The organism is Algoriphagus oliviformis (assembly GCF_017254915.1).
In the GTDB taxonomy this organism is placed as follows: domain Bacteria; phylum Bacteroidota; class Bacteroidia; order Cytophagales; family Cyclobacteriaceae; genus Algoriphagus; species Algoriphagus oliviformis.
Genome location: NZ_JAFKCT010000003.1, coordinates 57,672 through 113,536, shown reverse-complemented (window position 1 = coordinate 113,536; position 55,865 = coordinate 57,672). Strand labels below are relative to the sequence as shown.

The 55,865-nt window shown below is 52.5% G+C and carries 53 protein-coding genes (1 of these 53 only partly in view); 19 read left to right on the top strand and 34 right to left on the bottom strand.

Annotated features, from left to right (window positions below; all coding sequences use genetic code 11):
* From J0A68_RS08705 to J0A68_RS08695, 3 genes are all read right to left on the bottom strand, one after another.
* A protein-coding gene (locus J0A68_RS08705) for a DUF2911 domain-containing protein (protein ID WP_206577820.1) crosses the window boundary here: on the bottom strand, positions 1-318 show its 5' portion. It extends 279 nt beyond the left edge of the window; only the first 318 of its 597 coding nucleotides appear in the window; it begins with the start codon at positions 316-318; its stop codon lies beyond the left edge, outside the window.
* A 79-nt stretch (positions 319-397) separates the two neighbouring features.
* Positions 398-1,312, bottom strand: coding sequence for a hypothetical protein (locus J0A68_RS08700; RefSeq protein WP_206577819.1), 915 nt, complete (start codon positions 1,310-1,312; stop codon positions 398-400).
* Positions 1,313-1,387: 75 nt separating this feature from the next.
* Complete coding sequence (locus tag J0A68_RS08695) at positions 1,388-2,212, bottom strand: sugar phosphate isomerase/epimerase family protein (RefSeq protein ID WP_206577818.1); 825 nt, start codon at positions 2,210-2,212, stop codon at positions 1,388-1,390.
* A gap of 154 nt (positions 2,213-2,366) precedes the next feature.
* Here J0A68_RS08695 and J0A68_RS08690 point away from each other — a divergent pair, with 154 nt between their 5' ends.
* Together J0A68_RS08690 and J0A68_RS08685 are read left to right on the top strand one after the other, a co-directional pair.
* Positions 2,367-3,356, top strand: a complete 990-nt coding sequence (locus J0A68_RS08690) for an NHL repeat-containing protein (RefSeq protein ID WP_236021427.1) — start codon at positions 2,367-2,369, stop codon at positions 3,354-3,356.
* A 99-nt stretch (positions 3,357-3,455) separates the two neighbouring features.
* A complete protein-coding gene (locus J0A68_RS08685; RefSeq protein ID WP_206577816.1) occupies positions 3,456-3,836 on the top strand; it encodes a VOC family protein in 381 nt (126 codons plus the stop codon).
* A gap of 58 nt (positions 3,837-3,894) precedes the next feature.
* Here the strand turns inward: J0A68_RS08685 and J0A68_RS08680 are convergent, their stop codons facing one another.
* The 8 genes from J0A68_RS08680 to J0A68_RS08645 all read right to left on the bottom strand — a co-directional run bounded on the left by J0A68_RS08680 (position 3,895) and on the right by J0A68_RS08645 (position 11,837).
* A complete protein-coding gene (locus J0A68_RS08680; RefSeq protein WP_206577815.1) occupies positions 3,895-4,209 on the bottom strand; it encodes a type II toxin-antitoxin system RelE/ParE family toxin in 315 nt (104 codons plus the stop codon).
* Entirely contained in the window at positions 4,181-4,399 is a 219-nt protein-coding gene (locus J0A68_RS08675) for a hypothetical protein (RefSeq protein ID WP_206577814.1), read from the bottom strand. The genes J0A68_RS08680 and J0A68_RS08675 overlap by 29 nt, the downstream gene beginning before the upstream one ends.
* A gap of 45 nt (positions 4,400-4,444) precedes the next feature.
* The gene (locus tag J0A68_RS08670) at positions 4,445-5,005 is read right to left on the bottom strand and encodes a LutC/YkgG family protein (RefSeq protein ID WP_206577813.1); all 561 of its coding nucleotides are present in this window, start codon (positions 5,003-5,005) and stop codon (positions 4,445-4,447) included.
* Positions 5,002-6,360: a lactate utilization protein B gene (locus tag J0A68_RS08665; protein ID WP_206577812.1), complete on the bottom strand. Its 1,359-nt coding sequence runs from the start codon at positions 6,358-6,360 to the stop codon at positions 5,002-5,004. Before J0A68_RS08665 ends, J0A68_RS08670 begins: the two co-directional genes overlap by 4 nt.
* Positions 6,357-7,115, bottom strand: a complete 759-nt coding sequence (locus J0A68_RS08660) for a (Fe-S)-binding protein (RefSeq protein WP_206577811.1) — start codon at positions 7,113-7,115, stop codon at positions 6,357-6,359. Before J0A68_RS08660 ends, J0A68_RS08665 begins: the two co-directional genes overlap by 4 nt.
* Positions 7,116-7,130: 15 nt before the next feature.
* Positions 7,131-8,459, bottom strand: coding sequence for an FGGY-family carbohydrate kinase (locus J0A68_RS08655; protein WP_206577810.1), 1,329 nt, complete (start codon positions 8,457-8,459; stop codon positions 7,131-7,133).
* Between the two features lie 169 nt (positions 8,460-8,628).
* Positions 8,629-9,666 carry a GntR family transcriptional regulator gene (locus J0A68_RS08650; protein WP_206577809.1) on the bottom strand — a complete coding sequence of 346 codons (1,038 nt, stop codon included), beginning with the start codon at positions 9,664-9,666 and terminating at the stop codon, positions 8,629-8,631.
* Between the two features lie 50 nt (positions 9,667-9,716).
* A complete protein-coding gene (locus tag J0A68_RS08645; protein WP_206577808.1) occupies positions 9,717-11,837 on the bottom strand; it encodes a bifunctional aldolase/short-chain dehydrogenase in 2,121 nt (706 codons plus the stop codon).
* Positions 11,838-12,105: 268 nt separating this feature from the next.
* Here J0A68_RS08645 and J0A68_RS08640 point away from each other — a divergent pair, with 268 nt between their 5' ends.
* The 4 genes from J0A68_RS08640 to J0A68_RS08625 all read left to right on the top strand — a co-directional run bounded on the left by J0A68_RS08640 (position 12,106) and on the right by J0A68_RS08625 (position 16,289).
* Positions 12,106-13,509 carry a purine-cytosine permease family protein gene (locus tag J0A68_RS08640; RefSeq protein ID WP_206577807.1) on the top strand — a complete coding sequence of 468 codons (1,404 nt, stop codon included), beginning with the start codon at positions 12,106-12,108 and terminating at the stop codon, positions 13,507-13,509.
* Positions 13,506-13,682 (top strand): hypothetical protein, encoded by a 177-nt coding sequence (locus J0A68_RS08635; RefSeq protein ID WP_206577806.1) that lies wholly within the window; start codon positions 13,506-13,508, stop codon positions 13,680-13,682. The genes J0A68_RS08640 and J0A68_RS08635 overlap by 4 nt, the downstream gene beginning before the upstream one ends.
* Positions 13,683-13,922: 240 nt before the next feature.
* Positions 13,923-15,170 (top strand): sugar isomerase, encoded by a 1,248-nt coding sequence (locus J0A68_RS08630; protein ID WP_206577805.1) that lies wholly within the window; start codon positions 13,923-13,925, stop codon positions 15,168-15,170.
* A 102-nt stretch (positions 15,171-15,272) separates the two neighbouring features.
* Positions 15,273-16,289, top strand: a complete 1,017-nt coding sequence (locus tag J0A68_RS08625; protein WP_206577804.1) for an SMP-30/gluconolactonase/LRE family protein — start codon at positions 15,273-15,275, stop codon at positions 16,287-16,289.
* Positions 16,290-16,343: 54 nt separating this feature from the next.
* Here the strand turns inward: J0A68_RS08625 and J0A68_RS08620 are convergent, their stop codons facing one another.
* Positions 16,344-17,663 carry a Gfo/Idh/MocA family protein gene (locus J0A68_RS08620; protein ID WP_206577803.1) on the bottom strand — a complete coding sequence of 440 codons (1,320 nt, stop codon included), beginning with the start codon at positions 17,661-17,663 and terminating at the stop codon, positions 16,344-16,346.
* Between the two features lie 509 nt (positions 17,664-18,172).
* Between J0A68_RS08620 and J0A68_RS08615 the strand changes: the two genes are divergently transcribed.
* Positions 18,173-19,627: an arylsulfatase gene (locus J0A68_RS08615; RefSeq protein ID WP_206577802.1), complete on the top strand. Its 1,455-nt coding sequence runs from the start codon at positions 18,173-18,175 to the stop codon at positions 19,625-19,627.
* A gap of 70 nt (positions 19,628-19,697) precedes the next feature.
* On the opposite strand, the gene J0A68_RS08610 is transcribed toward J0A68_RS08615, so the two are convergent.
* The gene (locus tag J0A68_RS08610; RefSeq protein WP_236021426.1) at positions 19,698-20,297 is read right to left on the bottom strand and encodes a GNAT family N-acetyltransferase; all 600 of its coding nucleotides are present in this window, start codon (positions 20,295-20,297) and stop codon (positions 19,698-19,700) included.
* A 135-nt stretch (positions 20,298-20,432) separates the two neighbouring features.
* On the opposite strand from J0A68_RS08610, the gene J0A68_RS08605 reads away from it, so the two are divergent.
* Positions 20,433-20,795, top strand: a complete 363-nt coding sequence (locus J0A68_RS08605; protein WP_206577800.1) for a transmembrane 220 family protein — start codon at positions 20,433-20,435, stop codon at positions 20,793-20,795.
* Between the two features lie 30 nt (positions 20,796-20,825).
* The gene (locus J0A68_RS08600; RefSeq protein ID WP_206577799.1) at positions 20,826-21,575 is read left to right on the top strand and encodes an NIPSNAP family protein; all 750 of its coding nucleotides are present in this window, start codon (positions 20,826-20,828) and stop codon (positions 21,573-21,575) included.
* Between the two features lie 58 nt (positions 21,576-21,633).
* Here J0A68_RS08600 and J0A68_RS08595 read toward each other — a convergent pair whose 3' ends face one another.
* The 6 genes from J0A68_RS08595 to cysS all read right to left on the bottom strand — a co-directional run bounded on the left by J0A68_RS08595 (position 21,634) and on the right by cysS (position 31,219).
* Positions 21,634-22,770, bottom strand: coding sequence for an FAD-dependent monooxygenase (locus J0A68_RS08595; RefSeq protein ID WP_206577798.1), 1,137 nt, complete (start codon positions 22,768-22,770; stop codon positions 21,634-21,636).
* A 97-nt stretch (positions 22,771-22,867) separates the two neighbouring features.
* Positions 22,868-26,311 (bottom strand): ThuA domain-containing protein, encoded by a 3,444-nt coding sequence (locus tag J0A68_RS08590; RefSeq protein ID WP_206577797.1) that lies wholly within the window; start codon positions 26,309-26,311, stop codon positions 22,868-22,870.
* Between the two features lie 105 nt (positions 26,312-26,416).
* On the bottom strand, positions 26,417-27,565 hold the full coding sequence (galK, locus tag J0A68_RS08585; RefSeq protein WP_206577796.1) for a galactokinase: 1,149 nt from the start codon (positions 27,563-27,565) through the stop codon (positions 26,417-26,419).
* 92 nt (positions 27,566-27,657) lie between these two features.
* The gene (locus J0A68_RS08580; RefSeq protein WP_206577795.1) at positions 27,658-28,680 is read right to left on the bottom strand and encodes a LacI family DNA-binding transcriptional regulator; all 1,023 of its coding nucleotides are present in this window, start codon (positions 28,678-28,680) and stop codon (positions 27,658-27,660) included.
* 75 nt (positions 28,681-28,755) lie between these two features.
* Complete coding sequence (locus J0A68_RS08575; RefSeq protein WP_206577794.1) at positions 28,756-29,736, bottom strand: M28 family peptidase; 981 nt, start codon at positions 29,734-29,736, stop codon at positions 28,756-28,758.
* A complete protein-coding gene (gene cysS / locus J0A68_RS08570; RefSeq protein ID WP_206577793.1) occupies positions 29,726-31,219 on the bottom strand; it encodes a cysteine--tRNA ligase in 1,494 nt (497 codons plus the stop codon). Before cysS ends, J0A68_RS08575 begins: the two co-directional genes overlap by 11 nt.
* Before the next feature lie 661 nt (positions 31,220-31,880).
* Here cysS and J0A68_RS08565 point away from each other — a divergent pair.
* The 3 genes from J0A68_RS08565 to J0A68_RS08555 all read left to right on the top strand — a co-directional run bounded on the left by J0A68_RS08565 (position 31,881) and on the right by J0A68_RS08555 (position 34,086).
* A complete protein-coding gene (locus J0A68_RS08565; RefSeq protein WP_206577792.1) occupies positions 31,881-33,389 on the top strand; it encodes a family 43 glycosylhydrolase in 1,509 nt (502 codons plus the stop codon).
* Between the two features lie 77 nt (positions 33,390-33,466).
* Positions 33,467-33,649 carry a type II toxin-antitoxin system HicA family toxin gene (locus J0A68_RS08560; protein WP_206577791.1) on the top strand — a complete coding sequence of 61 codons (183 nt, stop codon included), beginning with the start codon at positions 33,467-33,469 and terminating at the stop codon, positions 33,647-33,649.
* A gap of 50 nt (positions 33,650-33,699) precedes the next feature.
* Positions 33,700-34,086, top strand: coding sequence for a helix-turn-helix domain-containing protein (locus J0A68_RS08555; RefSeq protein ID WP_206577790.1), 387 nt, complete (start codon positions 33,700-33,702; stop codon positions 34,084-34,086).
* A 61-nt stretch (positions 34,087-34,147) separates the two neighbouring features.
* Here the strand turns inward: J0A68_RS08555 and J0A68_RS08550 are convergent, their stop codons facing one another.
* Together J0A68_RS08550 and nudK are read right to left on the bottom strand one after the other, a co-directional pair.
* Positions 34,148-34,624 carry a hypothetical protein gene (locus J0A68_RS08550; RefSeq protein ID WP_206577789.1) on the bottom strand — a complete coding sequence of 159 codons (477 nt, stop codon included), beginning with the start codon at positions 34,622-34,624 and terminating at the stop codon, positions 34,148-34,150.
* A 121-nt stretch (positions 34,625-34,745) separates the two neighbouring features.
* Positions 34,746-35,324: a GDP-mannose pyrophosphatase NudK gene (nudK, locus tag J0A68_RS08545; protein WP_206577788.1), complete on the bottom strand. Its 579-nt coding sequence runs from the start codon at positions 35,322-35,324 to the stop codon at positions 34,746-34,748.
* A gap of 496 nt (positions 35,325-35,820) precedes the next feature.
* Here nudK and J0A68_RS08540 point away from each other — a divergent pair, with 496 nt between their 5' ends.
* Positions 35,821-37,698, top strand: a complete 1,878-nt coding sequence (locus J0A68_RS08540) for a hypothetical protein (protein WP_206577787.1) — start codon at positions 35,821-35,823, stop codon at positions 37,696-37,698.
* Between the two features lie 17 nt (positions 37,699-37,715).
* Here the strand turns inward: J0A68_RS08540 and J0A68_RS08535 are convergent, their stop codons facing one another.
* From J0A68_RS08535 to J0A68_RS08520, 4 genes are all read right to left on the bottom strand, one after another.
* On the bottom strand, positions 37,716-38,048 hold the full coding sequence (locus tag J0A68_RS08535) for a type II toxin-antitoxin system RelE/ParE family toxin (RefSeq protein ID WP_206577786.1): 333 nt from the start codon (positions 38,046-38,048) through the stop codon (positions 37,716-37,718).
* Complete coding sequence (locus tag J0A68_RS08530; protein ID WP_206577785.1) at positions 38,038-38,256, bottom strand: hypothetical protein; 219 nt, start codon at positions 38,254-38,256, stop codon at positions 38,038-38,040. Before J0A68_RS08530 ends, J0A68_RS08535 begins: the two co-directional genes overlap by 11 nt.
* 156 nt (positions 38,257-38,412) lie before the next feature.
* Complete coding sequence (gene purH / locus J0A68_RS08525) at positions 38,413-39,939, bottom strand: bifunctional phosphoribosylaminoimidazolecarboxamide formyltransferase/IMP cyclohydrolase (RefSeq protein ID WP_206577784.1); 1,527 nt, start codon at positions 39,937-39,939, stop codon at positions 38,413-38,415.
* Between the two features lie 186 nt (positions 39,940-40,125).
* Positions 40,126-41,322, bottom strand: a complete 1,197-nt coding sequence (locus tag J0A68_RS08520) for an MFS transporter (RefSeq protein WP_206577783.1) — start codon at positions 41,320-41,322, stop codon at positions 40,126-40,128.
* Positions 41,323-41,499: 177 nt separating this feature from the next.
* On the opposite strand from J0A68_RS08520, the gene J0A68_RS08515 reads away from it, so the two are divergent.
* Together J0A68_RS08515 and J0A68_RS08510 are read left to right on the top strand one after the other, a co-directional pair.
* Positions 41,500-41,856: a hypothetical protein gene (locus J0A68_RS08515; RefSeq protein ID WP_206577782.1), complete on the top strand. Its 357-nt coding sequence runs from the start codon at positions 41,500-41,502 to the stop codon at positions 41,854-41,856.
* Positions 41,857-41,895: 39 nt separating this feature from the next.
* Complete coding sequence (locus J0A68_RS08510; RefSeq protein WP_206577781.1) at positions 41,896-42,150, top strand: hypothetical protein; 255 nt, start codon at positions 41,896-41,898, stop codon at positions 42,148-42,150.
* Positions 42,151-42,181: 31 nt separating this feature from the next.
* On the opposite strand, the gene J0A68_RS08505 is transcribed toward J0A68_RS08510, so the two are convergent.
* The 3 genes from J0A68_RS08505 to J0A68_RS08495 form a co-directional block, all read right to left on the bottom strand.
* Positions 42,182-43,309 (bottom strand): carboxylate--amine ligase, encoded by a 1,128-nt coding sequence (locus J0A68_RS08505; RefSeq protein ID WP_206577780.1) that lies wholly within the window; start codon positions 43,307-43,309, stop codon positions 42,182-42,184.
* Between the two features lie 56 nt (positions 43,310-43,365).
* Positions 43,366-44,031, bottom strand: coding sequence for a DUF8692 domain-containing protein (locus J0A68_RS08500; RefSeq protein WP_206577779.1), 666 nt, complete (start codon positions 44,029-44,031; stop codon positions 43,366-43,368).
* Between the two features lie 304 nt (positions 44,032-44,335).
* Entirely contained in the window at positions 44,336-45,037 is a 702-nt protein-coding gene (locus J0A68_RS08495; protein ID WP_206577778.1) for a hypothetical protein, read from the bottom strand.
* Between the two features lie 233 nt (positions 45,038-45,270).
* On the opposite strand from J0A68_RS08495, the gene murI reads away from it, so the two are divergent.
* From murI to J0A68_RS08480, 3 genes are all read left to right on the top strand, one after another.
* Entirely contained in the window at positions 45,271-46,101 is an 831-nt protein-coding gene (murI, locus tag J0A68_RS08490; RefSeq protein WP_206577777.1) for a glutamate racemase, read from the top strand.
* Positions 46,102-46,221: 120 nt separating this feature from the next.
* Positions 46,222-48,294: a S9 family peptidase gene (locus J0A68_RS08485; RefSeq protein ID WP_206577776.1), complete on the top strand. Its 2,073-nt coding sequence runs from the start codon at positions 46,222-46,224 to the stop codon at positions 48,292-48,294.
* A 327-nt stretch (positions 48,295-48,621) separates the two neighbouring features.
* Positions 48,622-49,080: a COG2426 family protein gene (locus J0A68_RS08480; protein ID WP_206577775.1), complete on the top strand. Its 459-nt coding sequence runs from the start codon at positions 48,622-48,624 to the stop codon at positions 49,078-49,080.
* A gap of 13 nt (positions 49,081-49,093) precedes the next feature.
* Here the strand turns inward: J0A68_RS08480 and J0A68_RS08475 are convergent, their stop codons facing one another.
* From J0A68_RS08475 to J0A68_RS08465, 3 genes are all read right to left on the bottom strand, one after another.
* Positions 49,094-49,387: a type II toxin-antitoxin system RelE/ParE family toxin gene (locus tag J0A68_RS08475; protein WP_206577774.1), complete on the bottom strand. Its 294-nt coding sequence runs from the start codon at positions 49,385-49,387 to the stop codon at positions 49,094-49,096.
* Complete coding sequence (locus tag J0A68_RS08470) at positions 49,372-49,599, bottom strand: hypothetical protein (protein WP_206577773.1); 228 nt, start codon at positions 49,597-49,599, stop codon at positions 49,372-49,374. Before J0A68_RS08470 ends, J0A68_RS08475 begins: the two co-directional genes overlap by 16 nt.
* Positions 49,600-50,213: 614 nt before the next feature.
* Positions 50,214-51,047 (bottom strand): sugar phosphate isomerase/epimerase family protein, encoded by an 834-nt coding sequence (locus tag J0A68_RS08465; protein WP_206577772.1) that lies wholly within the window; start codon positions 51,045-51,047, stop codon positions 50,214-50,216.
* 419 nt (positions 51,048-51,466) lie between these two features.
* On the opposite strand from J0A68_RS08465, the gene greB reads away from it, so the two are divergent.
* A complete protein-coding gene (greB, locus tag J0A68_RS08460) occupies positions 51,467-51,940 on the top strand; it encodes a transcription elongation factor GreB (RefSeq protein WP_206577771.1) in 474 nt (157 codons plus the stop codon).
* A 547-nt stretch (positions 51,941-52,487) separates the two neighbouring features.
* Here greB and J0A68_RS08455 read toward each other — a convergent pair.
* The 3 genes from J0A68_RS08455 to J0A68_RS08445 form a co-directional block, all read right to left on the bottom strand.
* Entirely contained in the window at positions 52,488-53,669 is a 1,182-nt protein-coding gene (locus J0A68_RS08455) for an alpha/beta hydrolase-fold protein (protein WP_236021424.1), read from the bottom strand.
* A gap of 22 nt (positions 53,670-53,691) precedes the next feature.
* Positions 53,692-54,039: a hypothetical protein gene (locus J0A68_RS08450; RefSeq protein WP_206577770.1), complete on the bottom strand. Its 348-nt coding sequence runs from the start codon at positions 54,037-54,039 to the stop codon at positions 53,692-53,694.
* A 1,226-nt stretch (positions 54,040-55,265) separates the two neighbouring features.
* A complete protein-coding gene (locus J0A68_RS08445) occupies positions 55,266-55,793 on the bottom strand; it encodes a hypothetical protein (protein WP_206577769.1) in 528 nt (175 codons plus the stop codon).
* Positions 55,794-55,865 lie beyond the last annotated feature (72 nt).

The window sequence follows — 55,865 nt, the reverse complement described above, 5'->3', positions numbered from 1 at the left end:
GGCTGCGGGGGTGATGAAGATGGAGTACTTGCCTGCGGGCAGGTTTTTGCCGCCGACGCTCACTCCGGTGCTAAACTCGATGATGGTCTGGGCGTTGGCGCCCGCTCTCCAGGTTTCGCCGTACTTGTGGAGCTCGCCGAAGATTTTGCGCCCCTTCACGCCCGGAGAGGAGTAGCTCACGCTGATTTTGGTGAAGCCCACATTTTGGGAGACAAAAGCCGCAGGGCTGGCAGCAGGAGTCTGCAGCTGGGCCATGGCGGCAAAGGTGGAAGCGAAGATCAGCGCAAAGGCCAACAAGAGGGATTTGGTGTTTTTCATGGGGTTGTGTTTAAAATTGGATTGGACGGGAAAGCTACTAAAAAACTGCTTAAGGCTTAGCGACGGGTCAAGGATTGGCTCAGGGCAATTTTTCCAACTCTCCGGTCAGGACGTTGAGCACCTCCATCCCTCGGATTTGTTGTTGGCGTGCCCGCTGCCCGAGCAGGGTCAGCCTTCCCTCCTCGTCCCTGGATTCCCGAAATTTTGCCGCTCTGAAGGAAGAGGCAAGGCTCGCTTCTTTGATTTTTTCGTTTAGCAGGTCTTCCCTGACGAAGTAGGCATTGTTGCCTGCCTCGTTGCAGGCCACCAGTCGGTAGCCTTTTTTTCTCGCAAGCCAGTCCAGCGCCGGGAGGGATGCGCCATAGAATAGGTTGCTAAAGTGGGCGCGGGTGCGGTAGAAGTCCGCGGCGTAGGGCACGGTCACGGCTTTTTCGCTTCCAAAGACGGCATTGTATTCCATAATGAGGATGGAGGGATTCAGTACCGTAAGATCCATGGCCTCCAGGATGTGGTAGTCATTGCCGTCCAGATCGATGTGGAGCAATCCCAGATCCCGAAATCCCGTCTTTTCCATCAGTCCGTTGATGTTGTCACGGTCTATGAAAATAGCCTGGCAGTCCAGGGCATGTTTCCAATACCAGGGCCTCCGGCGCAGGGAATCCATATTTGCCTCCGAGCCGTCCATGACAAAGCCCGACCAGTTGCTGTGCATCATCAAAAAGCGGGTGTTGGACTCCAGGTAGTTTTCCACCCCAAACTCGACAAAGGTTTTGTTGTCGATCCGAATATTATTGACCAAAAACTGGATGATTCCATCGTCGCCAAACTGGCTGAAGATCTTAAACTCGTAATCGTTGATCCGGTCGGAATTCATCAGCTTTTGCTGATTGGAGAGCAGAGCACCCAGCGCCAGCAGCTGCGTTTCGCTTTCGACCAAGACAGTCTTCTTGTTCCCGAAAATCGCGGATGCGGTTCGTTTCAATAGTTTTTTCATGTAAGGAATTCGCGGGTTTCAGACGAAACCCGCGGTGCTTGTGCGAGCGGGTTCTAGTGTGGTTTGGGTGAGAGATTATTTGAGCTGGCTTTTGATAAAAGCCACGCTCTGCGGGATCTGCTCCACCGAGCGGCTGCTCTCGTCCTCGATCACCAGGTATTTGGTGCCCTGCTTTTTCGCTTCCTGGATCAGTCCGGCGATATCGATGTCCCCGGTGCCCAGGACGACGTTGGTCTCCACGTCCCCGTGACCGTCAGCAGAGCCGGGCGTGCCTTTTTTGCGGTCTTTCAGGTGCAGCTGGGGGAATTTGCCGGGATATTTCTTCATGAGAGCCAGAGGATCGCCTCCCCCCATCTTCACCCAATAGACGTCCATGTTGAACTGGAAATCCCTGGCATTTTCCAGCATGTAGTCCATGGGTGTGCCGGAGCCGGAGCTGGCAAACTCGTAGCCGTGGGGATGGTAGGTCAGCGTGATGCCCTCCTTGGCCATCATGGCGCCAGTCTTGTTAAAAAGTTCGGTAGCGGCTTTCACATCCTCCAGGGAGATAGGTCCCTCGGTATGGGGGATCCAGTAGCAGGTGGCGTATTTGGCGCCGTATTTCTTGGCTTCGGCGATGATGCCGGCAGGGTCGGATTTCAGCTTGTTGTAGTCGGCGCCTACACCGACGATGCGGAGCTTGTTGTCCGTGAGCAGCTTGGCGTATTCGGCCTCGGACATGCCATATCCTCCGCCTCCCTCCAGTGCGGAGATGCCCCACTCGGAGATGAGCTGGTGGTATTTGACGGGGTCCACCTTCATCTCATTGCGCAGTGAATAGAGCTGAAGGGCGATTTCCTGGGCCTTGAGTCCCAGGGGAGACAGCAGCATCAGGGCAAAAAACAGGGTTTTGATTTTCATGACAGATAGGTTTTTGGGACTTGGTCTAAGCTATGGATTTTTGGAGTTTAAGGAAAGATGTTAGGGGCATTTTCCCTAAATTGTCTGTCCAGCATTTTATTGTATGAATTCAAGAAGAAAATTTATCCAGACCACTTCCTTATTAGGATTAGCTATGAGCATTAAACCCGATTTTTCCCTTTTGGCTGCGCAAGACCAGATTCTCGGTCACGGCGATTTCAAATACAAAGTAGACGCCAAGTGGGGAAACCTGGATCCGAACAAAGTGCCCGTGGTCAACTGCCATGAGATGGTGATGGACCGGAAGGGTCGCATGATCATGCTGACCGACGAGGCCAAAAACAACGTGATCATTTATGATCAATCGGGAAAGCTTTTGGCGACTTGGACGCTGGGACTGGATCGTGCACACGGACTTTCCTTGGTGGATGAGGGCGATGCCGAATACCTTTGGGTGGTCGACAACGGAGGAAAGGTGATCAAGACATCTCTCGACGGGAAAGTGGTTGCGGAGATCGCCTCTCCGTTGAGCACGGGGATCTATGAGGAAAAAATGGCCTGGGTACCTACCGAAACGGCCGTCGCACCAAACGGCGACCTCTACATTGCCGATGGCTACGGCTCCCAGTTTTTCCTGCAGTACGACAAGGATGGCAATTTCATCCGAAAGTTTGGGGGCAGGGGTAACCAAGACGCACAGTTTAGCACCGCACACGGGATAGCCATCGACCAGCGTGGAGGCAAAGCACCTACGCTGCTGTGCACCTCCAGAGGACACAATTCTTTCAAGCGCTTTACCATGGATGGGGAGTACATCGAGACGATCTTCCTGCCAGGGGCGTATGTATGCCGTCCGGTCATCCACGGGGAAAATCTCTACGCCGGCGTCTGCTGGTCTCGATTGCGCTATCTGGAGCAGACTGACAATTCAGGTTTTGTGACCATCTTGGACAAAAGCAACAAGGTAGTGTCCAACCCAGGCGGCACGGCGCCGGAGTACCGAAATGGCGAGCTGCAGCTGATGGTCCAAAAGGAACCGGTGTTTAAGCATTGCCACGACGTCTGCATCGATCAGGACGAAAACATCTACGTCTGCCAGTGGAACGCGGGAAAAAGCTATCCGATCAAGCTGACGAGGGTTTGAGTTAGTACGAAGTAGCTAGTATCAAGTATCAAGAGGATCGGTGGTAAGCGCAACCTCAAATTTCAAATCTCGAATTTCAAATCTCTAATAACCAAAGCTATGAAAAAAGTAACCGTCGGATGGTTTGAGATACCGGTCAAGGACATGGGCCGGGCCATCGCTTTCTATGAAAAAGTGTTTGACTGCAAGCTGAGCAAGCAGGTCATGGGGGATTTTGAGATGGGCTGGTTTCCCTGGCCAGATGATGGTAAGGGGGCCGGGGGAAGCTTGGTCTATCACAAGGACTTTTACGAGACCAGCGGGCATGCAGGAACTTTGATCTACTTTTCCTCCGAAGACTGCAAAGTGGAATTGGGAAGGGTGGAAGAGGCCGGCGGAACGGTACAAATACCCAAGCGTCTCATCGCTCCCGATATTGGATACATGGGCGTGTTTTTGGACTGCGAGGGCAACCGCGTCGCTATCCACTCACGCAGCTGAGCTTGCGCTCGGAGAGCCGGTCGGGTATAAAAACCTGACCGGTTTTTCTTTGGCTAAATCATCTGTTTTTCCAGATTTTGGGATCCAAACTGGTGTGCAACACTGCCCTCACGTTGACCTTGGCTTCTTTTTCGTCGACCGTGAAGTGAACCAGGAACGGGAAATTAGCCATAGGAAAGCATCGGACATTTTTGTAGCGAAGCTGAAAAAAAGGGTTTTTCCTCAGGGTTCTCAATTGCAAACGCAGTTCTTCCGAGAATCGAAGCCCCAATCCCGGTACTTTTTGCTCAAAGTAGAAGGCAGCTTCTTCGATATCATTTGCAGCATCCTTACTGATGACCAGCTCAAACAGTTTTCCTTCTGAGCTTTCCATCCAATTCGTCAAAAAAAGTGTCCATGGCGACGTCGTCGTTGGGATTGGATTTTTTTATTCTCTCCAAAACAAGCTCTTGCTGGTTTTTTGGGACGTTGGTGACCAAGTCGTGGCTTAGGCCCAGTTCATCCATCAATTCCAAAAAAAAGGTCAGCTTTTCTTCCGGTATTTGGACGGTAACTTCTCTCATTGTCAAAGGATTTGTCTCAAATTAACCAAAAATCCCGCAAAAAAATCAAACCAACACCACCCTCAGACTTTTAGCGCCATGGGCGCCTACTACCAGGCTTTGCTCGATGTCGGCGGTCTTGGACGGTCCAGCAATGAATACCCCGAAACCGGAGCTCGCATCACCGATGCGGGCATAGCCTTGATGCATGGTCGCCACGAGGCTGTTTCGGTCCAGCACGATAACCAGATGCTCGGTAATAAAGGGCAGCACACGAAGGCCCAGTTCGGCATCTTCCAGCCAGATTGCCCCGTTTTCAGCCACGCCAAACTGCCCGTCCAAGATCGCCAGATCGAGATCGTTCAGTTCGTGGGCGTCCGCGGGCAGGTACAAGTTGGAGGCATCTGGAAAACTAGCCGAGCGTGAAATAATCTTGGAATGCTTTTCCGCGGCCAGCCAGGATTCAAACTCGGCCTTGTCCATGACTTCGCCCTTGTTGCCCTGGATGGACTGGACAAAGGTCGCTTCCACTTCACCGGGGATGCCAAAGTCGGGTATCTCGGGAAGGGGCTTGGATTCCAAAGCGATCCCTTGGATGGCGGAAAGGATGTTTTCTCGGCTGCTCATGATCGGTTCTTTTGGTACCACTGCTGAAAGGATTCCTTGGGGGCTTCGGGCAGGTCCCGGCTTTTTCCCCAAGCGTTGATCGGATGGTAGATCAGGCTGTCGGGCAGGACTTTGAGGGCCTTGCGCATCAGGCCTCCGGAGATCTTGTAGGCCAGGGGGCTTTTGAAAATGCCCGCCGCGATCCACATGGACAGGCCTTTGCCGAGCTCTCCGTGGGTTTTGGTGATCTCTTGGCGCCATTCGTAGAGCTGCTCGTGGATATTGATTTTCACGGGGCAGACGTCCGAGCAGCTGCCGCAGAGCGTGGAGGCAAAAGGCAGCGTGCTGTGTTTTTTCATATCCAAACCCGGAGACAGGATCGACCCGATCGGTCCGGGCACGGTGCTGCCGTAGCTGTAGCCGCCACTTCGTCGGTAGATCGGGCAGGTGTTCATGCAGGCACCGCAGCGGATGCATTTGAGGGAGTTTTTGAATTTTTCCCTAGCCAGCTGTGCCGTACGCCCGTTGTCCACGAGGACGATGTGGAGCTCCTTGCCGGGAGCTGGGCTGCGAAAGTGTGAGTTGTAGTTGGTGACGGGCTGTCCGGTAGCGGATCTCGCCAAGAGCCGGAGGAAAATCCCGAGGTCTTTTCTGCGGGGCAGGATCTTTTCGATTCCCATACAGGCCACGTGTACGTCGGCCAGGTGCACGCCCATGTCGGCGTTGCCTTCGTTGGTGCAGACGACAAACTCACCCGTCTCGGCAATGCCGAAATTGACCCCTGTGAGGGCCACTTTGGCTCCGAGAAACTTTTCCCTGAGATGAAGTCTGGCGGCGTGGGTGAGGTAGGTGGGGTCTTCGTTGCCCTTTTCAGTCTGGAGTTTTTCGTGGAAAAGCTCGGAAATCTCCCTCTTTTTAAGATGTATAGCGGGAAGCACGATATGGCTGGGCGGTTGGTGCAGGAGCTGCACGATGCGCTCTCCCAGGTCGGTGTCGACGACTTCCACGCCGTTCTTTTCCAAGAAAGGATTCAGATGGCACTCCTCGGTCAGGATGGATTTGCTCTTGACGATAGCCGTGCAGTGATGCTTTTGCAAGATGTCCAGCACGATGCGGTTGTGCTCATCCCCGTCCTTTGCCCAGTGGACATGGATGCCGTTTTTTATGGCATTTTGCTCAAACTGCTCCAGGTAGGAACCCAGATTGGCCAGTACGTTGTCCTTGATCTGTGAGGCCAGATTGCGGAGATTTTCCCACTCGGGGATAGTTTTGCTGATGCGGTCGCGCTTGTCGCGGACAAACCAGAGCGTCTCATCGTGCCACTTGGCCTTGGCCTGGTTTTTCAGGAATTCGGCTGCGTTTTGGGGATGGCTCATGCGATCGCTTGGTTTAGGATCTCGGCAATGTGCAAAAACTTCAAAGGTTGCTTGTTTCGGGTGGCGATGCCCTGCAGGTGCATGATGCAGGACATGTCGCCTCCGGTAAGTATCTCGGTCTGATGGGCGAGGTGGTCTTCGAGTCGGTCTTTGCCCATCCGAACGGAAATGGCCTCTTCCGTGACCGCGAAGGTTCCTCCAAATCCGCAGCATTCATCTGTGCGGCTGAGCTCCACCCATTCCAGTCCTTCCAGGTTTTCGAGCAGTTTCCGGGCCTTGTTGAATGGGGTCTGGTTCAGTTCCGAAGCACAGGCCAGACGCAGTCCCCTATGCCCATGGCAGGAGGAGTGAAAACCCACCCGGTGGGGAAATTTGCCTTCAAGCTTGTCGATTTTGAGCACGTCGGTGATGAACTCGGTGAGCTCGTACACCTTGTGGTGAAGTTCCGCCTGTTCTTTTTCCAAACCCGCTATGGCAGGGGAGTGCTCTTTGACATGCAGGACGCAGCTGCCCGAGGGGGCGACTACGTAGTCAAAATCCTTGAAGAGTTCGATGAAATGGCGGGTTGCGCCGTGGGTGTCCCGCTCGTAGCCTGAATTGGCCAAGGGCTGCCCGCAGCAGGTTTGGCCAAGGGGATAGGAGACCTCGCAGCCCAGTTTTTCGAGCAGTTGGAGGCTTGCCACGCCCACTTGGGGGTAAAACTGGTCAACGTAGCAAGGAATAAACAGCCCAATTTTTGGAGAATTGGAAATCATGGCAGAAAGTTAAGGTCAGGATTCCATATTCACCAACATCGCCGCACCCAATGCGGACCCGTTGGGAAAATCGCTGGGGACAATCTCCATCCCCGGCAGCTTTTTGCGAAGCATCTCCAGGAAGATGTCGTTGGCGTTGAAGCCCCCGTCCACATACAGCTTGCTGACCGGAGCGTCGTCCAAAACCAGGCGCAGCGACGCCACCTGTATGTCCGTGAGCTCATGGATAAAGGTGTAGTAGGCCTCCGTAAACTCCGGGAAACTGCCCCAGTCGTTTGTTTCGGCTTTTTCCAGTCCGTAGTCCTGGGGCTTTAGGTACTTGAAGCCTATGCGTTTTGTGGCGCTGGCGTTGACTTTTTCGTACAGAGATTCGTCAAACCTCAGCTTTTTGTAAGTTCCGAGGGGAAGCTGCCAAAAAGCGTACATCTCCTCGACCTGATGCTTGTGCTCCTCGCCGATAAACAGGCGGGAGATCTTGATCGGTTGACCGCTGATGCTGAGGAATTGGAGACAGTCTTGGTTGAGCTGGGACTCGGTGAGAGCCGTTTTGTTGAAGGGGTTGATGCTGATCGCCCAGGTGCCGGTGGAGAGCAGCGCAAAGGGTTTCTTTTCCTGCTTGAGATAGGGGAGTAGTGCTCCCGAGGAGTCATGAACCCCGATGCCGCAGGGAATGGAGCCCAGCTCAGGTTTGGTTTTCAGCAAGGCATCGCCCGGCAAGATCGGAGGCAAAAGGGCTTCGATGCCTTCGTTTTTCACCCAGTCGTGGTAGTCCATCTTTGTGAAGTCCCAAAGACCGGTGTGGCAGCCTATGCTGGTGTAGTCGGAGACCATTTTCCCAGTGAAAACCAGACTCAGAAACTGCGGGAGGTGGAGGCAATGGCGGACATTTTTGAAAAACTCCGGCTTGGCGTGCTTCAGAAAGTAGATCTGCAGGCCGGAGTTCAACATGGCCAAGGGAGGAGAGGAAGTCTGCTGGCAAAAGGCCATTTTTCCTCCGTTTTCCGAGTAAAATTTTTCCAAAAGCTCCTCCGGAAAGGGCTTGAGGTAGTCGTAAAGCGGAGTGACCGGCTCGCCAGCCTCATCGGTGTGGACAAAAGACGCACCGTGGCCGGAGAAGTTGAGCTTCTTGATTTCAAACTTTTCGGATTTGAGCGCCTCGGTGAAGGTCTCCAGCATCCATTTTCTCAGGGGAAGAATCGGCTCGCTCGGAAAGCCGTCTTCGTCGGGAATGGCATCCAAGCGCGTGTAGGCGTTGTGGACTTCCCTGAGATTTTCGTCAAAAAGAAAGAATTTCTTGTTGGTCTTCCCGATATCAAAGACAGCGGTAACGGGGATTTTTTGCATTTACGATTTAAGAAGTACGACTTTCGAAGTACGATTTAAGAGGTACGATTTACGAGGGCAAGAGTACTGTCTCGCGCCTTAGCTGATTCAGGATGTTTTCTTTTTTGCTCCAGAACCCAGCCCAATTTTCCAATTAAGAATTTCAAATCTCAAATTTCGAATCTCAAATTCAGAGTGACTTTCTGAGGGTCATCCGGAAAGGGTTCTTGATCGGTATCCGGTCTTCGGTGCCTAGGATCTGCTTGGCGATGGTCTTGCCCATGCTTTGGAAGTCGGTCGAAATGGTCGTGATGCCCTCGGCGAGGATTTCCTTCAGCGGCGTGTCGTTGTAGGAGATGACGCCGATGTCCCGGCCCAGCTTCAGCAGCTGCTCCCGGGATTTTTTCACGATGTTTACCAGATCCGACTCTGCCAGCACGATGTGGCAATCCCCCTCGTCCAGCGGCTCGTCGTCGTCCACGCCATCCACGATGAGGTTTTTGAAATCGTGGAAGAAGCAAAAACGCTTGAAGCCGTCCATGATTTCGACGGGGTAGAGGTCGCCCTTTGGAAATACCAGGATCAGACGCTGGTATTTTCTCAGGTGGGAGATCCCGGATTCGAGCACTTCAAAGATGTCCTTGGCAAAATCCTGATATACGCCTGGAAACTCATTTTCATGGTCTTTGACCGCACGGTCGATGATCAGCAGCTTGTCTTTTGGGATTCGCTTGATCAGGTCGTAGCCCGTCTCGGGATGTCCGGCATTGTCGAAGAAGTGCGGGGCCAACACGTAGTAGTTGTAGTTGCCTAGGTTGGTTTCCAGCAGGTCTTCGAGCAGGTTTCTGTTGTAGTGATGGATCTGTAGATCCACCGCTGCCTGCGAGCCGAGTGTCTCGATGATGGAGTAGTAGATGATCTTCTTATACGAACTCAGCTTGTTGAAAAGCAGCAATACCTTTGACTTGTGCCCCATGTTGGTGGAGGAGATGTAAAAGCCCTTGCCGCGGACCGAGGTGATGATACCCCGGTCCCGCAGCTCGTTGTAGGCCTTTTCCACCGTATCCCTGGAAAGCAAGAAGTCAAAACTGGTCTCGTTGATAGAAGGTATCCGGTCTCCGATTTTGAGCTTTCCCTTCTCTATGTCCTCCAGGATCAAATTGACTACCTGGAGGTACTTCGGCGTGCGCGATTCCACGGCGATTTTTTCTGATTTGTCAAGAAGCATAGGTTATTGGGTTATTGGGTTAGGGCAAATAGGGTAATCGGCAATCGAAACTATCGAGGGAAGGCAGGCGCTAAGCCGCCGTCCACGTTAAGCATATTTCCGGTGGTCTTGGTGAGCAGTCCCCCGACGAAGGCAAAAGCCGCGTCGGCGATGTCGCTTACCTTGACGCTTTCCTTGAGCAAGGTTCTATTGGCATAGTACTGAGGGAGGTCCTTCACGTCGATACCATAGGCTTTGGCGCGGTTTTCGGCCCATCCGCCTTCCCAGATGTTGGAGTTTTCGATCACCGCATCTGGGTTTACCACGTTGACGCGGATCTTGTCCTCGGCCAGCTCCGCTGCCATCAGTCTGGACATGTGAAGCTGAGCTGCCTTTGCCGTGCCATAAGCTACGTTTTTTGGACCGGCAACCAAAGCGTTTTTACTTACAACGTTCACAATGTCACCGCCTAAGCCTTGCTGTTTCATCAAGGAAACACCGGCCTTGGAAACGTGGTATTGGCCCATGACAAGGATGTCGTTCAGACGATCCCAGTCTTGCTGGGAGTGGTCTTCAAATCCTTTGGAAATGGAGATCCCGGCATTGTTTACCACGATGTCGATGCCGCCAAACTTCAGGCAGGTAGCCTGGATCGCAGAGGCGAGACTTTCCGTGTTGGTCACGTCCAGCTGGGCGCCCAGGACGACGTCTTTGCCGTATTTTTTCTCAAACTCAGCCACTGCGCTGTCGAGGCGAGACTGGTCGATGTCAGTCAATACCACGCAGGCGCCTTCCTGCACGTATCGCTCCGCGATGCCTTTGCCGATGCCCCCGGCACTGCCCGTGATCAGGGCGATTTTGCGGGAAAGAGGCTTTTCCTTTGGCATACGCTGCAGTTTGGCTTCTTCGAGGAGCCAATACTCGATGTCAAATGCCTCCTGAAGTGGAAGGGAAACGTATTCGGATACCGCTTCGGCTCCGCGCATCACGTTGATGGCGTTGATGTAGAATTCGGAAGCGACACGGCTGGTCTGCTTGTCTTTTGCGTAGCTGAACATGCCCACGCCCGGCCAGAGGATCACGACGGGATTGGGGTCGCGCATGGCAGGGCTGTTGGGGTGCTTGTGTTTTTCGTAGTAGTCGGCGTACATCTCACGATAGGCCTGGAATGCCGCGCCGATGGATTCTTTCAATGCGCCTACGTCGCTGAGATCCGCATCTGCGGCCAAGTCGAGCACAAGTGGGCTGATCTTGGTGCGCAGGAAGTGGTCAGGGCAGGAGGTGCCCATAGGAGCCAATTTCTCCAGGTCGTGGCTGTTAATAAACTGAAGGACGGTGTCGCTGTCGTTGAAGGTGCCGACCATTCTTTTTTCTGAGGAAGCCAAGCCTCTGAGGATAGGGGCGAGCTTTGCCGCTTGTGCTTTTCTCTGCTCGGGTGCCAAAGAGGAAACTTTCTCCCCTCCGAAAACTGGGCGCTTTTTGCCATAGTTTTCCACCAGGTAGGCTGAGGCAGTCTCGATGACTTCGAGGCTGTTCATATAGCACTCGTAGGCGGTGTCTCCCCAGGTGAAAAGTCCGTGTCCGCCGAGCATGATGCCGCGGATGCCGGGGTTGTTGTCGAGGGCTTCTTTGAGCTGGAGTCCCAGGTCAAAGCCAGGACGCTGCCAAGGCACCCAAGCGATGGCCCCTTTCCAGAGCTCTTGGGTGATTTTCTCCCCATCTTTGGAAGCGGCGATGGCGATGGCCGCATCCGGGTGCAGGTGGTCGATGTGCTTGAAAGGCAAAAATCCGTGCAGCGGCGTGTCGATGGAAGGAGCCTTGGAAGCCAAGTCGTAGATGCAGTGGTTGAAGAGCTCTACCATCTCGTCTTCAAACTCGATGCCTCGGTAGATCCCCTTCAGGGAACGGAGCTTGTCCACGTAGAGGCCCGCCAGCCCGGAGCGGGTCATGGTACCGATGTCCCCGCCGGAACCTTTGATCCACATGACTTCCACGGGTTCTTTGGTCAGAGGGTCTAGTTCGGTGGTTTTGCAGGAAGTATTTCCACCTCCGTAGTTGGTGATCCTCAGATCCGCGCCGAGCATATTGGATCGATAGATCAACAGGTCGACTTCATTGCCTTCCAGCTTGGCGGCTTTTGCCTCATCCCAGAGGTAGCTCACGTATTTGAAACTCATAATCGGTATGTTCATTTGGTTTAAACAGTTCAGGTAGTGATATGTGAATTTCCCAGAAATCAGCCCAATAGGTGTCCTGTGGTGTCTTGAGTACTATTGATATCTCGGTTTTTCGATTGAGTAGGGAAAAAAGGATTCTGGCTTTGGTCAGCGCATCCTCCAATTTTGTCTTGAAATTAACAGTTTTCAAAATAATCAGGGGACAAATGGCTAGGTTTCATTCGGACAGAGCAGGATAGGGCAGGAAAGCCTGTTTCTTTAATTCACTGAAAAATCAACCTAGATGAGCAATCGATTCTTCAAGAAAATTGTAGGTGGCACCAACGAGTTTGAAAGGACTCCAGTCCCCGAGCAAAGCCTCAAAGGTAGCCGCAGCTTTCTCGGCATGTATGCCGGGGAGCACACTGCCGGGACTGAGTTTGTGATCGGGCCGCTGTTTGTCGCGCATGGCGTGAGTGCGGGAGATCTGGTCTTTGGCTTGCTGATCGGCAATCTTCTGGCGGTGTTGAGCTGGGCGCTGATCACGGCTCCCATTGCCACGGCCAAGCGAATGACGCTTTATTATCAATTGGAGCGCATCGCGGGCAAAAACGTGGTCCGCTGGTACAATCTGGTCAACGCCCTGATGTTCTGTTTTTTGGCGGGTTCGATGATCGCCGTATCGGCGACTGCCGTGGGGATACCTTTTGACCTGGAGATGCCGACGCTGACCGACTGGTTTCCCCGGACGGCAGGCTGGGTGGTGACCGTGCTCCTGCTGGGGGCGGTCGTCACGCTGGTGGCGATACAGGGCTATTCCCAGGTGTCCAAGTTTGCCAACGTGATGTCGCCTTGGATGATCCTGATCTTCTTTTCCGCGGCTATCGTAGGGCTTTCCCAGCTGGGAGTAGGCTCTGCCGAAAGCCTCGTGTCAGTGGCACAGGAGGTGATCTGGAATGGCGTGCCCCTTCCCGGAATGTCCAGATTTTCGGTGTGGCATGTGATCTTTTTCGCTTGGTTTTGCAATATGGCCATGCATATAGGAATGTCCGACCTCACGATCCTCCGCTACGCCAGGTCATGGAAAGCTGGCTTCGCGGTGTTTGGCGGTGTGTACTTGGGACATTTTGTTGCTTGGATTGCATCAGGGATCCTTTATGCGGTTTTCCTGCAGGCCAACAGCGGTTCACAGGAGTTTGCACCGGGGCCGATCGCCTATCAGACCCTGGGCATCGCCGGGGCTATTTGCGTGGTGATCGCAGGCTGGACCACCGCCAATCCTACGATCTATCGGGCGGGCTTGGCTTTGCAGGGCATTTTTCCCAAAGTCGCCACCTGGAAAATCACCGCCGTGGTGGGGGGGATTACTTCCTTGGCCGCCTGCTTTCCGGCTTTGGTGATGAAGCTCCTGGACTTTGTGGCGCTGTATGGATTGCTGCTGATGCCGATGGGGGCGGTGATCTTTGCCGATTTCTATTTCTCGCAGAAAATGGGATTTCGATCCGAAGGGGCTTTAAGCTCCAAGTCTGAATTTAGCCTACCCGCACTGATGAGCTGGGTACTGACTTTGGCCTTTTGTCTTGGGCTGAACCTCTTCTACGGTGTGGAAATCTTCTTCCTTGGCCTTCCGGGTTGGTTTGTCGCCGTGGCCATCTTCGTGGCCCTTTCCAAAGTAAAATATCCTGTCTCCAAATCCCTTGCCGCATGAAACCTCTCTTGAAAATCATATCCTTTGCCGGTTTGCTTTTGTCCATCGGGCCGCCTATCCTGCTCTTTGCCGGAAAAATGGAAATGGACTCCATGAAACTCTGGATGGGTATCGGGATGGTTGCCTGGATGAGCACCGCACCCTTCTGGATCAACAAGCCCAGTGGGCAGTGAGCAGTTGGCCGTGTTCGGGCGTCTCGTCACCGCGAGGAGGCACGACGAAGCGGTCTTTTGGAAATTAGGGAGTAGTGAGTAGTTAAAAAAACTTCGGGTGAGCCTGAGCCAACTCCCCCTCTAGTCCCAAATTCGATTTTGGAAAACAAACCTCCCGAAAGGGGGCGGGGGATGTTGCACAAAGGCAAAGTCAAAATCCTCTCCGAATAACAGTCATTGAGAATCAATTAAAAATAACACATGTCGTATTCCCAAGAATTTCATAATAAGTCCCTTTCACTCCTGGCAGATCAATTCGGTGAAAGTGGGATATCCATAGCAGACTTGATTTCAAAAGTTTCCGCCTTCCAGATCGCCGTTCCCAGCTGGGCCTTGGGCGCAGGAGGCACGCGCTTTGGCCGTTTTTCCATAGGAGGCGAACCCAGAAACCTGGAGGAAAAGCTGGATGATATCGGTCTCCTGGCCCGCCTGACCAAGAAAACCGATGCCGTCTCCCTGCACATTCCCTGGGATATCCCCCAGGATGCCGAGGCAATCAAGCAAAAAGCGGCAAGCCTGGGGATCGCCTTTGACGCGATGAACAGCAATACTTTCCAAGATTACGGGCAGGCCCTCAGCTATAAGATGGGTTCCCTGAGCAACGCCGACGCATCCGTTCGCCAGCAGGCCGTGGAGCACAACCTTCAGGTGATCGAGATCGGGAAAAGCTTGGGCAGCAAAGACCTCACCGTGTGGCTGGCTGACGGAAGCAATTTTCCCGGGCAGGCACACTTTCGCAAAGCGCTGCAGGGAACGCAGGAATCCTTGCAGGCCATCTACGCAGGCATGCCTGCCGACTGGAAGCTGCTGCTGGAGTACAAGCCCTACGAACCCAATTTTTACCATACCGTGATTCCCGATTGGGGTACCTCGGCCATGCTTTGCAGACAAGTCGGAGACCGCGCCAAAGTGCTGGTGGATCTCGGCCATCACCTGCCCAATACGAATATCGAGCAGATCGTGGCTACGCTGATGCATCAGGAGATGCTGGCGGGCTTCCACTTCAATGACAGCAAGTATGGTGATGACGACCTGAGCACGGGCAGCATCAAGCCCTACCAGCTTTTCCTGATTTTCTGCGAATTGATCGGGGGAGCTGAAGAACAGGCCCAGGCCTGGGAGTCCATCTCCTGGATGATCGATGCCAGCCATAATACGAAGGATCCCATCGAGGACCTGATCCAGGCGCTGGAGTCCATTGCCCAGGCCTATGCCAAGGCGCTGCTCGTGGACCGTGCCAAGCTAGGCCAATGCCAGAGGGAAGGCGACGTGGTGGGTGCGCAGGAGGTTTTGCAGGCGGCTTTTCTGACCGATGTCCGGTCCTTGGTGCGCGAGGCACGCGTCCAGAGTGGGGGAGAGGCTGATCCGCTGGCTTTCTACAGAAGCGAAAAAATCCGGGAAAAGCTGATCGCCAAGCGCGGGAAAGACGCGACGGCGAGTGGGCTGTGACTTTCTTGGGATAGGATCAGCTTCGCCAATTCAGGCAAAATTGTGAAGTATGGGGATGTGGAGGCAAAATCCTATCTTACTTTTTCCTAAACCCAAAATGCCATGAACTATCGCCACTGCTTGACTGTGCTGGCTTTCGCGGCTTGCGCAAGTCCGAAAGTACAGGAAGAAACCACCGCCCAATTCCAAACCATCGGCTCCGTAGAGCGCCTGGATTCGGCGATCAATGTCCTGATTCCGGCCGATGCCCGGATCGAGGTCTTGGCATCCGGATTTGAATGGGCAGAGGGACCACTGTGGCTGGAGAGTCAGCAGGCCTTGATTTTTACCGACGTGCCTACCAACAAGGTCTGGAAATGGACAGAAAAGGACAGCCTCTCGCTGTACCTGAGTCCTTCGGGCTATTTGGGAGATAGGACGGACAAAAACGAGCCGGGCGCCAATGGCTTGGCCTTGGATGCGTCGGGCAATCTCGTTCTTTGCCAGCACGGGGAGCGGCAAGTCGGGAAGATGCTTTCCTCCATCGATTCTCCCAAGTCCGAGTTTGAAGCGCTGGCGACCGGCTACGAAGGCAAGCGATTCAACAGTCCCAATGACCTGGTGTATAATTCCTGGGGGCAGCTCTTTTTCACCGATCCGCCCTATGGCATGGATCCCTGGGACGAAAAGGAACTCGACTTCCAGGGTGTGTATCGCTTGGATGCGGACGGCACGGTGTCGCTATTGGTGGATTCGCTCTCGCGGCCCAACGGCATCGGGTTGAGTCCCGACCAAAAGACGCTGTACATTGCCCAGTCCGACCCCGCCAAGGCGCGGTATTACGCTTTTGAACTGGATGAAAAGGGAAATGTCCTGTCCGGAAAAGTCCTGCTCGATGTGACTCCCTTGCAGAGCGAAAGTAGAAAAGGCCTGCCTGATGGATTGAAAGTCCATTCATCCGGGCATTTGTTTGCCACCGGTCCGGGGGGCGTCTTGGTGATCAGCCCGGAGGGAAAGCTGCTGGGGTCGGTCATGACGGAAAACGGCACGGCAAACTGCGGCTTCGATACCGGTGAGAAATACCTCTACATGACGGCCGACGGCTATCTGATGCGGATCAGGCTGAATGCAGCAGGATGAGTGCGGGATGGGGCGTTTTCGACCTTCCTCAATGACTTAGATCCCAATCTTTGCTTAGACTTTCGGCAGTGTCCAGGGTTTTCTGTAATCCGGCCAAACCAGCGCATTGGCCGCTTTATTTCCCACAAACTCCCTTTTTGAATCATCCCATATCAACTCCTCCGCGCCTACCCGGGCAGCAATGTTGGGAATGTGGGCGTGAAGTGCGGCAATCCTGCCCGCTTCCGGCGGGCAGACGGTTTGGTTCCGCGTTTTGATGCAGTCCACAAAGTTGGCCACGTGCAGGTTGTGGGACTCTTTGGTTCCTTCTAGCTTTTTGGCTTCGCACTTGGGAGACTTGGGGCTGTCGCTCCACTCGGGATAGACCTCGTAGCCGCTTCGGTTGACGACCAGGGTGCCTTTGTCGCCGACATAGGCGATGCCATAGGGTTTTCCATAGGGGCCGGTTTGGAGTCCGCCATTCATGTCGTAGTTGATGAGGAAGTCTTTTTTTGGGAAAAGCACGTTCATCGTGTCAAAGGTGTCGCGATCCCGGTTTTCCGTGTTCACGTTGCGCGCGTAGGTCAAGACCCGCGAGGGCGCTGATGGATTCTCCTCTGCCCACACAGCCATGTCCAGGAGATGGACTCCCCAATCGGACATGAGGCCTCCTCCATAGTCCCAAAAATGCCGCCAGCTGCCGTGAAAGCGATTGGGGTTGAAATCCCGCAAAGGCGCTGGTCCCAGCCAGAAGTCATAGTCCACGCCCGCTGGGATCGCCGCATTTGACTGTTTTTCGTTTCCCAGGCCATAGTTGAAGTTGGACCAGATGTTGACTTTTCGGATTTTGCCCAGATGGCCGCTTTTGACTAGGTCTTTTGATTCAATAAAAGCTTGTCCGGACCGCTGCTGCTGGCCCACCTGGACGACTCGATCGTAGCGTTTGGCTGCGCTGGCGATCAGGTCGCATTCCCCGATGCTGTTTGCCATAGGTTTTTCCACATAGACGTCCTTGCCGGCTTGGCAGGCGGCGACTGCGATCAGGCAGTGCCAATGGTCTGGGGTGCCGATGATCACCGCGTCGATGTCTTTGCGCTCCAATACTTTCCTGAAGTCGTTGAATCCCTCCGGTCTTGTGCCTGTTGCCGTTTCCACTTCCTTTAGTTTTTCGTCCAGTACGTTTTGGTCCACGTCACAGAGGGCGACACAGCGCACCTCGGGTAGTGCCAGGTGGTGTCGGAGTATTCCAAAGCCCATGTTTCGGCAGCCGATGAGCGCGACGCGTAGTTGGTCGCTTGGGGAGATTTTGGTTCTGGCGACGGCAATGCCGGGGCTGAGCCAAAGTCCGCCAAGTAGCAGGGAGGAGGATTTCAGGAAGTTTCTGCGGTCAGTCATGGTTGTTTTGGGGTTGTGGGATACAAAATAGCGAAAAAGTCCTCTCAGGCGATATTGATTGTCTGAGTGGTTCAGCAAAGTGTTAATAATGTGTGGAAATATCCAGTTTATACAGTGGAAAAATAGTGGAGAAGTAATTGGGGTATTTTTTGGAATCGTCCTGATAATCAGCCAACTTTAATATTACCAAGTAAGAGATAAAAGGCCGGCAGTAAGATGTCGGGCGATAGTTTGAAAGTCTGAAATCGGGTACAAAGGGGCACTTACCAACGGGTAGCTGTCTGAGACGGGCAACCGCAGAAGTACAGAAACAGATTGGCCCCAAAAGGGACATCCGAACGCAATGTAAGTAGGAGGCTGATGACGATTCGCTACCAACTCGGGCAACTGGGGGATAGTCGTATAAACTGTAGCTTGGATTGAGTTGGAGGCTATGGTTTCCAGTTCATTAAACGGGAAGGTTTCGCAAGAAATTCTTCCCGTTTCTGTTTTTAGGCGTATTTTCGGAAATGAAAACTCTTTCCCTCCCCGGCATCCTGCTTTTTGCCGCCGCCTGTTTTTTCTCCTGCACTACCAAAGACTCCGACGATCAAGTCGCCCAAAACCGTCCCAACGTGATCTTTATCCTTGCCGATGATCTGGGCTATGGGGATCTGGGCTTTCTCGGACAGCAGTATATCGAGACGCCCAACATCGATCGGCTCGCCAAAGAGGGGATGTTTTTCACCCGACACTATTCTGGTTCGCCGGTTTGCGCGCCTTCGCGATCTACGCTTTTGACCGGTTTGCATACCGGCCACACGCCCATCCGCGGCAATTCGGAGGTGCAGCCCGAGGGACAGCTTCCCTTGACGGATTCGCTGCAGACCCTCAGCAAAATCTTCCAACAGGCAGGCTATGCCACCGGGGCGTTTGGCAAGTGGGGCCTTGGCATGAACCAGACCACTGGAGAACCCGTGAACCAAGGCTTTGACGATTTCTACGGCTATCTCTGCCAGCGCTATGCACACCGCTATTATCCCGCCTACCTCTGGGAAAACGGGCAGAAGGTAGACCTGCCAGGGAATGACTGGACACAGAAAACCACCTACGCCCCAGACCTGATCCAGGCCAAAACGCTGGAGTTTATCGAGGAGAATAAGGCAAATCCTTTTTTCCTCTTCATGCCCATCGTGATGCCGCACGCCGAGCTGGCTGCACCGGATGATGAGCTTTTTGTAAAATACAAGGAGAAGTTTGGCGAGGAAAAACCGCATGTGGCACCTCAAGGAGGCGATTATGGCCCCGACATGAGGATATCTGCTTACCAGTCGGAGGCCCATCCCCACGCGGCATTTGCGGCGATGGTGGAACGCACCGACCGATTTGTGGGAGAGGTTGTCGCCAAATTGGAAGCGTTGGGCCTGGCGGAAAATACCCTGATCGTATTCACCTCAGACAATGGCGCCCATCGCGAGGGAGGGGCGGATCCTGACTTTTTTGACTCCAACGGCCCCTTTAGAGGCTACAAACGAGATCTCTACGAGGGCGGTATCCACGTGCCGATGATCGTGAAGTGGCCTTCGAAAGTAAAGGCTGGAAGCAGCTCTGACCACGTCTCCGCATTTTGGGATTGGCTGCCGACCTTCGGCGAGATCCTGGGAGAGGAGAAGGTAGCCGGAATAGACGGAGTATCCCTTCTTCCCAGCTTGCTTGGCGAGCAGTCCCAAACCCGGCACGAGTACCTTTATTGGGAGTTCCATGAGCTAGGAGGCCGGCAAGCCGTGCTTCAGGGCAATTGGAAGCTGGTCAAATACCAAGTGAAAGATTCCACTAAAACGACGCTGGAGCTGTTTGACCTGGCCAGCGATCCAGGGGAGCAGCAGGATCTAGCCGCGCAGAACCCGGAAAAAACCAAGGAGCTTGCGGCTTTGCTGGAGCAGTCCCACTTTCCCAATCCGGTTTTCAGCCTTTTTGACCAATAAAAAACGGGAGCCATCGGCTCCCGTTCCCTTACCCAATCAATTTACTTATTACCCTATAAGTAGAATGAAATTATTTCTTCTTCGAGTCCAAACTGTCCTTGTCTGACCTGCTTTTTTGATTTTTCCAGTTGAGGGCCACGATCGCCCAGTCTTCCGTGCTGTCGCTGAACTCATGGATGACCTCAAATCCCACCCGCTGGTGGGCCTTGATCGAGCGGATGTTGGAGACGGCGATCTCGGTGATGGCAAAATCAAACCTGTCCGAAAAGTAGGCGCTATAGGCCTCGTACATCCTGTCAAAAATCCCCTGACCCCGGTAGTTTTTTCCTACACAGATCTGGCCGATGACCAGGTACTGGGACGTGGACACCGGCTGCCCGGCATAGGATAGGCTTTCAAACTGGCCAAACATCGGCACAAGCACCGGCACCAGGTCCTTGGAGGCTTTGGTCATCGCCAAGATGTAGCCCACCACCGCCTCCCCGTCCTTGGCGATGAGATGCGGGGCAATTGCGTTCATTTCCGCCAGCTGTCCTAGGCTGTGGTTGACCGTCACAAAGCCCTGCTCGGCCTTTTCCGATTCGGAGATGCTTTGGGGCAGGTTTTCTTTTTGGAGGCGCAGGATGCCGAGCAGTTCGGCTTCGGTTTCGGCGGGTCTGAATAGGATCATGGTCAAAAATTTTGCGAATCTAGCCCAAATCCCGGCTTTTTCCGACCGTTTTTACCCGATGAAAGCTTTTGATCGACGGCAGGAGGATTCAGGCCGAATTTTCTTAGTTTTAAAGCCGTCAACCCAAAAAAACACATGAATTTCAACAAGTACTACTTCGGGATCTGGTTCTTCCTCTTCGCTCTTTTCGCCTACTGGCAGTTTAACGATCCCGACCCGGAGGTCTGGGTCAGCATCTACGGTGTGGCCATGGTTTTTTGCCTGTTTGGATTTAGGGGGATTTTCCCGAAGATCCCGCTCACGCTGGTTCTTGTTCTTTGCCTGCTGGGTGCCATTTACTTCTTTCCTGGAGGGGTAGGAGACTGGATCTCCCAGGAGTGGGCCCAGAAAGATCTGACCATGAAAACTCCCGAAATGGAGGAAAACCGCGAAACCTTCGGCCTTTTGATCATCGCATTGGCCCTGAGTCCAGCCCTCTACAAGGCCTGGAAAAAATAAAACTTGACCCATAACAAACCCATTGACCTGATGAAAAAAGCCGTTCTCTTTTTCCTTGCCATGACCATAGGCCTAGGGGCCTTTGCCCAGCTGTCCAAGACATCCCAGTCCAAGTACTTTGAGATCCGGAAGTACTACGCGCATCCCGGCAAGCTGCCCGATCTGCTCAAGCGTTTTGAAAACCATACCATGTCTTTGTTTGAAAAGGCGGGGATGGAAAACATCATCTACCTGCTGCCGGTGGACAATACGGACAATTCCATGACCTATATTTTGGGGTACCCGGATGCGGAGGCGAGGGACAGGATGTGGAAGTCCTTTTCCGATGACCCCGAGTGGAAGAAAGTTTATGAGGAGTCCCACGTAAACGGCCCTTTGGTGGCCAAGGTAGAGTCAACCTTTATGACCTTGGCACCTGAGCTCAACGACCGGGAAATAGCGACGGGAAGCGGGATTTTCCAAATGCGGACCTACCATTGCTTTCCGGGAAAAATCGAAAATATCCAGGCCAGATTTCGTGACTATACGCGCGACCTCTTTGCCAAGCAGGGGCTGAAAAGCTATCCCTATTGGCTGACTGCCGAGAAGGACGGGGGCCAATCCAAGCTGGTGTATCTCCTGGGGCATGACTCCGAGGAGTCTTTCAACGCGGCTTTTGACCGATTCCGAGCCGATCCTGACTGGATCAAAGCACGCGACGCCTCTGAGGAGTCCGGCAAGATCGTGGAGAAAGTGGACGCGGTATTTTTCAAGGCCCTGCCTTTTTCACCGATGAAGTAGCAAGGCGTTTCTGTTTGGCCAATCCAAAAATCAAGGCGGACAGCAATGTCCGCCTTTTTTAGTCCAGGTCGACGTGGTAAAGCTTCTGCAGCTGGCTTTCGTTGACTGAGGCGGGCATAGTGCGAAAAGCCAGATTTCTCAGCCAAACACCAATTGGATTTTCCAGTTGGGCGATTTTGCCGAGGGTGCGGGACTGGATCACAATCTGGCGGGTGCGGGGAAGCCGTCTTTTTTCAAAAGCCAGGAAGGCTTCCGGTATATCGGCGTTTTTGTCCAGGCAGGCCATCAAGATCGCGGCGTCTTCCAGCGCCATGCAGGCACCTTGGCCCATATTGGGAGTAGTCGCGTGGGCGGCATCGCCTACCAATAGGATGTCGCCAAAGGCAAAGCGGGACAGGGGTGCCAGATCGGCAATGTCGTTCCAGACGATGGGAGAGGTAGTGGCCTGCAATAGCTCTGGGATGGGCTGATGAAAGTCCCCAAAAATCTGCATCAGCTCTTCCTTTTTGAAATCCTTCATTTCCGAGTCCGCATGCGGAGCGTTGACACAGGCAAACCAATACACTTGGTTTTGCTGTAGGGGGACTATGCCAAATCGCCCTTTTCTCCCCCAGGACTCGGAGGTTTCCTGTATCCTGAGCTGGGTGTTGTCCGCGATTCCTCGCCAGCAAGTGTATCCGGCAAAGCGTGGAAGCGAGTTGGGGAGCAACTGCCGACGGATGGGCGAGTGGATTCCCTCTGCCACGATCAGATGCTTGGCGGAGAGGCTGCTGCCATCTTCGAAAAAAACGGTGTATTCCTCGGCTTTTTTGTCAAAGCGAACGGATCTTTTGCCGCACAGCACCCGCTTTTCGTCCAGAAAGGAAAGCAATGCCGAGTGGAGGTCAGCCCGATGTATGGTGAAGTTGCCGTACTCGGGATTGTGTGCGTGGGTCTTGCTGATCAGCTTGCCGCTTTGGTCGTAGATGCTGAAGTCCCTGAGCCGATTTCCCTTTGGAGTGACGGCATCGGCTACGCCAATTTTGGAGAGGGCCTTCATGGCATTGGCGGCCAGGGCAATCCCTGCGCCCACGGGCCGGATGGCATCGGCAGCTTCCGCCACGAGGACATCCTTCCCGATTTTCCGCAAAGCGATAGCGGTGGCCAGTCCGGCGATTCCCCCGCCGAGGATCAAAAATTCAGAATCTGCCTTCATTCGGTGTGTAATTGTCGAAGACGAAGATAATAGGAAGCAAAACAAAACGGCCATCCCGTTTTTTCAGGATGGCCGTTTGGGAAAATTTGACTCGGTTTTACTTCGGGTCGAAGGTGATGCCCATCACGATGAAGGTGCCGAGATCGGCTCCTTTGGCATCGCTGACAAAATAGAGCTTGTGCTTTTTGCCGTCGGTGTTGCCGGTGATCGGGATCTGTGCCTGATGCATGAGGATAGGCATGCCCGGCGCGCTGAATCCCTCGCTTGGCTGCTGGAAGCCGGAGGCCACCACAGGGCCGGTAGGGCTGTCGAGACGGATCTCGAAGGATACCGGTACCTTGAGCGGCTCCTGGGATGCGGTCATCAGGGTGACCGCGCCAATGCCAGTCAGGTCGATCGCCGGCAGGGAGAAGGAGCCTTGGGTAGAAGGCACCATGAGCAGATGCCTGCCGTCAAAGACCATCTTGGTGAAGACGTCAAACTCTCCCGCTTGAGCCAGGTCCACGGCATTGGGTGACAGTACCAAAGAAGAGGCTCCGGTGAGCGGCTTGATGTTTTCCCCGCCCTTGTCGGTGTAGGTTGCAGAGATGATCAGCGCACCAGTCGGGGAAGCGGTCTTGCCCAAGGTAGCATCCAGCGAACCCTTGGCCGGAAGGCTAGGCTTGGCTTCTTCCCTCAGGGAAAGGATATAGGTCACCAGTGCATTGGCATCGGCGGATTTTAGGTCTGGGTTAGCTGGCATGGCCGTTTCTCCCCATACTCCTCCGCCACCGTTTTTGATTTTGTTGAGCAGGTAGTCGCGGTCTCTTTCACGGTATTTTTTGGCGACTTCGGTATAGGCTGGGCCTATCGAAGCTTCGCTTTCCTTGTGGCAGGTCTTGCAGGTCAGGGACTGCACGAGGGACTTGCCGGTCATGGCTTCGGACATGATCTTGTGTCCCATGTCTGCCTCAGCGAGATCCACTCCGGAGACATAGTCTGCCGATACATAGAGCGTGGACAGGTCAGATGAGGCGGAAGGGTCGTCCGGATCGGATACCGCTACGGAGTAGTTGACCTTTTTGCCAGGGAAGTAGAAGGACTGGTTGCCATCGATGGAGATGGTCACTTCTGGGGTGGTATTGCCAGAGTACACGGTGACTGGAGTGCTTGTGCCTGTGAGGCCGGAGGGATCGGTGGCGGTCAACTTGACCTCATGATCACCCACCGTGCTGAAAGTATGGGTCAAAGTAGGCTCGGTGGTGGATTTGGTCTCGCCATTGCCCAGGTCCCAAGTGTAGGAAAGTGCGTCTTTCTCCGGGTCGCTGGCTGCGGCCTTGTAGGTGACGGTGAGGGGATTGGAGCCGGAGGTTTTGTCCGCCTTCAGGTCGGTCACCACCGGTGCCCGGTTGCCGCCGTTGTAGTCGATTCGGAAGAGACCGGAGTCCGGGTTTTTGGTAAACCAGCCATTGCCATATTCCAAAATGTAGATTTTGCCGTCAGGCCCCATTTCCATGTCGATCATCGCGTTGAACTTGGTGCCAGGCATGAAGGGCTCCATCTTGTCAAAGTCGCCGTTTTCTTTCATCGTCACCACTTTGATCCAGCCTCTGATCCATTCGTAGATGAAGAGTTTGCCGTCAAAATAATCCGGGAATCGAGTCTCTGCCGGATACATGTCCGAGTAGTAGACCGGGCCCGCCATGGCGTTTCTGCCCCCTTGTCCCACCGAAGGGAAGTCCGGAGAGGCGGCGTAGGGATACCAGATGAAGGCAGGCTGCACCGGAGGGAGCTGCTGCATGCCCGTGTTGTTAGGCGAGTTATTGACCGGGCCGGCAGCGGCAAAAGGAGCGCCGATTTCGCCCGTCTCGTAGTTGAATTCCCGGTAAGCGTAGTTGTTGCCGATCAGATAAGGCCAGCCGAAGTGTCCGGCTTTTCTGGCTTGGTTGACTTCGTCGTAGCCCCGAGGGCCCTTCACGTCCAGGGAGTCATTGTTGGCATCCGGGCCGACCTCACCCCAATAGAGGAATCCGGTCTTTTGATCCACTGAGATTCGATAAGGGTTTCTTAGGCCCTGGACGTAGATCTCGGGACGGCTGCCCTCGGTACCTTCCGGGTACAGGTTGCCTTCAGGGATGGAGTAGGAGCCATCCTCGTTGATTTTGATGCGGAGGATTTTACCTCTCAGGTCGTTGGCATTGCCGGAGCTGCGGCGGGCATCCCACTGCTTTCGGCCATCTCTCCCATCGATTGGCGCATAGCCGTTGAGGGTATATTGGGAGTCGTTTTGGTTGAAAGGCGTGGAGTTGTCACCCGTGGAGAGGTAGAGGAGCCCATCTGGGCCAAAGGCGATCGAGCCACCGGTATGGCAGCAGATGTAGCGCTGGGAGTACAGTTCCAAAATCACCTGCTCCGATGCCATATCCCATACCCCGTCTTTGAACACGAAGCGGGAAAGGCGGTTGATTTCTTCCTCGCCGGTAGGGGAATAGTACACGTAGACATAGTTGTTGCTGGCGTAGTTCGGGTCTTTTTGCAGGCCAAGCAAGCCTTCTTCGGCGTTGACGCCCTGCACGCCCGATTTCCAGTACACGTCCAGTTTGGCGACTTCTTTGATCGATTGGCTTTCCTGGTCATAAAGGAGGATTTCGCCTCTTCTCTGGGCTACGAGGATGTCGAGGTCCGGCAGCACGGCCATCTCCACGGGTTCGGTAAATTCCCCGTAGGAAAGGGCTGTTTTGGTAAACCGGTTTTCCTCAGGCACCCGCTTGGACTTGGCTTTGGAGTAGTCCAGGGCGATGTTGTCGCCGATGGCGTATTGGATCCCGGCGAGGAGGTGCTTGAGGTAGTTTTCCTCTTCGAAAGACTCCTTGGTGTGGCCGCCTCCAGTGTAGTAGGCACGGCCCCCGTCAAAATCGTGATACCAGGCGATAGGGTGCTCGCCCATGTCAAAACCTCCCTGATAGGAGGCCTCGTCCAGCATCAGGAGTTTTTTGGTGTCTGGGTTGATGTTTTTGTAGCTGTACCATTCGTCGGTACGCTCCCAAGACTCGGGCAGGAAGTCCACAGAGGGATGCTTTTCGCCGGTTTTGGTGATCTTGCCCGGCTGCACGTTGGGATGGGGATCGTTGATGCCGGGATGGTCGATGAAGTATCCTCCGACCAATCTGCCGTACCAGCCCCACTCGTATTCCGTGTCGGCTGCGGCATGGATGCCGACGAAACCGCCCCCGGATTGGATGTAGCGCTCGAAGTCAGCTTCCTGATATTGGTTGAGCACATCGGCGGTGGTGCTCAGGAAGATCACCGCGGCATATTGGGCGAGATTTTCCTCGTTGATGTTTTCCGCGTTCTTGGTGGTGTCCACTTCAAAGCCGTTTTCGGCTCCGAGCTTCTGGATGGCGGCAATGCCAGAAGGGATGGATTCATGATAAAATCCTGCTGTTTTGCTAAAAACCAGCACTTTGGGTGCTCCGTCCCGCTTTTTGCTACAGGCGGAAAACCCCAGTCCGATGACCAGCAGCAGCAGTACTAGGCTACGTAGGTTTTTGGGTAAATTCATGGGTTGTGATTTTTTTTGGAAAATAGGAAAAAATAAAGACACTCCGAGAATTGGCTCGACTTCTAATGTCTTTAAGTGAGAAAATAGGTCTTTTTTGCCCAAGCCCTAGGCGATCACCGAGGCTCCCGAGCTGATCGCCACGGGGATGAAATCCGGGTCTATGCCATACTCTTTTCTATACAGTGTGGCGATTTCCTCCTCAAAGGAAGCGAGGGAATTTGTCCTGACCAGGTTGATTGTGCAGCCACCGAAGCCGCCGCCCATCATTCGGGAACCGAGCACGGCGTCCATTTCCCAGGATTTTTCCGCCAGGAAGTCCAGCTCGGGACAGCTCACCTCGTAGTCATGGCTCAGGCTGAGATGGGAGGCTTTCAGCAGCCGACCAAACTCATCCAGCTTGCCGGATTTCAGCGCGGCTGCGGCCAGATGCACACGCTCGCACTCCGTGATGAGGTGCTTGGCTTTTGGGAAAAGGGCCGTCGGAAGCAGGGATTTTACTTTCTCCAAATCGGAAACCGCAATATCCCGAAGGGTGGTGATTCCGGGGAATTCTTCCGCCAGGATTCGGACGCTTTCCTCGCAGGCCTCGCGACGTTTGTTGTAGGCCGTGTCGGCGAGGGAGTGTTTTACCTTGGAATTGACCAAGACCAGGGAATAGTCACCGAGATCCACGGGGATCTCTTCGTGGTCGTTGCTGCGGCAGTCGAGCAGGAGGGCTTTGCCCTCCGCACCAAAGGCCGAGGCATAGGGATCCATGATGCCGCACTTCAGCCCGGCATAGAGGTGCTCGGACTTTTGCGCGTAGAGCGCGATGTTCTTTTTGGGAAGGCCAAATCCGAAAAGCCCCGAAAGGCCAGTGCCGATGGCGACCGAAAGCGCCGCCGAGGAGGACAGCCCCGAGCCAACGGGAATGTCCCCGCCTATGACCATGTCAAATCCCTCCGGCTGATAGCCTGCCTGTTGCAGCTGGGCGACCATGCCCATCACGTAGGTGGCCCAGTGTCCTTTTTTTGGGGAAAAAGCCTTCAGTTCAAAGGTAAATTCCTGGTCAAAGTCCAGGGAAAACAGACGGCAGACGGGTAGGCCGTTTTTCTGGATTGCGATCCAAATGCCCTGCCGCACAGCCGCCGGAAAAACAAAACCCTCCTGGTAGTCGGTATGCTCGCCGATCAGGTTGATCCGGCCGGGAGCGAAGGAAATCAGGGGAGTAGATCCGAAATGGTCTTGGAAGCTGGTTTGGATTAGGGAAATCATTGAGGGGAGTTGTTATTGGGTTATTAGTTATTGATTGTTAGGAAGGTCAAGTCGAAGGCAGGAACTTATAACCAATAACTAATCTCCTTTTTTTAAAAATGCTGGGAAGACTTACGTGACACCAAAGTGGTCTCCAATACGATGGAAATAGGGTCTTCCGAGGCAATCCCGTCGAGCTGGTCGAGCAGGTGGCTCACGGCCAGCTTACCCATCTCATAGCCCGGCTGGGAGACGGTGGTCAGCGGTGGCTCGACGACGGCTGCGGTAGGATTGTCCGTAAACCCGGCCAGGGCAATGTCTTCAGGGACCTTGACTCCGAGTTTTTTCCACTCTGTGAGTACATCGACGGCCACAGGGTCGATCATACAAAAGACCGCATCCGGTCGTGGTTGCATTTCGGCGATCTCTGCGGCCACTTTGACATTGCCTTCGGTGGTGAGGTCACTCACTTTGATCAGCGCAGCGTCGAGTTCGATGCCGTATTCGGACAGGGCTTTTTGATAGCCTTCTTTTCTTTTTTTGGAAATATAGAGGTCTTCGGGTCCCGAGACATAGACGATGCGTCGGGAGCCGTTTTCCAACAGGTGCTTCACCACCTGATAGGCGCCGCCCGCGTCGTTGAAAGTGACCTTGGAGACGGGAATATCCTCCTGCACCCGGTCAAAGAGCACAAAGTTGATCTCCCGATCATAGAGGTCGTAGAGGTGCTCGTACTGGTTGGTCTCGCGGCTGAGCGAGATCAGCAGGCCATCGACCTGGCTGGATACGAGCGTGCGGATGTTGGCTTTTTCCTGCTCCAGGGACTCGTTGGACTGGCAGATCATCACGTTATACCCCCGCTTGTTGGCCGCATCTTGGATGCCGCTGATGCAGGAGGCAAAAAAGTGGGAAGTGATCTCGGGGACGATGACGCCGAGGGTTTTGGAACGCGAAATCCGAAGGCTTTGCGCCAGGAGATTGGGCTGGTAGTTCATCTCCTTGGCCATCTCCACGATCTTGCGCTTGGTCTCGGGATGGAGCTCGGGGGAGTCCTTGAGTGCGCGGGAAATGGTGGAAACCGATACGCCAAGTTTTTTGGCGATTTCCTTCATCGTGATCTGATGGCCTTTTTTCATGGTTTTTGGGTGTCCTATTCTAAAGCTTGCAATCGAATGCACACGCACAAATTGCAAAAAACTTTAGAATTATCACTATTCCTGGTAGACGGTGTACAAAACAGTTTCCCCGACCGCCCGCAAAGTACGGGTGTCGATCAGCTCCATGTTGTCCTGATGTGTGTGGTGGTAGTGGCTAAAGCCAAAGTCGGGCGAAAACTCGATGATGTCTATGGTCGGTATTCCGGCGTTTGCATTGACAAAGGCGTGGTCGTCGATGATCTCGGGCGCGTCCTTTTGGATAAAGAAGTCGGAATGTCCCAAGGTCGAGGCGTGTCCCCAGACTTTGGATACGATGCCACTGGCATACTGCCGAGAGTAGCCCTCACGGTAAAACTTGGCGTTTTTTCCACCTACCATGTCCACCAGGATGCCGTAGTAGGCGGAGTAGTTTGGCCTGTGCTTGTTTTTGGACCAGTGCTGCGAACCGAGACACCACCAAAAGTCCTGCGCATTGTTGCGGGTTCGGGTTTTTTCGGGCTCTCCGTCGTCCTCTCCGTCAAAGAGGATGATGTCGATGCCTACTTCCGGCTTCAGTTCCTGAGAGGCGATAGTTCGGGCGATCTCGATCAAGACGCCAACACCTGACGCTCCGTCATTGGCTCCATCAATGGGCTGGTCGAGGCGCTCGGTGTCCTTGTCGGCAATCCTACGGCTATCCCAGTGCGCCGCCAAGAGGATTCTCTTGGTCGCCTGGGGATTGTAGGAAGCGATGATATTGCTCAGATCCCAGGTCAATCCATCGTAGGTTTTGGCTTGGAAATCCTGCGTTTGCACGCTCCAGCCATAGCCCTCCAGCTTGGAGATCATCCAGTTTTTGGTGTCTTGATGGCCTTTGGTGCCGGGCACACGAGGGCCGAAGTTGACTTGCTTTTGGATAAAAGCATAGGCGGAATCCGCGTTGAATGCGGGGTAAGGTTTGACTACTACCTCTGGAACGGTGGATTCAGTGGTTTTTTCACCCGAGCAAGCCCAAGCGAAAACCAGTAGCGCTATCCCCCAAAATCTATTCTTCATATGCCCAATCAATTTTTTCTTTCATGTCTTTGACCACAAAGCCCAGCGCCTTGAGTCCGGAACGGATCTCGTCCACTTTGGCGTAGTCGCGGGCGGTTTTCGCCTCGGCGTACAGCTTCAGCAGCAGCTCCAGCATCCCGCCTTGGGTGTCGCCTTTTTCCTCTACCAAGCCCAAGATGTCCACCACGAAGGTGATGAAGGTGTCTTTCAGCTTCGCAAAAACTTCCTCGCCCAAGGCCGCCGCAGTCAGCTGTCCGGTGAAGATGGAGTTGATTTTCTTCAGCAAATTGAACAAGTGGCCAATCGCCTGGGCGGTGTTAAAGTCATCGTCCATGGCGCGGTAGGCGGCTGCGATGCTGCTTTCGATCTGCTGGATTTGGTTTTGATCCAGGGCAACCGCTTCATCCGGCGCAAACTCCAGCATACGCGCGATGCGGAGGCCGTTGATGAGCTTCTTGTAGCCTTTTTGCGCAGCCTTCAGGGCATCGTTGGAGAAGTCCAGCGTGGAGCGGTAGTGCGCTGTGAGCATGAAGTAGCGGATCGTCATCGGGCTGTAGGCCTGCTCCAGCAGCTTGTGGCTGCCGGTGAAGAGCTCCTGCAGGTTGATGAAGTTGCCGAGCGACTTGCCCATCTTCTGCCCGTTGATGGTGATCATGTTGTTGTGCATCCAGTACTTGGCCGGATCGTGGTGGTTGCAGGCATTTCCCTGTGCGATCTCGCATTCATGGTGGGGGAAAAGCAAATCCATTCCGCCTCCGTGGATGTCAAAATTGGTTCCCAAGTACTTGCTGCTCATGGCTGTACACTCCAGGTGCCAGCCCGGAAAACCCTTGCCCCAAGGAGAATCCCATTTCATCAGGTGCTCCGGCGAAGCATTTTTCCAAAGGGCAAAATCCGCCGCATTGCGCTTCTCGTCCTGCCCGTCCAAGGTACGGCTGCCAGCCATCAGGTCGTCCAAGACGCGTCCGGATAGCTTGCCGTAGGCATAGCTTTCGTTGTATTTCAGCACGTCGAAGTAGACCGAGCCATTGACCTCGTAAGCGAGACCTTCCGCCAAAATGGCTTCTACCAAAGCAATCTGCTCTGGGATGTGGCCAGTGGCGCGGGGCTCGATGCTGGGCTTCCAGGTATTCAGCAAGGCCATGTCCCGATGGTAGGTGTCCGTGTATTGCTGGGCCACTTCCATGGGTTCGAGCTGCTCGAGCTTGGCCTTTTTGGCGATTTTGTCCTCTCCCTCGTCGGCATCGCCTTGGAGGTGTCCCACGTCGGTGATGTTGCGGACGTAGCGCACGCGATAGCCGAGATGGGTCAGGTAGCGGTTGACCGTGTCAAAAGTGACCGCCGGGCGGCCATGACCCAGATGGGCGTCTCCATAGACCGTCGGGCCGCAGACATACATGCCCACAAAGGGCGGATTGATGGGTGCGAAATCCTCCTTCTGGCGGGAAAGGGTATTGTATAGCTTGAGTTGGTGAGGCTTCATGGGAGTATGAAGTACGAAGTACAAAGTACCAAGTACGGGAATAATCCGATTTTGATTCAGGATGCAAAATAGGGGAATCCGCTACGGAATAGAAAGCGCCGCTCCCAAAAGCCCAAAATATCTCATTTGACTTTTCTCTTTTTGGGGTTTTGGCTTTCGAAAGATTTACCGCAAAGAACTCTGAGAGATAGGCTGCTGGATAGTTTGCGCTTCCTGGGAACCTTCAACGCGCTAGCCTTGATATGCGCATTTGAAAGGTCGCAAAGAAAAAAGCCGAAGCTTTTTTGCGGGTGATATGTAATGCTTTCTGGACATGTATATCCGCAATCTTGCCAGTAAGCGAATTTGCTTCTTCATTCGGGCCTGTCTGCTCAGGCAGGCGGGAAGACCGATGACCGAAGACCGAAGTAGGGCAAAGCCTAGAGTTTAGCCTTACTTTGGATAGTCAAGGTTGACTACTGGTACAATAGCGGATAATCATATTTCAGGAAGGCGGAAAATAAGGGAGCAATCTGCCGACTAGTATTCTGTGGCAGTCTGTGTGTTTTTCTGTGTAGATCTGTGGGAAAAAGGGGACTAATGAAAAACTATACCCGGTTGCCAGGATTCCCATGCCAGCCGATATCTTTAGCCATCAAACCTTCCCGATGATTCAGTTTTTATGAAAAAGCGATTCCACCTTTTTACCCTTTTTGCCTTCTTCCTAGCTTTCTCCTGCGCGAAACCAGAAAAGGCCGAAATCATCCAAGAACAGGTCATTCCCGGCGAGCTGCCCGATCCCAGCGTGATCGAGGTAGACGGTACTTTTTATGCTACTGGCTCCTCCAATGCCTGGGGGCCCTACTTCCCGATCTACGAGTCCAAGGATCTGAAGAATTGGAGGTTTGTGGATTATGTCTTTCAGGAAAAGCCCGAATGGACGATCAACAGCTACTGGGCTCCTGAGCTTTTCTATAAAGATGGCACCTTCTTTTGCTACTACACCGCGCGGCGGACAGACGGCGTGTCCATGATCGGTGTCGCCTCGACAAAGGATATAAAGCTGGGTTTTCAAGATCATGGCGTGATCATCGAGTGGGGCGAGGAGGCCATCGATGCCTTTGTCAACCAACAGGGAGACGACTTGTACATTACTTGGAAGGCTTACGGGCTGACCGAGGGCAAACCGATTACGCTGCTGGGTTCGAAGCTGAGCAAGGATGGGCTTTCTCTGGACGGAGAAAGTTTTGAAGTGCTGGTGGCGGATGCGGACTCTTGGGAAAGAGGAGGGATCGAGGGACAAGCGATCATTGAGCGGGACGGATACCTCTATATGCTCTATTCCGGAAATGCCTGTTGCGGGGTCAATTGCGACTATCAGGTCGGTGTGGCCAGGGCCAAAACCATGGAAGGGCCTTGGGAGAAATATGCCCAAAATCCAATCCTCGTCGGCAACGAAAACTGGAAATGTCCCGGCCACGGTACGGCTGTGCAAAACGAGGGGGACTGGTACTACCTCTACCATGCCTATCCCAGCGCGGGCTTTCCCAATCTGGGCCGGTCGGCGCTGCTGAGCCAGATTGGATGGGACGGCGAGACGGGCTGGCCAAGATTTGCTGCCAACTCCCGAGCAGGAAACCCGACTCGCTTGGCAAGTGACTTCACGGATAGCTTCGATGGGAATGAGCTTGGCGCAAACTGGCGATTTGACGTGGAGGCGGGCAACGTGCTGGCAAAAGTCGAAAACGGAAGCCTGATCCTGACTGCCGATTCCTCGGCGATTCCGGCATTCCTCGGCATCAATCCCGAAAAGGCCGATGCTGAGTTCCAAACCCAAGTGCTGGCCAAAAGCGAAGTGCTGCAAAGCCTAACCTTCTACGTGACTCGGGACAACAGCCTCGGGCTGGGCGTGGAAGGGGATTCCCTAAAACTCTGGAAGCTGCAGGGAGGAGAATTTCAGGTCTTGGAAAGCAAAACCGTAGACACTTCTGCCGGGGTACAGCTCAAAGCGAAGATGAGTGGCGGAAAGCTGTTCCGGTTCTCCTTCAGCACGGACGGGCAAAACTGGGAAGAGATCGGCGGCGAGATCGCCGGAGAGCATCTGGCCTGGTGGTCTTGGGGGATGAAGGCTGGACTTTCGGTGAAGGGAAACGGTGAAGGAGGCTTTGGGGAGTTTTCAGCTAGTTACTAAAAGGAGGGGTACACGCTAGTAGCATTATTGTTACCTCTTAATTTGGATGAAAGTAACATTTTTGATACTTTTCAAGTGTGAAGGTAAGGGAACTTCTAAGGTTGCTTTATGATGACGGCTGGGTGGTAAAAAACCAAAAGGGAAGCCACCAACAGCTCATTCATCCAGAGAAGCCCGGAAAAGTAACCGTTCCCGTCCATGGAGGCGATGTTCCTCTAGGAACCTTGAATTCCATCCTGAAGCAAGCGGGACTTAAATGACCTGGTTTGATTCGGGATTTCATATTGAGAACAGGACAAAAACAGCGAAAATGAGAACCGTAAAAATACCCCTGACCATCGAGAGAGGTGAGGACAAGCAGTTTTGGGGGAGAGTGGAGTATGGGGAGAATCTGTTGACGGATTTTGCCAGCTCAGTTTCCGAACTCGAAGAGAAAATGAAAGATCTCCTGTGGGATTTCGAAGAAGTCAGCCCCGAATCGGTGCAGTTTGAGCATTTGTTTGATGTTTCAGCGTTGTTCCAGCGGTTTGATTTTCTAAAAATATCCAATGTCGCCGAGCATGCGGGAATGAATCCGGGCTTACTCCGGCAGTATGTCTCCGGAGCCAAAAGCCCATCCCTAGATCAAGCCAAGAAAATCGAGCGGACGCTTCATGAGTTGGCAACCGAACTCCAAAAAGTGACGATTGTGGCTTGACGAGCGTGAGAATCAATTTTACTAAAAATGGAACTTCTTCAATTGCAAATTCCAATAGTACTCAAATAAGCTTGAATATATTTGAATCGTGAAAATTGTCTTCAAAGTCTATCAAGCGAAGAATCCAATTTTTGTCATGCTTATTGCAAATTGATTCCGGAAATTGAATGATGAAGTCTGTGCTATTATTGTGTCCCCCTATAATTATTTCTTTGGAGAGGGTAATTGATTGTTCCTCGAATATTTCGCCGTTTTTGACTTCATATAGCTTGGCTTTGATAATTATTACATTGTAGTTTTTTGGGTTTACTGTGTTGATATTAAATATATTAGCTGTGGTTTCGGTGCTGTTCCATCCAAAGTTTATAGATCTTGGTTTACATTTTACTAATAACTTTTTCCTTTTTTCTTCTTTATCGGTTTCTTTTTTGATATGTCTATCATAGAGATACTTTCCTCCTTTAAATAAGCTTATTATAGAGCCTAATGTAGCTGATACATTAGATAGAGTAGCCAAGTTTGCTCCAAGTTTATCCATAACTGAGTTTTTTATGAGATGTTAGAGCTAAGCTAAGCGATATTTTCGGGTTTTTGGAAAAAAGATTGTCCACACCTTTTCGCAATAGTCTATCATGAGTCAGATGACAGTCCTATACGCCTTAAACCACCCCCTTCAGCTTCACATATTGCAGCAATAAAATCGTTTTTCCGTCCTTGATCTCCCCGCTTTCGACCATCGCCATCGCTTGGTCGATGGGGACTTCCAGCACTTCGATATTTTCCTCCTCGTCCTCGGCTCCGCCACCTTCGCTTACCTTCATGTCGTTTCGGTACTCGGCGATGAAGAAGTGGAGGATCTCTGTCACCGAACCGGGGGACATATAAGCTTCGAAGATCTTCCGGACTTTGGAGATCTTGTAGCCGGTTTCCTCTTCGGTTTCCCGCTTGATACAGTCTTCCGCGTTTTCGTTGTCCAGCAGGCCAGCGCAGGCTTCGATCAGCATGCCGGATTCGTTGCCGTTGATGTAGGTGGGCAGGCGAAATTGACGCGTGAGGATCACGGTCTTTTGCTCGGGATGGTAGAGGAGGATGGTGGCGCCATTGCCGCGGTCGTAGGCTTCGCGGGTTTGGCTCATCACTTCGCCGTTGCGCTTGGTGTATTGGTAGGTGATCTTTTTGAGAATGTACCAGTTGTCCGAGAGGATCTGGGAGTCAGTGATTTTTACGTTTTGGATCATGTGGCTTGGGATAGCTTTCAAAAATTGAGTTTACAAAATTCTCTGGTACTAACGGGAGGGACTTTGGCAGGTTCTGGCGCGTGGCTGCGAATCTTCAAAGCTCAAGGAAAACAGTGAGTTGTGTTTTTTCCGATCCTCAGGCTTTCCTCACCTCGATCAAGCTATGAAAATAGGCCCGGCTGATCAGGTCGGCCGACGGGTGATGATGGGCTGCTTGAGTTTGGATTCGCCTGGTTTTGAGGGACAAGTCATGTCATTTTGCATGAAGTAGTGCTTCGGGTAGGTGCCAGTCCAAGTAAGGGGAAATGATCAAGGAAAAAATATTCTCCACGGAAATGAAAAAGCCGGATACAGTATTAACTTTTGATTGGCATAGGCGGTGAATGGACTTGAGGTGGAGACGTAGCTGTAGCTCCTTTCCACCCCAAACATTTTTTAGTGCTCTAGAAGTCCTTTTACCGGCTACCTATTTTTATCACGCTAATTTTATTTTTCCATGAAGAAGCAAACCTTACTTTTCTTGGTCACGGCTTTTGCCATTCCTGCTTTTTCCCAACGGTCACGCAGTCAGGCATTGGAGGACAGCGTCTTTGCCTGGAAGGGCATGGCTCCGCTGAAGCCCGAAAGCTATTCCCGCACCTTTACCCCAGCCCAGCAGAAGCTTCCAGCGGTAGTGTTTGACTGGATCAAGCAAAGCTACCTTCCCCTCGGTGCGATAGACGAGTCTTTTGCGGGAGCGCTTCCAAACAAAAAAGACGCGGTCGAACCGTATGGGATCGGAGCTAGCGCGGTGATGTGGAAGGCAACTTGGTCAAGCGATGGAAAAAAGGTGGTCAAGGGCCCCGCTTCCTCTTCCGCAATTTTTGTCTTTACTAACCATCTTCCCGATGCCATTCCCGTCCAATTGCTGAGCAGGGCCAGCAGCCCTGTCTTTACCCGGCGGTCTGCTGACCCCGCCAAGACCTTCAAAGACTGGAGCTATGGAGACCGGCTGATCAAGGAATTTGACCTCCAAAGCGACCCGCAAATCGGCAAGTATCCGATCCAGTACTATGGCTGTACCGGGGAGATGTGCCAGCCATTGGTGGCGGTTTTTTTGGCTCCGGGCAACAGGCTCCCCATTCGTCAGCTGACCCGAGGAGAAGTGCTGACTCGGATAGAGGCTGCCATTTCTTCAGAAATAGACGTTCGGAAAAGCAAGCTCAAGTCAAGCTATGGCCATCGCCCTGAAAGCCTGCAGGAAGAAATCACCCGATTCGAAACGACCGTGCTTCCTAAGTGGAAGGGAAACATGGATAAGCTACGCAAGGAGAGCGAGGGGCGATTGGATCAGCCTGCTTATCTCAAGTATGAAGGGATCGGGATCAACGATCTGGAGAATGGAAATGAAGTCTTCTCTGAGGATGATGCCCGACATGGCGTTTACACCTACGAGGATGGGGTGTTGGAGAAAAGCAAAGGCGATCAGCCGCTTTGGGTAGTCGTGGCTTGGTGGCCCGCCAATCAGGATCAGATGCCTTATCTGCGCGAAAATCACCGCAGTATGAGCACCCGGTTTAATTTTGATTATGCGTACAGTTACTTTTTTGACCCGGAGAAAGTCAAGGCGGTAGCCTACCAGCCTAGAAATGCAGCAGCGCTGGCGCAAAATGCCAACAAGGTCAAGTCTGATGCTGTGGCGTCCAAGACGGTGAAAGCGGCTCCGGCGGGCTACTATTTTTTCGATGATTTCTCGGGAAGCACGGTGGGGGAAAAGCCCAAAGGCTGGACTCAGGCCAATGTCGGCCGTACATCCGTCGTCGTAGATCGGGGCGGTGAGCTGTGGATGGATCTTGGGGAATATAAAATCATGCCAGTGGCCCAAAAAGCACCTTTGCCGGATAATTTCGAAATGGAGTTTGACCTGGCCGGGGAGAATTTTGCCGGAAATACGGGTGGTTCTCTCCTGCTTACCATCCACGACCAAGTCCTCAGTCCGCAGGGTGACTATGTCAATTCACCCAATCCTGTAACAGTAGAGCTGGATCTGCTGGCTGGCAGCGCGAAGTTTACCACCAATCCCACTGGCTACGTTCGCCTCAAGGCGACCTACAAGGGCATGGACAATGCGCTGCGCTACGCCGATGTCCTGCAATACAGCAACGACTTCAGTAACGTGAAAAACAAGGTTCACCTCAAGATCACCAGGAAAGACGGCAAAGTCCGAGGCTTCGTGGACGGAAAGGAGATCATTCCCTTGGACAAGTACGGGAAACCTATCCCTGGATTCAACGAGCTGCCTGCGGATACCAAACTCAGCTCCTTTTTCTTCACCAATCGAAAGCCAGCCGAGAAGATCTATGTGGGGAATGTGAGTGTGAAGGCGGTGGAGTGAAAGAGCAATGTCGCAGACTATTCCAAACCAGCAGTTCTCATTAATTCAAGGATTTTTTCTTTTGGAATGTTTTCAAACTCACTCTTGTCAAAAATGTGAATTAAATAGATTTCACTGACCGCGGTCAAAAAATAGTAGATTACCCGTCCGCCTCCGGATTTGCCTTTGTTTTTGCTTTTTATCGCTAGTCGGATTTTGTAAAGGTTGGCACCAAGCGGGATTCCTAGAGTGAAGTCTTTTTCTAGCTCATCTATGAGTTCAAGAAGGTCGTTCCTAAGCGAGGGGTATTTCTTGTTCAGTCTTTTAAAAAACTTCTTGAAATCTTCGGTGAGTATTACCTCATAGCTCATTTAAAAAATCTTTAGCCGTTTGCTTCTTGGAGTTGCCGTCTTGGATTTGTTTGACCTGGCTTAGGCTGGAGCCTATTTCTCCCAAAAACTCCAAAAACTCTTCTTTTTCTACCAATTCAAATTCGATTCCTTCTTTGCTCAAGAAATCTTCAATTGATTTGATTTGTTTTTTGTTTTTAGGGTAGGCTTTGATTCTTAGGGTTTCCATCTGCTAGATGAGTGAGTGGGTTTCAAAGTAAGACTCCTCAATACCAATATACGAAAAGCCCTTCAGAAATTTATTCCGAAGGGCTTTCTTGGTTCTCGTCGCTAGATTCTCGATTCTAAATCTTGATACTAGATACTCGCGACTTGCTACTTCAGATCAGTGCTTGAAATGTCTCACGCCCGTCATCACCATCGCCATGCCGTGCGCGTCGCAGAAGTCAATACTGTCCTGGTCTTTGATCGAGCCGCCTGGCTGCACCACCGCGGTGATGCCTGCCTCGTGGGCGATCTCCACGCAGTCGGGGAAAGGGAAGAAGGCGTCGGACGCCATCACGGCGCCTTTCAGCTCAAATCCAAACTCCTTGGCCTTGATGATTGCCTGACGCAGTGCGTCCACTCGGGAAGTCTGGCCTACGCCTGAGGAAAAGAGCTGGGTGTCGTTGCTCAGGATGATGGTGTTGGACTTGGTGTGCTTGCAGACTTTCGCAGCGAATACCAGCGCATCCAGTTCCTTCTCGGTCGGGGCGACTTTTGTGACGGTTTTGAAGTCAGCTTTGGTTTCGGTCGCCAAATCCTTGTCCTGCTCGATCACGCCGTTCAGGAGGGTTTTGATCATTTTGGTGCCAGGCAGCGCCATTTTCTGACGAAGCAGGATTCGGTTTTTCTTGCCTTTCAAGATAGTCAAAGCCTCCTCAGTGAATTCAGGAGCGATCAGCACTTCGAAGAAAAGCGAGTGCATCTCCTCGGCGGCAGCTTTGTCCACAGTCTGGTTGGTCACCAAGACTCCGCCGAACGCGGAAGTGGTGTCGGCTTCGAAGGCCTTCTTGTAGGCTTCCTGGACAGTTGGTGCCAAAGCAACGCCACATGCGTTGGTGTGCTTGAGGATGGCGAAAGCAGTCTCACCGTCAAACTCGGCGATCAGGTTTACCGCTGCGTCCACGTCCACCAGGTTGTTGTAGGAGAGTTCCTTGCCGTTCAGCTGGTCAAAAAGTGCCTCCATGTCGCCGTAGAAGTGGGCGGCTTGGTGCGGGTTTTCTCCGTAGCGAAGGGCTTTGGCTTTGGTTTCGGAGACCTTCAGCGCAGGGATGGCTTCGGCCTGGTTGAAGTAGTTGAAGATATGCGTGTCGTAGTTGGAGGACACTTGGAAGGCCTGCGCGGCAAAGTAGCGGCGGTCTTCGATGGTCGTGCCACCGTCTTGTGCGGCAAGTTTTGCCTCCAGTTCGGTGTATTGGTCTTTGGAAGCGATGATGATCACGTCCTTGAAGTTTTTGGCAGCGGCGCGGATCAGGGAGATGCCGCCGATGTCGATTTTCTCGATGATGTCCGCCTCGGACGCGCCGGAAGCGACTGTTTCCTCAAAAGGATACAGGTCCACGATCACCAAGTCGATGGCCGGAATGCCGTATTCGGCTGCCTGAGCCAGGTCACCTTCATTCTCCCTACGGTGCAGAATGCCGCCGAAGATCTTTGGGTGGAGGGTCTTCACGCGACCACCAAAGATGGAAGGGTAGGAGGTGAGCTCCTCGACAGGGATGACTTCGGCACCTTGCTCTTCGATAAACTTCTGGGTACCACCGGTGGAGTAGATTTTTACCCCGTGCTGCTTCAGCAGGGCGATGATGGGTTCGAGGTTGTCTTTGTAGTAGACGGAGATGAGCGCGGATTCGATTTTTTTGACGGCCATTTCGAAATGGTTTTGGATGTTTTCTTGGGAAAGCGCAAAGGTAGGAAAAAAGCAGGGAAGGCGGGAAATGAGATTGGGGAATTTCGGGAAGCGGGCTTTTGCCCAGTCAAAAGAAAAGGAAATTCGGAAAGCGTATTTTCCAGGTCTGGCTTTCTCCAAGGAAGAAAAACCTTCGGCGAATGCAGTTTAGCGGCGGGTATCGGCTTTGGAGGTGAAAGGGGCGGACTTTCTTTTTCCAAGCAAAGCTGCCAAACCAAGTGCTGGGCCAATGGCCAGCAGCAGGTAGAGGTACTGGGAGCTGACTTTGGTGGAGAAAAAGTTGACGAACTGGAGGCTGAGGATGGTCAGGGCAAAGCCCAGACAGTTGACTATGGTAAGGGAGGTGCCTCTCGACTTTTCAGGTGCGCTTTGCGCTACGAGCGTCGAAAACAACGGTGAATCGGCGATCACCACCAAACCCCAAAAGAACAGAAACACGATCAACACAGGAGCCGAATCAGAAAAGACAAACAGGGGAGAGGCCAGGCAACAGAGACAGGAAAGCAGGAGCGCCCCGGTGGCTACAGGCTTGGCTCCCAGGCGCTGGGATAGTAGGCCTCCAAATGCACAGGCCAAGCTGCCCAATCCGATGATGCCAAAGGAAAGCAGGGGTACGTCCAGCGCCACAGCGGGATGCCGCTGTCGAAAGGTGGCGAGTATGACCGGGACGAAAGCCCAAAAGGTGTAAAGCTCCCACATGTGCCCGAAGTAGCCGAAAGCAGCAGCCCTAAATTCCCGCTGGCGGAATCCGTCCAGGAAGGCGGTGAACTTCAGCTTTTGCGCTGGCCTGCGAAAGGGGCCATCAGGCACCAACAGCAAGATGGCCAAGCCACCGGCCGCGGCAAGAGCCGAAGTGATGTAGACGACGAATTGCCAGTCGAGGCCCGTCCCCATGCTTTTCAGGAGATGGGGGAAAGCAGTGCCCAGCACTAGGGCTCCCACCAGGAAGCCCAAAGACTTGCCGAGGCCCTTTTGGTAGTAGTCGGAGGCGATCTTCATCCCCACCGGATAGATGCCGGCGAGAAAGAAGCCTGTCAGGAAGCGGAAAGCGAGGATTTGGCTCGGCATGATGTCCGCCAGGCTGATCCCCAGATTGAACAAGCCTGCCAGGATCGCGCTGGCGAAAAACACGCGGGAAGGAGAGAAGCGGTCTGATACGGCAAAAACAGCAAAGACCAAAGTGCCTACGATGAATCCAAACTGGATAGCGGAGGTGAGATGGGCCAGAAAGCCCGTCCCCAGCGCCATTTGCTCGGCAATGTCTCCGGCGATTGCGTTTCCTGCAAACCAGAGTGAGGTGCACAGAAACTGCGATACGACGATGACGGGAAGGACTGGCCTCATGGCTTGCTGGCGGATTTCGTTTTGCTAGGGCCTAAATATAGAGCCAAAGAAACGGCTTTTCTCGCTCTAAAGTGGGGATACGCCAATTGTGGCAAACATCAGCTATATTTAAGAATGTGGGCGGAAAGGTTGGGATAGGCATCCATAGCGTTTTTTTATCGACTTGTTTTGAAAGGTATGGCAAAGCGATTTTCATGCAAGCTCTGGCTGGCTTTGGCACTGTTTTTTTGGATGCAGTTTTCCTTCTTTTCCCAGTCGGCATGGGGTCAGGTAGATTCGGTTCCGGAACAATATTGGGACGTCAGCGCAGTAATTTTGGCGATCTTCACGCCGGATCAGAACTTTGCTTTGCCGGTAGCCTACATCAATTATAAGCGTTGGCATCTAGAGCCCCGGTACAACTATGAAGACCTGCATACTTTTTCAACATTTGTGGGATACAATTTCCGCGGCGGGGAGCGAATTCGATACCTATTCACTCCCATGCTGGGTGGGGTAGTTGGTCGGACTAAGGGAGTAGCTCCAGGTTTGTAGGTGGATGTTTCGCTGGGAAGGTTTGGCTTCTATACCGAAATGGAGTATCTGTTTGATGCGGAAGCTTCGAGCGACTCCTATTTCTACGCTTGGTCACAGCTTCGCTTTGCAGTCAAGAGATGGCTGATCGTCAGTCTGGTGGGTGGCAGAAACCGCGTCTACCAAAACGACGTGGAGGTGCAGCGCGGCGTGGCGCTGGGTTTTGTCTTTGGAAAAAACAGCATCACGGGGTACTACTACAATCCTTTCACGCCTGACAACTATGGATCTGTCGCCTACTTCAGGAGGCTTTAGGTCTTGCTTGGCAGAAACGCTGGCTCAGGGCCTAGCTGTTTTTGAGCTTCCTATAGTAGTAGAGCGTTTCCTCAATGAGGGTTGGTAGAGGATCCTTTAGGATAAACTCCAAGAAGGTGTTGTCATAGGATCTGCCATTTCCGGCCTTGAACAGGTTGCTTAGGCTCATCTTGATGGCAGGCCCGGTTCGGAGAATGATTTTGTTCTCGGGACGAACCTCTGGTAGCTCCATTTGCAGGGCTGCGAGACAGGCGAGGTAGGGAAAGTTGACGCCTGCAAAGACAGATGCGGTCACACTGGCCCAAAACCTCGGGTTCATCTCGATCAATTTTGCTCTTTTCTCCACTTCGTCATACCGCAGGTCGATATGGACCACGCCAGACCAGCGAAAGCTTTCGGCGACTTGTCTGACGATGTCATAGATCTCGCTTTGGGACAAAAACTCCAAGCCGTGGGGCCAGGGGTAATCCGGCGAGTATTTGATGCTCTTCTGGATGGTGTGGGCGAGGATTTTCCCCTCACTACAGAGTATGCTGCAGTCTATATCGTATCCCGTGATATAGGACTGGATGATCTGGTCTTCCACATGGTCAAAACCGGCATGCCAATCCCGAAATGCTCCGGCTTCTTTGAATATGTGAATGCCGTTTCCCCCCGAGCCATTTCTAGGCTTGACGATCACCGGAAAGGTGAGCTTGGCTATCTGTTCTTCCAGCGAGTCCATCGGCCGAAAAAGCCGGGTGTCGGGATGGGGGATGTGGTGCTCTTTGAGCCACTGGGAAAGCAGCCACTTGTCGTCAGCGATGTCAAAGGAGCGCACGTCTGGAGTTGGCGGACAGGCCACGATCTTGGAGAGGCTTTCCTTGTGTTCCGATATCAGGCGTATGGACTTGATGCCGACTGGCAGTAGGATGTCGGCCTTGGTTTTTTCTATCGTGTCCACTATCGCCTCCAGCTTTGCTTCTTTTTGCTGCTCATGGGGGTGGTGGATGAATTTTGCGATATGTCGGGAAAACCGGATCGAGTCCTGTTTGTCTTCCGCCATCACAAACGTATTGATGTCCTTTTCTTCCGCCAGGCACCTTGCTACAGAGAGGGCGTAGGTTTCGCCTCCGTCGGGGATGAGCACGGAGAAGCCGGTCTTTTCATTTTTTCTCATTGGGATTGGAGTTGTTTGGAATTTGGGTTTATATCGGATCGATACGCTGTCGTGGCTCAGGCAGGTCTGATGATTGCGTAGGAAGTTTTGGTGAAATAGACAAACCAGGAGATGATCCCCATGAATTTAAGTCCATCTTCAAAGAGGTAGGTGTCGCTGATCTCTATTCCCAGTGTGATCAATACATCGGTGATCACAGAGCCCGCCATGAAGGCAAAAGCCAGCAGAAAAAGCAGATAATCCGTCTGGAGAATGGTGGCCCGAAACAAGTACAACAGTGCCAAAACCGAGCTGCCGTAGAAGAGATAGAAGAATTTTTCGCTGATGTACAGGTAATAGGGGATGATGACGTCGTGGAGCAAAAAGAGGTCGTCGATGAGCATGAAGAGTGTCAGCAGCCCCGAAAAGAACAGAAATCGGGATTGTGCTTTCGGTTTGCCCAAATCCTTGGAAATCTTGGAGGAAATGAAAAGGATCGCCGCGGTGAAGCACCAGAAGATGATCCCGAAATTTGACAAAAAGCCGATGTAAAAGGACACTTCGGCATTCGGCTCATGCCATAGCGTCTGGATGGCATCGCGGGAGAGATAGCCAAAGCTGATGTCGTTTCTTTTGGCAATGGTGGAGACCAAGGCCAGAAATGCCAAGGTCGGCAAGAAGATTTTCGCCAAAGTAACGGCGGAGTCCTTCCTAAAAATAGTTTTGATGGTCAGATTACCCATGTAAAGGCCTGGTTAGCGTTTGGCCATACTAGCCCCCTCAGCTTTCTAGGTCAATGGCCACAGAAGCGGCCTTTCCCATCGAAAGGGATTGTAATTAATTTATTAATGATTCAGAGAAGCCCTTGCGAGGTCTTTGGTAGTACAGCGAAGGAATATAAAGAAAAGTTTTTGTAAACAAGGGTAATTAGTTAATAAATAGTGCAAAAAAATAAATTCATAACGTAAATACTTGTATTTGAAAATACATTTAGGCGTTGTCGACTTGAACAATGGATAAAACTGGGTTCTGGGTGTAGAGGGAAGGCTACCCCAATTCAACGTATTCGACAAATGCGCCGAGCAAGATGTGCCAAAGCAGGTAATGGCCTAGTCGGAGCGTGAGGGAGGAGATGAAACCGTATCGGGTGAAGACGATGGCTTGGATAAAATTCATCAGGAAACCTGTGAAAAGGGAATAGACTATGATCGTCCAGTCTCCCGAAGGAAGCTGCTCCACAGGCTCCCGGAGTGAAGTCAGGATCACCGCTGTCCAAAGAAAGTGGGAATAGTACCTCGCCTGGGCCAGCTTTTTCCCCAAAAGCAAAAAAATCGTCAGGGGTATCAGCCTGTAAAATACCTCGACCTCGAAAGCTCCAGCCAAATAGAGTAAAAGGCTGTAGGGAAAGGGCTGTAGGAAAGGGGGCAATTCGGTGTATGGCTCGGGATGCAGGAGGATTTTGAAGACAAACACATCCAAGGCACCAAATACCATCCCGATCAGAAGCGGATAGAGCAGTCTCTTGCGGTGGGTGATGCCTGTCTCCCAAAAGTCCGGGATGCCGGCGCTATTTTGTAAAAAAAGGAAAGGTATGCCGACGCCCATCCAGGCGAGCGTGGCGATGTCCCACACCCGCAAAAACTGGTGCCTTCCTTCTAGGCTTTGTCCATAAAGTATCCCTGCCAAACATAGCAGCATCAGCGCTAGGTAGCTGATCAGATTTCCCTTGATTCCCCGTAGTGAAGCCATCGCACTTGACTGCCGCTTGCTGGGTCGGCAGAGGGGATAAGGTACGAAATGCGAGTGAAAGCTTGGTTACGTAGTTGTAAGTTGTCTGACGATTCGGAAATAGTCCTCATCGGAGAAAGTAAGGATTGGGGCGGTTTTGGAAAACACCAGCTGCTAGGGTGATTTTGGGCAATTACCCGGTAGATGTGATTTTTGCCGGGCAAAAATGCAAATTGCAAGCTTTGCACCCCTCCATGAATTCCAACAGCGCTCCCATAGGTATATTCGACAGCGGCTACGGCGGTTTGACCGTTTTCAGGGAAATCGAAAAGCTCCTCCCCCAATACGACTACCTCTACCTCGGCGACAACGCGCGTGCCCCCTATGGCCCTCGCAGCTTCGAGACCATCTACCAATACACTTGGCAGGCGGTGCAGTGGTTTTTTCGGAAGGGTTGCCCCCTCGTGATCCTCGCCTGCAACACGGCCAGTGCCAAGGCCCTCCGCAACATCCAGCAGCTGGACTTGCCAAAGACTGATGACCCTTCTAGGAGGGTGTTGGGTGTCATCCGGCCGACCACGGAGGTGCTGGGGCAGTACACCCAGTCCGGCAAAGTCGGTGTCCTGGGTACCGCCGGTACTATCCGCTCGGAGTCCTACCCCACAGAATTGAAGAAATACTGGCCGGAGGTGCAGGTTTACCAACAGGCTTGCCCGCTCTGGGTGCCGCTGATCGAGGGCGGCGAGCATCACGCTCCCGGTGCGGACTACTTTGTGAAGAAATACCTCGGGCAGCTTTTTGCGCAAGACCAAGGGATAGACGCGCTTTTGCTGGGCTGCACCCACTATCCCCTCATGCTGGACAAGCTGCGGGAGCATATCCCTGCCGGAGTGTGCCTCGTCGTCCAGGGGGAGATCGTGGCAAAAAGCCTCGTCGATTACCTTGCTCGCCATCCCGGGATGGAGTCAAGGCTCAGCAAGGGCGGCGAGCATCGCTTTTGCACCACGGACAATGCCGCGGATTTTGAGAGGCAGGCGGGCTTTTTCCTCGGGAGGGAAATCGAGGCCAGCACCGTGCAGCTCTGAGGCGTCGGTTCGCCCGATTAGCTCGGCGTTTCGGACTCTGCTTCGCCTTCCGTGTATTTCCTCCGGTTTTTTAGGGATAAAAGCCCTATCATCGAAGCTCGAAAAAACTTACCCAAATAGATGAAGAACCAGTTTTTGCTGGCTGCCGTCCTGGCTGCCACCGTTTCTCTGTCCCAGGCCCAGGACAAGCTCAAGAGCATGCCGGGATACGAGCAGTACCAAAAAATCGCCCCCCAGATCTACAGTTCCGTAAAGTCCGGCGCACTTTCCGCCAAGTGGAGTGACGACGGAAGCTCTTTTGAATATAGCCAAGACGGAAAGCTCTACCGCTATGACCTCAAGTCCAAAAAGGCGGCCGAGCTGGGGCAGGCTCCCCAGGTCCAGCCAAGAAGGCGTACCGGACCTGCCCGAGGCAGACAGTGGGACTTTGCCGACTCCCCGGATGGGAAGCTCAAGGCTTTCACCAAGGACCGCAACATGTACCTGAGTAACCCCGACGGTTCGGGCGTAGTGGCCATCACCACGGACGGCAACGAGGAAAACCAGGTGAAGTACGGCATCGCAACTTGGGTGTATGGCGAGGAGCTCAGCCAAAACACCGCCATGTGGTGGTCTCCGGACAGCAAAAAGATCGCTTTCTACCGATTTGAGGAGAAAGATGTAAAGAAATACTACGTCCTTCTGGACCAGCTCAGCCTCTACGATTCCCTGGAGATCGAGGCCTATCCCAAAGTCGGTGAGCCCAACCTCCCCGTGGACCTGATGGTCTATGACTTGGAGACCAAAAAGCTCACGCAGCTGGATATCCGCGATGGAAAGCCCTTCCATGACGGAGACCTGGGTACCTACATCTACGACCTCTCTTGGACGCCTGACGGCAAAGAGCTGGTCTACCACAGCACCAACCGGCTGCAAAATATCCTGGAGCTTCGCGCTGCCGATCCCCTGACTGGCAAGAGCCGCACCATCATCCATGAGGAATGGCTGCCTAGCTGGGTGGAAAACTCCCCCGAGATGCACGTCCTCGACAACGGCACCCAGTTCATCTGGGCCTCCGAGCGCAGCGGCTTCAACAACTATTACCTCTACAACTTTGACGGGACGCTGGTCAGCACCATCACCAAGCATCCTTTTGAGGTAGCGGGCATCGTGAAGGTGGATGAGAAAAACCAGCAGCTTTACTACCTGGCCCGCAGCGGGGACAACCACATGAAGATGCAGCTGCATCGGGTGAAGCTGGACGGCAGCAAAGATGTGCGTTTGACAGATCCTAGCCTGAACCACTCCGTGTCCATTTCGCCGGACGGCAAGTACTTTGTGGACGTGGCGCAGGCGCATGACGTCGCCCCCTTTACCAATCTGATCGATGCCAAGGGGAAAGTACTTGCCGAGCTGGCGAAAAGCGACATGGGCAAGTTTGAGTCTTTGGGCCTCAAGAAAGCGGAAATGTTCACCTTCACTTCCAAAGACGGTGTGACCGAGCTGCACGGACTGATCCATTTTCCGTCGGATTTTGACCCTGGCAAAAAGTACCCTGTGATCCTGAGCAACTACGGTGGACCGGCGACCAACGCCTTCCGCGAAACCTTCGTCTATCCTGATCCGCTCACCGAGTACGGATTCCTCGTGCTGAATATCGATGGGAGAAATGTGAGAGGCCGCGGCAAAGTCCTGCTGGACCAACTTTACGGCAATCTGGGTTTGGTGGAAATGGATGACTTCGCCGAGGGCGTGAAGTCATTGCACAGCCGTCCTTACTTTGACAAGGAGCGTGTGGGCGTGTATGGCACCTCCTATGGGGGCACCACGGCGGCGACCATGCTGCTGCGCTTTCCGGAGCTTTTCCACGCCGCAGTGGCCAACTCCTCCGTAACGGACTGGAGAAACTATGACAACATCTACACGGAGCGCTTCATGGGCACTTTGGAGACCAACCTGGAGGGGTACAACCGCTTTAGCCTGATGAATATGGCCGACCAGCTTCAAGGTGAGCTGCTGATCTTCTTTGGCACTGCGGACAACAACGTCCATCCGTCCAACTCCCTGCAGCTGATCAAGGCCTTCCAGAATGCAGGCAAAAGCATCGAGGTGCAGATCGCTCCGGACGGCGGCCACACCGCACTGAACCGTGACCGCATGATGGAGTTTTTCATCAAGCACCTGGTGACGGATTACCAGAAGGTGGTGAGATAGATTGGATGACCGATGTCCGATGTCCGATGCCGGGTGTCCGATGCTTTGTCAGGCTGAGCGAAGTCGAAGCCTTGTTTCCAGATTTGTAATGAAAAAGCCATGCTCCGTGTGATGGGGCATGGCTTTTTTTGGGGGTTAAAGCCCGCAGACTGATTGGGGAAATGTTTCTTTTTCACGCCCGATTCTGCCTTGCTGAGCGCTTGGAGCAGCATTTGGTAAACTCCTGTATCCTTTTTATTGAGGGTGCGTATTTATCTGGGATTTGGAGTTTTGCCTAGAGCAGCACTTCCGGAAATCCTTATTTTCGCGGCATCTAATTACCATCGAATGTTTCTCGACCTACTTATCGCCATGCTCTGGAGCATTTCCCCCTTTGGAGAGGCGAAAATCGGTATCCCATACGCCCTCCTAAACGATGCGAATATCTACCTGGCCTTTGTTCTTTGCTTTGTGGCCAACGTCCTGATTTTTCCCTTGATGACCTTTTTCTTGGATGTGGTCAACGGCTATTTCATGAGATGGTATCACTACAAAAAGGCGGCGATTTTTGTCGGTCGTCGTGCGAAGGCAGGCGCTGGCAAAAACGTGAAGAAATACGGCTTTTGGGGGCTGATGGTCTTTGTCCTGATCCCAGTTCCTGGCACGGGTGTCTATGCGGGTACGATCGCGGGTTATTTGTTTGGTTTGGATCGCAAAAAGGCCTTCTTGGCCAATGCCATCGGCATTTTTATTTCCTGCCTCATCGTGTGGGTGACCACGGTCATGGCCATGGGAGGGTTTGATTGAATAACAAAACGAATTACAGCCCAGTGGACTCCGGGCGCTGTCTTGTGTCCCAAACTCGGAGGATCTGGATTTCGTCAGCTAGGATCCGATAGAATATTTTATAATCTCGGACGACTTTGGAATATACGTTTCGGTGATCGGTACGTGTTCCTAGGTTAGGGAAATTGGAGATGAGTAGGGCTGACCTTTCGAAGAGTTCTTCAAGTTTTTCAGGATAGCTTTCTGATTGGTTTCGTTGGAGCCAATAGCGGTAAATTTCCGCCCGGTCTTGGATAGATCGGGTTGTCCACCTTATTTTCTTAGCCATTCTCTTACCAATCGGCTGGCCTCGGTATGAGAATGGAGCTTTCCAGCGTCAGCATCTGCGATACCGGTATCTATTGCCTTCTTTTCTTGATCGGAAAGCTCGGCTGCGTGTTCGATGTCGTACTCCAGTTCTACAGCCTTGAGCAGTTCTTCCAAAAGGCGGGGATCATGGATGTCGTTAACTCGCTGTTTGATTTTTTCCTTGAGGTTCATGGATCTAATGTAACGAGAGCAGATGAAAGATACTATCGTGCAGAAATTTCCGTCGGTGGTGACACCGACCAAGGAGAGAGAGAAGGGGTTGTTATGATGCTAAGCAGGGCGTTAAATCTCCGTTTCGCGAGGCGCGTAGCGCTGTGATCAAGTCTTGTAGGATTCGATGGATGTCAGGGCTACGCCCCTTCTAGGGAAGTTGTGTGATGATTTTTTCTACGAAGATGTCGGGGCTAGCGGCCCTGGCGGCGGCTGGATAGGAATTGATCGGGACGATTGCCGTAGGCAAGACAGCTCGGTAGTGATAGAGGAGTGACCGAAAAGTGAATGCCGTAGGCATGATCCATGAATAGCCATTTGATTGCCGTATAGGATCGTCCCTCCGGGACTCTAGGGATTGATTCTATTGATTTGCTACCGAGCTGCCGTCCCGCTGGGACTTTTGCTATGCTGTATGGTGGGCGTAAAGGGAGCTTTGTTTTCTGTCAATGGAAATCCGCCTACGGACGGACAGGCTCCGACCAAGGAGGTATATAAAAGAAAATCCCCTCCAGAATCTTCCAGAGGGGATGTTGTTTCAAATTTCAAACTTCAAATATCGAATTCCCGCCTTCCTACTCTTTGGTCGTTTCGATCACGCCGCGGAAGTAGCCGATGGATTCGGCGATGCCCATGAATGGGTTGTCCATGTTGCGCTCATGCTCCAGGCTGCACACGCCGGTGTAGCCTACTTTTCGGATCATTCTCACCATGGCGGGAAAGTCGATGATCCCACGGCCTACTTCGAGTGAATAGCCCGCTTTGACCGGAGCCGTCACGTCCTTGATGTGCATGTCGAAGACACGGCTGTGGTATTTTTCGAGATCGGCAACAGGATCTTTGCCATTGCGGGTGTCGTGTCCGATGTCCAGGCACATTCCGATCCGAGGGTCGAGGTCTTTGGTGTGGTTCCACACGTCATCGGCATCTGGGTAGATTTTGATGTCCGGTCCGTGCAGGTGGATGGCGTATTTGAAATCATACTCCTTTACCTTTTTCTCCACATAAGGAAGCAACTCGGGATTGGGAACGCCTACAATCAACTTTACGCCGACCCGTTTCGCATAGTCAAAAGCCTTGTCTATATCCTCTTCGCTTCTCATGTAGATCGGCCCCACGGCATATCCGGTGATGTCATGGGCTTTCAGTTTTTCGTGAAAAGCGGCGATTTCAGCATCGGTGCTCGTCATCGGCAAGTGGAAATCCTTGATGCATAGGTAGTGTACATCCAGGGCTTGGAGCGTTTCGAGGGTCTTGTCCAGGTCGAACTTCACGAAAGTGTAGCCGGCGATGCCTACCTTGAAGGTTTCGCCTGTTTCAGGTGGGAGCTGAGGTCCGGGTTTGCTGTCCTGTGCCTTGCAGACCATCAGGGAGATGGCCAGCAAAAGGGTCAATAAGGTTGATTTCATGGGTTTGTGTTTTGTTTTTCAATGGCCACACCTGACTGCCGTCAGGCAGGTGGAATCTTGCAGTGGCTGGGCCATGCTTGATTCCGTTCGGGTTATTTTGAGTTTCTATGCTTCCAATTTAGGGAATGCAAGCCAAAGCGAGTCCGTAAGTTTTGCCAAATCTGCGGAATCGTTTGCCTTGGCTGGTTTCGACGAGTATCAGGCTTTGGGAGTCCTTCGGATGAGCAGGTGGCGAACCGGGAGCAAGCGGTCTTTGCTGTTCACTTGTTCCCGAGCTTCCGTCTCGCTGGGACTTGCCCTAATCATCCGTCCGGTTGGGATTTTGCCGCAATTGCCCTTTTTTTGCTTAGGGATGAAAAGTCTCTTTTTTGTGATAGGAGCCGAAATTCCCATTCACCCCATAAAACCCGAACTACCCGATGAAGACGATGTGGATTACACCCGAAGGATTGGAAAAGGTCAAGGCCGAGCTGGATCAGCTCTGGAAGGTGGAGCGGCCCGAAACCACCCAAAAGGTTGCCTGGGCGGCCAGCCTCGGGGATCGCTCTGAAAATGCCGATTACCATTACAACAAGAAACGACTGCGGGAGATTGACAAGCGGGTGCACTACCTGCGCAAATGCATCGACGACCTGAAGGTGATTCCCTATGCGCCCTATCAGGAGGGAAAAGTGCTCTTTGGAGCCTGGGTTGAGATCGAGAGTGCCAAAGGGCACAAGATCCGCCTGCGGATTGTCGGCGGAGAGGAACTGTTTGAGTGCAGGGACTACATCTCCATCGATTCCCCCATGGCGCAGGCCCTGCTGAAAAAGGAAGTCGGCGAGGAAGTGCTCGTCCAGACGCCCAACGGGCAGATGGCTTGGAAGATCAGGGCGATCGAATACGAGAAGTGAGGGGGTGTTTGAAAGGCGTAGCTTGGCGATCTTCGTAGCCTAGTTGGAAATCCGTGTTTCCAGAGGTGCGAAGCGCTGAGATCTGGTCTTGTAGGATTTGGTGGATGTCAGGGCTACGCCCCTTTCGGGGGTGCCTGTGATGTTTTTTCTACGAAGATGGTGGGGCTAGCGCCCCTGGCGGCGGCTGGATAGGAATTGATCGGGACGATTGCCGTATGGGGTCGTCCCTACGGGACTCATGGGATTGATTCTGTTGATTTGCTACCGAGCTGCCGTCCCGCTGGGACTTTTGCTATGCTGTATGGTGGGCGTAAAGGGAGCTTTGTTTTTCTGTCAATCGAAATCCGCCTACGGACGGACAGGCATCAAGCAAGGCGTGCGATTTAGCCGGGCCTAGCGCGGTGATCTTGGTGGTCGAGGCGCGTAGCACTGAGATTTACCTTAGAGGTTTTCGGAGGATCCAGGGCTACTTTTCGAGGATGTGTAGCAAAACTGGCAAGCACGAGACAATCCGGAATACCGATGCCTTGCCGACCGCATATTTTGCTTAGTTGACTCGTTCCAATTCCTTTATTTTCATTTCGGCGTGTTCATTGCCTGGGTCTAATTCAAGGGATTTTATATAGTGTTCGAGTGCTTTCTCAGTATTGCCTAGTGTTTCATGGGCTTCTCCGAGGCTATCGTGGGCATTGGAGGATTCGGGGTAATTTTCCACATTCATCGTAAAGTATTCTAGGGCCTTCGATCTGTCTCCATCACTTGCGCTTTGGATCATTCGATAGCCCAATTGGTTTACCAGATACTCAGGAGGTAGGAAATTCCATGAAAGTCGCTTCGAAAGTTCCTGAAAATGCTGTATTAGCTGCTCTGTGCTTTCTACATCGCGGTAGGAGATTCCATAGCCTTCAAAAATTGCCGAGATGCCGTTGTGGAATGCAACGACAGGCACTGAGCTATGGTCCTCATCTTCGAAATACTCCAGTTTCGCGGGCAGTTTCCCTTCGCACTTACTGTTCAATGCCTCGTAGAACCTCACGTGACGGTCACGGTTCCTGATATTCCTTTTGCCCCAATTTGCAGTGGCGATGTAAATAAACCTTTCAAAAGACCGATCCGTCAGGGAGTCCAATTTTTTGTCCATGGTTTCTGAATCCCATGTCCCAAAACTCGGGTCAACGGCAATGAACGAGTTGAAAAGGGTCTCTTTTCTCATATAGGCATGGGAAGCCAACAGGCCGCCTAAAGAATGTCCGTAGAGTATGCGATAGGGAGCTGTTCTGAACTTTTTATCCAACTCAGGTAAGAGTTCGTCTTCCAAAAAGCCCATAAACCGATCCCCACCTCCAGTGTTATTCTCGCGAACTGTAATGATTTTGTCCGGAGTGAAATCTCTCCTTCGATCCACGTTTTGAATAGCCACCACGATCATCTCGGGGATGTCCCGGCTCCCGTACACATCAGAACTCATGTAGTTTGTCATCGTCGCAACAGTCCTAAAGTGCAGGTTTCCATCCAGCACCACAAGCACGGGATATCTCTTGTAGGATGACTGTGGATCATTGTACGAATCAGGGAGGCTGATCCAATATTCTCTCTCTTCGCTCAGGATATTTGAAGTAATTGAATGTTTTGTGCCGATTACAATCTGGCCAAGGTCTTGTGACTTTGCCTGGCTAAGCCCTAATAGAAAAAAAAGTACGACAATTACATTTTTGCTTATTCTGATCATTTCTAGGTGGTTGGCAGTGGATCTATACCTGCATTTGTGGGGTTTCTACTGCGTAAATTTTTAAAGCAGTTTCGGTTTCTGGATCGACAAGATAGGTTTTAGGATTTTGTCCGGTGTAAAAAGCGTTTGCTTTTCCATTACCAAATTGCCCCTCACAGGATATTTTGCGAGGCGATTTTGGTGTTTCGCGGGAGTCTCGCCAAGAATTAGTTGGGTTAAAGATGCAAAAATAATCCCCTGCAGAGCGCTCCAGGGGGATTTTGATTTGAATTTGAAAAATTCGGGGTTTGAGACCCGCAGTAGATGATTGCCGTAGGCAGGACAGCTCGGTAGCTATATGGCCGTAAACGAAAGGGAATGCCGTAGGCATGATCCAAGAATAAACATTTGATTGTCGTGTAGGATCGTCCCTACGGGACTCATGGGATTGATTCTGTTGATTTGCTACCGAGCTGCCGTCCCGCTGGGACTTTTGCTGAGGCGCAAGGTGGGGGTCGACGGAGCTGTGGTTTCAGTCGGTGGAGATCTGCCTACGGACGGAAAGCCATCGACTGGGGCGTGAGACTTTGCAGGACGTAGCCCGGCGATCTTGGTAGTTCTTGGTGTTAGGCCTAGTTTCACGAGACGCGCAGCGCCGTGATCTGCTTTCGTGGGATTCGGTGGATGTCAGGGCTACGCCCCTTCTAGGGAAGTTGTGTGATGATTTTTTCTACGAAAATGTCGGGGCTAGCGCCCCTGGCGGCGGCTGGATAGGGATTGATCGGGATGATTGCCGTAGGCAAGACAGCTCGGTAGCTATATGGCCGTAAACGAAAGGGAATGCCGTAGGCATGATCCAGGAATTAACATTTGATTGTCGTGTAGGATCGTCCCAACGGGACTCGTGGGATTTTTGCCGTTCATTTGCTACCGAGCTGCCGTCCCGTTGGGACTAAAGGGTGATCAAATTCCATTCAAGGTCGTAGCTGCTTGTTGCGATTTTGCAGGGCGTAGCCCGGCGATCTTCGTAGCCTAGTTGTTGAGGCATATTTCCGAGAGGCGCGTAGCGCTGTAATGTGTCCTTTTATGATTCGTAGGATGTCAGGGCTACGCCCCTTCTAGGGAAGGATCACTTTTTCTACGAAGATGTCGGGGCTAGCGCCCCTAGGGGGGAGTTCAGGGCAGGTCGGCAATGACCAGGTTTCGAGCTTGTGTTTCCAACTATTCTATCGAAAAATGAGGAAATATCTATCTGCGGAAACGTGATTGCTGTTGGAAGTAGGGCTCGTCTTGCTACAGCAGGGATGATGGTGTAAAAAACAAACCTCGTCTTGCTTTTAGGTACATCGCTCTTGTCCCAGATCGGATGATCTTACTTCGTGCCTGCCATCGTCCCTGCTGTAGGTACATCAATGTTGTTTTTACCTAGATCGATCTTGTTTTTTGGTACATCGATGCTGCTTTTACCTGCACCGTTCTTGGTTTTTGGTAGGATGGGTTTGTTTTGGGGTAGGGGATTGTTGGCGAATTGCAAATTCGGAGGAATAGGAAGGCGTTTTGCTCCCGATGACTATCGCGGACTACGCCTAGGCCAGTATCAAACTACGCTCGAGGGGCTTAGTTTTTTTTATCTATTCTGTTCAATACCTGTCTAAAGTACTTATTCAGGAGTCCTGGCCCTTGAAATCTCTTCAAAACAACGGGACTTGCATCCAACTCCGATTGTCTATAGTCATTTTTGTCAGAATTTGAACTGCTGAGATAGACCATTCGGTAGATTTTATTGTCAGGTTCCTCTTGATACGCTTGTCGAAGCAGCTCTTGACCCTCTTTTTTTAGGTCATCATAGTCGCCAAATTCATAAGGGAAGATAGAAACTGCATAACCAGCAATAAATTTGAATTCTGCCAGATGCAGAAATTTGCTCTTTCCATCGTCAAACATTTCTTTCAATCGTTGTCGAAGGTTTATTCTTTCATGAAATTCTGACTTGGCGTCTTCAATCGCTATCCAAAGGAAAAAAAAGAAATGTTTCCAAATTTCAAAGTCCGTAGGATTTGTTTTGTATAGCTCGTGATATAGCTCGAAAGCCTTATCGAAATCCTCTTTGTCTTCTATTTCAAATATACTCTTGAGCTGTTCCATATCGTCATTTTAGCCTACTTCCAACGGTTTATCGCTTGGCGTAGTGGGGAACTGAAAATTCAGAAAAATAAA

Coding starts and splice junctions, on each gene's coding strand:
- J0A68_RS08495 (WP_206577778.1), bottom strand. CDS start 45,037: ATGGCTTCACTACGGGGAATCAAGGGAAATCTGATCAGCTACCTAGCG.
- J0A68_RS08600 (WP_206577799.1), top strand. CDS start 20,826: ATGAAAAAAGCCGTTCTCTTTTTCCTTGCCATGACCATAGGCCTAGGG.
- J0A68_RS08555 (WP_206577790.1), top strand. CDS start 33,700: ATGAGAACCGTAAAAATACCCCTGACCATCGAGAGAGGTGAGGACAAG.
- J0A68_RS08650 (WP_206577809.1), bottom strand. CDS start 9,666: ATGCTTCTTGACAAATCAGAAAAAATCGCCGTGGAATCGCGCACGCCG.
- J0A68_RS08550 (WP_206577789.1), bottom strand. CDS start 34,624: ATGGATAAACTTGGAGCAAACTTGGCTACTCTATCTAATGTATCAGCT.
- J0A68_RS08530 (WP_206577785.1), bottom strand. CDS start 38,256: ATGGAAACCCTAAGAATCAAAGCCTACCCTAAAAACAAAAAACAAATC.
- J0A68_RS08470 (WP_206577773.1), bottom strand. CDS start 49,599: ATGAACCTCAAGGAAAAAATCAAACAGCGAGTTAACGACATCCATGAT.
- J0A68_RS08520 (WP_206577783.1), bottom strand. CDS start 41,322: ATGAGGCCAGTCCTTCCCGTCATCGTCGTATCGCAGTTTCTGTGCACC.
- J0A68_RS08615 (WP_206577802.1), top strand. CDS start 18,173: ATGAAAACTCTTTCCCTCCCCGGCATCCTGCTTTTTGCCGCCGCCTGT.
- J0A68_RS08505 (WP_206577780.1), bottom strand. CDS start 43,309: ATGAGAAAAAATGAAAAGACCGGCTTCTCCGTGCTCATCCCCGACGGA.
- J0A68_RS08515 (WP_206577782.1), top strand. CDS start 41,500: ATGGCAAAGCGATTTTCATGCAAGCTCTGGCTGGCTTTGGCACTGTTT.
- J0A68_RS08700 (WP_206577819.1), bottom strand. CDS start 1,312: ATGAAAAAACTATTGAAACGAACCGCATCCGCGATTTTCGGGAACAAG.
- J0A68_RS08655 (WP_206577810.1), bottom strand. CDS start 8,459: ATGCAAAAAATCCCCGTTACCGCTGTCTTTGATATCGGGAAGACCAAC.
- J0A68_RS08540 (WP_206577787.1), top strand. CDS start 35,821: ATGAAGAAGCAAACCTTACTTTTCTTGGTCACGGCTTTTGCCATTCCT.
- J0A68_RS08455 (WP_236021424.1), bottom strand. CDS start 53,669: ATGATCAGAATAAGCAAAAATGTAATTGTCGTACTTTTTTTTCTATTA.
- J0A68_RS08685 (WP_206577816.1), top strand. CDS start 3,456: ATGAAAAAAGTAACCGTCGGATGGTTTGAGATACCGGTCAAGGACATG.
- greB (WP_206577771.1), top strand. CDS start 51,467: ATGAAGACGATGTGGATTACACCCGAAGGATTGGAAAAGGTCAAGGCC.
- J0A68_RS08625 (WP_206577804.1), top strand. CDS start 15,273: ATGAACTATCGCCACTGCTTGACTGTGCTGGCTTTCGCGGCTTGCGCA.
- J0A68_RS08480 (WP_206577775.1), top strand. CDS start 48,622: ATGTTTCTCGACCTACTTATCGCCATGCTCTGGAGCATTTCCCCCTTT.
- J0A68_RS08620 (WP_206577803.1), bottom strand. CDS start 17,663: ATGACTGACCGCAGAAACTTCCTGAAATCCTCCTCCCTGCTACTTGGC.
- J0A68_RS08695 (WP_206577818.1), bottom strand. CDS start 2,212: ATGAAAATCAAAACCCTGTTTTTTGCCCTGATGCTGCTGTCTCCCCTG.
- J0A68_RS08675 (WP_206577814.1), bottom strand. CDS start 4,399: ATGAGAGAAGTTACCGTCCAAATACCGGAAGAAAAGCTGACCTTTTTT.
- J0A68_RS08465 (WP_206577772.1), bottom strand. CDS start 51,047: ATGAAATCAACCTTATTGACCCTTTTGCTGGCCATCTCCCTGATGGTC.
- nudK (WP_206577788.1), bottom strand. CDS start 35,324: ATGATCCAAAACGTAAAAATCACTGACTCCCAGATCCTCTCGGACAAC.
- J0A68_RS08445 (WP_206577769.1), bottom strand. CDS start 55,793: ATGGAACAGCTCAAGAGTATATTTGAAATAGAAGACAAAGAGGATTTC.
- J0A68_RS08645 (WP_206577808.1), bottom strand. CDS start 11,837: ATGAACATACCGATTATGAGTTTCAAATACGTGAGCTACCTCTGGGAT.
- J0A68_RS08595 (WP_206577798.1), bottom strand. CDS start 22,770: ATGAAGGCAGATTCTGAATTTTTGATCCTCGGCGGGGGAATCGCCGGA.
- galK (WP_206577796.1), bottom strand. CDS start 27,565: ATGATTTCCCTAATCCAAACCAGCTTCCAAGACCATTTCGGATCTACT.
- J0A68_RS08565 (WP_206577792.1), top strand. CDS start 31,881: ATGAAAAAGCGATTCCACCTTTTTACCCTTTTTGCCTTCTTCCTAGCT.
- purH (WP_206577784.1), bottom strand. CDS start 39,939: ATGGCCGTCAAAAAAATCGAATCCGCGCTCATCTCCGTCTACTACAAA.
- J0A68_RS08590 (WP_206577797.1), bottom strand. CDS start 26,311: ATGAATTTACCCAAAAACCTACGTAGCCTAGTACTGCTGCTGCTGGTC.
- J0A68_RS08500 (WP_206577779.1), bottom strand. CDS start 44,031: ATGGGTAATCTGACCATCAAAACTATTTTTAGGAAGGACTCCGCCGTT.
- J0A68_RS08640 (WP_206577807.1), top strand. CDS start 12,106: ATGAGCAATCGATTCTTCAAGAAAATTGTAGGTGGCACCAACGAGTTT.
- J0A68_RS08535 (WP_206577786.1), bottom strand. CDS start 38,048: ATGAGCTATGAGGTAATACTCACCGAAGATTTCAAGAAGTTTTTTAAA.
- J0A68_RS08665 (WP_206577812.1), bottom strand. CDS start 6,360: ATGAGCCATCCCCAAAACGCAGCCGAATTCCTGAAAAACCAGGCCAAG.
- J0A68_RS08580 (WP_206577795.1), bottom strand. CDS start 28,680: ATGAAAAAAGGCCATCAGATCACGATGAAGGAAATCGCCAAAAAACTT.
- J0A68_RS08510 (WP_206577781.1), top strand. CDS start 41,896: ATGGAGTATCTGTTTGATGCGGAAGCTTCGAGCGACTCCTATTTCTAC.
- J0A68_RS08610 (WP_236021426.1), bottom strand. CDS start 20,297: ATGATCCTATTCAGACCCGCCGAAACCGAAGCCGAACTGCTCGGCATC.
- J0A68_RS08690 (WP_236021427.1), top strand. CDS start 2,367: ATGAGCATTAAACCCGATTTTTCCCTTTTGGCTGCGCAAGACCAGATT.
- J0A68_RS08605 (WP_206577800.1), top strand. CDS start 20,433: ATGAATTTCAACAAGTACTACTTCGGGATCTGGTTCTTCCTCTTCGCT.
- J0A68_RS08630 (WP_206577805.1), top strand. CDS start 13,923: ATGTCGTATTCCCAAGAATTTCATAATAAGTCCCTTTCACTCCTGGCA.
- murI (WP_206577777.1), top strand. CDS start 45,271: ATGAATTCCAACAGCGCTCCCATAGGTATATTCGACAGCGGCTACGGC.
- J0A68_RS08660 (WP_206577811.1), bottom strand. CDS start 7,115: ATGATTTCCAATTCTCCAAAAATTGGGCTGTTTATTCCTTGCTACGTT.
- J0A68_RS08680 (WP_206577815.1), bottom strand. CDS start 4,209: ATGGAAAGCTCAGAAGGAAAACTGTTTGAGCTGGTCATCAGTAAGGAT.
- J0A68_RS08670 (WP_206577813.1), bottom strand. CDS start 5,005: ATGAGCAGCCGAGAAAACATCCTTTCCGCCATCCAAGGGATCGCTTTG.
- J0A68_RS08450 (WP_206577770.1), bottom strand. CDS start 54,039: ATGCCTACGGCATTCCCTTTCGTTTACGGCCATATAGCTACCGAGCTG.
- cysS (WP_206577793.1), bottom strand. CDS start 31,219: ATGAAGCCTCACCAACTCAAGCTATACAATACCCTTTCCCGCCAGAAG.
- J0A68_RS08475 (WP_206577774.1), bottom strand. CDS start 49,387: ATGGCTAAGAAAATAAGGTGGACAACCCGATCTATCCAAGACCGGGCG.
- J0A68_RS08575 (WP_206577794.1), bottom strand. CDS start 29,736: ATGAAGAATAGATTTTGGGGGATAGCGCTACTGGTTTTCGCTTGGGCT.
- J0A68_RS08485 (WP_206577776.1), top strand. CDS start 46,222: ATGAAGAACCAGTTTTTGCTGGCTGCCGTCCTGGCTGCCACCGTTTCT.
- J0A68_RS08635 (WP_206577806.1), top strand. CDS start 13,506: ATGAAACCTCTCTTGAAAATCATATCCTTTGCCGGTTTGCTTTTGTCC.